General features: G+C 68.3%; 52 protein-coding genes and 3 pseudogenes (1 of these 55 cut by a window edge). 33 read left to right on the top strand and 22 right to left on the bottom strand.

Annotated elements, in window-relative coordinates; translation table 11 throughout:
* The 7 genes from KUTG_RS47935 to KUTG_RS47905 form a co-directional block, all read left to right on the top strand.
* Window positions 1-1,045, top strand: the end of a protein-coding gene (locus tag KUTG_RS47935) for a WD40 repeat domain-containing protein (protein WP_369794605.1). The gene continues 2,282 nt to the left of window position 1, outside the view; 1,045 of the gene's 3,327 nt are visible here — the last part of the coding sequence; its start codon lies off the left edge, out of view; the stop codon is at window positions 1,043-1,045.
* A 155-nt stretch (window positions 1,046-1,200) separates the two neighbouring features.
* Window positions 1,201-3,756, top strand: coding sequence for a Pls/PosA family non-ribosomal peptide synthetase (locus KUTG_RS47930; protein WP_084580705.1), 2,556 nt, complete (start codon window positions 1,201-1,203; stop codon window positions 3,754-3,756).
* Window positions 3,757-3,777: 21 nt separating this feature from the next.
* Entirely contained in the window at window positions 3,778-6,285 is a 2,508-nt protein-coding gene (locus KUTG_RS47925) for a non-ribosomal peptide synthetase (protein WP_052396302.1), read from the top strand.
* 133 nt (window positions 6,286-6,418) lie between these two features.
* A complete protein-coding gene (locus KUTG_RS47920) occupies window positions 6,419-7,420 on the top strand; it encodes a TauD/TfdA family dioxygenase (protein ID WP_043726619.1) in 1,002 nt (333 codons plus the stop codon).
* Complete coding sequence (gene sbnB / locus KUTG_RS47915) at window positions 7,417-8,472, top strand: 2,3-diaminopropionate biosynthesis protein SbnB (RefSeq protein ID WP_043726616.1); 1,056 nt, start codon at window positions 7,417-7,419, stop codon at window positions 8,470-8,472. Before KUTG_RS47920 ends, sbnB begins: the two co-directional genes overlap by 4 nt.
* Window positions 8,473-8,509: 37 nt before the next feature.
* On the top strand, window positions 8,510-9,496 hold the full coding sequence (sbnA, locus tag KUTG_RS47910; RefSeq protein WP_043726614.1) for a 2,3-diaminopropionate biosynthesis protein SbnA: 987 nt from the start codon (window positions 8,510-8,512) through the stop codon (window positions 9,494-9,496).
* A gap of 18 nt (window positions 9,497-9,514) precedes the next feature.
* Window positions 9,515-10,564: a pyridoxal-phosphate dependent enzyme gene (locus KUTG_RS47905; protein ID WP_232241337.1), complete on the top strand. Its 1,050-nt coding sequence runs from the start codon at window positions 9,515-9,517 to the stop codon at window positions 10,562-10,564.
* 614 nt (window positions 10,565-11,178) lie between these two features.
* Here the strand turns inward: KUTG_RS47905 and KUTG_RS47900 are convergent.
* Window positions 11,179-11,892 carry a GAF domain-containing protein gene (locus tag KUTG_RS47900; protein ID WP_157495316.1) on the bottom strand — a complete coding sequence of 238 codons (714 nt, stop codon included), beginning with the start codon at window positions 11,890-11,892 and terminating at the stop codon, window positions 11,179-11,181.
* Window positions 11,893-12,088: 196 nt separating this feature from the next.
* Window positions 12,089-13,960, bottom strand: coding sequence for a CHASE3 domain-containing protein (locus KUTG_RS54950; protein WP_052396301.1), 1,872 nt, complete (start codon window positions 13,958-13,960; stop codon window positions 12,089-12,091).
* 91 nt (window positions 13,961-14,051) lie between these two features.
* On the opposite strand from KUTG_RS54950, the gene KUTG_RS47890 reads away from it, so the two are divergent.
* Window positions 14,052-14,744: a response regulator transcription factor gene (locus tag KUTG_RS47890; protein ID WP_052396300.1), complete on the top strand. Its 693-nt coding sequence runs from the start codon at window positions 14,052-14,054 to the stop codon at window positions 14,742-14,744.
* Here KUTG_RS47890 and KUTG_RS47885 read toward each other — a convergent pair.
* Window positions 14,741-15,130 (bottom strand): response regulator, encoded by a 390-nt coding sequence (locus tag KUTG_RS47885; RefSeq protein ID WP_043726609.1) that lies wholly within the window; start codon window positions 15,128-15,130, stop codon window positions 14,741-14,743. The genes KUTG_RS47890 and KUTG_RS47885 overlap by 4 nt on opposite strands.
* 370 nt (window positions 15,131-15,500) lie before the next feature.
* Between KUTG_RS47885 and KUTG_RS57515 the strand changes: the two are divergent.
* The 3 genes and pseudogenes from KUTG_RS57515 to KUTG_RS65580 all read left to right on the top strand — a co-directional run.
* A pseudogene (locus KUTG_RS57515) lies at window positions 15,501-15,815 on the top strand (transposase); the annotation flags it as partial.
* Between the two features lie 140 nt (window positions 15,816-15,955).
* Window positions 15,956-16,540: pseudogene (locus KUTG_RS66840) on the top strand (AI-2E family transporter); the annotation flags it as partial.
* A 175-nt stretch (window positions 16,541-16,715) separates the two neighbouring features.
* Complete coding sequence (locus KUTG_RS65580; protein WP_063753656.1) at window positions 16,716-17,423, top strand: AI-2E family transporter; 708 nt, start codon at window positions 16,716-16,718, stop codon at window positions 17,421-17,423.
* Window positions 17,424-17,608: 185 nt separating this feature from the next.
* On the opposite strand, the gene KUTG_RS57505 is transcribed toward KUTG_RS65580, so the two are convergent.
* Entirely contained in the window at window positions 17,609-18,115 is a 507-nt protein-coding gene (locus tag KUTG_RS57505) for a hypothetical protein (protein WP_198047605.1), read from the bottom strand.
* Between the two features lie 505 nt (window positions 18,116-18,620).
* On the opposite strand from KUTG_RS57505, the gene KUTG_RS47870 reads away from it, so the two are divergent.
* Both KUTG_RS47870 and KUTG_RS47865 read left to right on the top strand, forming a co-directional pair.
* A complete protein-coding gene (locus KUTG_RS47870) occupies window positions 18,621-19,265 on the top strand; it encodes an HD domain-containing protein (protein WP_369794604.1) in 645 nt (214 codons plus the stop codon).
* A complete protein-coding gene (locus KUTG_RS47865; RefSeq protein WP_043726608.1) occupies window positions 19,246-19,746 on the top strand; it encodes a hypothetical protein in 501 nt (166 codons plus the stop codon). Before KUTG_RS47870 ends, KUTG_RS47865 begins: the two co-directional genes overlap by 20 nt.
* On the opposite strand, the gene KUTG_RS47860 is transcribed toward KUTG_RS47865, so the two are convergent.
* Window positions 19,703-21,439, bottom strand: a complete 1,737-nt coding sequence (locus tag KUTG_RS47860; protein WP_043726607.1) for a SulP family inorganic anion transporter — start codon at window positions 21,437-21,439, stop codon at window positions 19,703-19,705. The genes KUTG_RS47865 and KUTG_RS47860 overlap by 44 nt on opposite strands.
* A 162-nt stretch (window positions 21,440-21,601) precedes the next feature.
* On the opposite strand from KUTG_RS47860, the gene KUTG_RS47855 reads away from it, so the two are divergent.
* The 5 genes from KUTG_RS47855 to KUTG_RS65565 all read left to right on the top strand — a co-directional run bounded on the left by KUTG_RS47855 (window position 21,602) and on the right by KUTG_RS65565 (window position 23,835).
* The gene (locus tag KUTG_RS47855; protein ID WP_043726606.1) at window positions 21,602-22,555 is read left to right on the top strand and encodes a polyphosphate kinase 2 family protein; all 954 of its coding nucleotides are present in this window, start codon (window positions 21,602-21,604) and stop codon (window positions 22,553-22,555) included.
* Entirely contained in the window at window positions 22,552-22,806 is a 255-nt protein-coding gene (locus KUTG_RS64815) for a cation-transporting P-type ATPase (RefSeq protein ID WP_369794603.1), read from the top strand. Before KUTG_RS47855 ends, KUTG_RS64815 begins: the two co-directional genes overlap by 4 nt.
* Window positions 22,761-23,336 carry an HAD-IC family P-type ATPase gene (locus KUTG_RS65575; protein WP_052396297.1) on the top strand — a complete coding sequence of 192 codons (576 nt, stop codon included), beginning with the start codon at window positions 22,761-22,763 and terminating at the stop codon, window positions 23,334-23,336. The genes KUTG_RS64815 and KUTG_RS65575 overlap by 46 nt, the downstream gene beginning before the upstream one ends.
* Window positions 23,337-23,338: 2 nt before the next feature.
* Window positions 23,339-23,566 (top strand): P-type ATPase actuator domain-containing protein, encoded by a 228-nt coding sequence (locus KUTG_RS65570; RefSeq protein ID WP_255360990.1) that lies wholly within the window; start codon window positions 23,339-23,341, stop codon window positions 23,564-23,566.
* A gap of 146 nt (window positions 23,567-23,712) precedes the next feature.
* The gene (locus tag KUTG_RS65565) at window positions 23,713-23,835 is read left to right on the top strand and encodes a hypothetical protein (RefSeq protein WP_255360989.1); all 123 of its coding nucleotides are present in this window, start codon (window positions 23,713-23,715) and stop codon (window positions 23,833-23,835) included.
* Window positions 23,836-24,392: 557 nt separating this feature from the next.
* On the opposite strand, the gene KUTG_RS47845 is transcribed toward KUTG_RS65565, so the two are convergent.
* The 8 genes from KUTG_RS47845 to KUTG_RS47820 all read right to left on the bottom strand — a co-directional run bounded on the left by KUTG_RS47845 (window position 24,393) and on the right by KUTG_RS47820 (window position 32,160).
* Window positions 24,393-24,929: a superoxide dismutase family protein gene (locus tag KUTG_RS47845; RefSeq protein ID WP_157495314.1), complete on the bottom strand. Its 537-nt coding sequence runs from the start codon at window positions 24,927-24,929 to the stop codon at window positions 24,393-24,395.
* 243 nt (window positions 24,930-25,172) lie between these two features.
* A complete protein-coding gene (locus KUTG_RS64810) occupies window positions 25,173-25,439 on the bottom strand; it encodes a transposase (RefSeq protein WP_232241334.1) in 267 nt (88 codons plus the stop codon).
* Window positions 25,436-25,855 (bottom strand): helix-turn-helix domain-containing protein, encoded by a 420-nt coding sequence (locus KUTG_RS64805; protein WP_232241333.1) that lies wholly within the window; start codon window positions 25,853-25,855, stop codon window positions 25,436-25,438. Before KUTG_RS64805 ends, KUTG_RS64810 begins: the two co-directional genes overlap by 4 nt.
* 287 nt (window positions 25,856-26,142) lie before the next feature.
* Window positions 26,143-26,388 carry a hypothetical protein gene (locus KUTG_RS59955; RefSeq protein ID WP_157495313.1) on the bottom strand — a complete coding sequence of 82 codons (246 nt, stop codon included), beginning with the start codon at window positions 26,386-26,388 and terminating at the stop codon, window positions 26,143-26,145.
* 343 nt (window positions 26,389-26,731) lie between these two features.
* Window positions 26,732-27,322: an expansin EXLX1 family cellulose-binding protein gene (locus KUTG_RS47835; protein ID WP_232241332.1), complete on the bottom strand. Its 591-nt coding sequence runs from the start codon at window positions 27,320-27,322 to the stop codon at window positions 26,732-26,734.
* A 579-nt stretch (window positions 27,323-27,901) separates the two neighbouring features.
* Window positions 27,902-29,158: an aldose epimerase family protein gene (locus KUTG_RS47830; protein ID WP_232241331.1), complete on the bottom strand. Its 1,257-nt coding sequence runs from the start codon at window positions 29,156-29,158 to the stop codon at window positions 27,902-27,904.
* A gap of 128 nt (window positions 29,159-29,286) precedes the next feature.
* A complete protein-coding gene (locus tag KUTG_RS47825; RefSeq protein ID WP_043729001.1) occupies window positions 29,287-30,588 on the bottom strand; it encodes an IS256 family transposase in 1,302 nt (433 codons plus the stop codon).
* A gap of 951 nt (window positions 30,589-31,539) precedes the next feature.
* Window positions 31,540-32,160: an SDR family NAD(P)-dependent oxidoreductase gene (locus tag KUTG_RS47820; RefSeq protein ID WP_198047902.1), complete on the bottom strand. Its 621-nt coding sequence runs from the start codon at window positions 32,158-32,160 to the stop codon at window positions 31,540-31,542.
* Window positions 32,161-32,174: 14 nt separating this feature from the next.
* Here KUTG_RS47820 and KUTG_RS47815 point away from each other — a divergent pair, with 14 nt between their 5' ends.
* The 3 genes from KUTG_RS47815 (at window position 32,175) to KUTG_RS47810 (ending at window position 33,571) form a co-directional block, all read left to right on the top strand.
* A complete protein-coding gene (locus tag KUTG_RS47815) occupies window positions 32,175-32,810 on the top strand; it encodes a TetR/AcrR family transcriptional regulator (RefSeq protein WP_043726598.1) in 636 nt (211 codons plus the stop codon).
* Between the two features lie 189 nt (window positions 32,811-32,999).
* Window positions 33,000-33,131 carry a hypothetical protein gene (locus KUTG_RS65560; RefSeq protein WP_255360988.1) on the top strand — a complete coding sequence of 44 codons (132 nt, stop codon included), beginning with the start codon at window positions 33,000-33,002 and terminating at the stop codon, window positions 33,129-33,131.
* 152 nt (window positions 33,132-33,283) lie between these two features.
* Window positions 33,284-33,571 carry a peptide deformylase gene (locus KUTG_RS47810; RefSeq protein WP_232241330.1) on the top strand — a complete coding sequence of 96 codons (288 nt, stop codon included), beginning with the start codon at window positions 33,284-33,286 and terminating at the stop codon, window positions 33,569-33,571.
* A 479-nt stretch (window positions 33,572-34,050) separates the two neighbouring features.
* Here KUTG_RS47810 and KUTG_RS59945 read toward each other — a convergent pair whose 3' ends face one another.
* A complete protein-coding gene (locus tag KUTG_RS59945) occupies window positions 34,051-34,326 on the bottom strand; it encodes a hypothetical protein (RefSeq protein ID WP_157495311.1) in 276 nt (91 codons plus the stop codon).
* Window positions 34,327-34,884: 558 nt separating this feature from the next.
* Between KUTG_RS59945 and KUTG_RS47805 the strand changes: the two genes are divergently transcribed.
* Complete coding sequence (locus KUTG_RS47805) at window positions 34,885-37,020, top strand: NEW3 domain-containing protein (RefSeq protein WP_052396295.1); 2,136 nt, start codon at window positions 34,885-34,887, stop codon at window positions 37,018-37,020.
* 926 nt (window positions 37,021-37,946) lie between these two features.
* Entirely contained in the window at window positions 37,947-40,598 is a 2,652-nt protein-coding gene (locus KUTG_RS57490) for an RICIN domain-containing protein (protein WP_232241329.1), read from the top strand.
* Window positions 40,599-40,753: 155 nt separating this feature from the next.
* On the opposite strand, the gene KUTG_RS59935 is transcribed toward KUTG_RS57490, so the two are convergent.
* The 3 genes from KUTG_RS59935 to KUTG_RS47785 form a co-directional block, all read right to left on the bottom strand.
* Entirely contained in the window at window positions 40,754-41,536 is a 783-nt protein-coding gene (locus KUTG_RS59935; protein ID WP_198047082.1) for an IS630 family transposase, read from the bottom strand.
* Window positions 41,425-41,895: a helix-turn-helix domain-containing protein gene (locus KUTG_RS62605; RefSeq protein WP_198047604.1), complete on the bottom strand. Its 471-nt coding sequence runs from the start codon at window positions 41,893-41,895 to the stop codon at window positions 41,425-41,427. The genes KUTG_RS59935 and KUTG_RS62605 overlap by 112 nt, the downstream gene beginning before the upstream one ends.
* 126 nt (window positions 41,896-42,021) lie before the next feature.
* Window positions 42,022-43,383 (bottom strand): IS4 family transposase, encoded by a 1,362-nt coding sequence (locus KUTG_RS47785; protein ID WP_043723012.1) that lies wholly within the window; start codon window positions 43,381-43,383, stop codon window positions 42,022-42,024.
* 313 nt (window positions 43,384-43,696) lie between these two features.
* Here KUTG_RS47785 and KUTG_RS62600 point away from each other — a divergent pair, with 313 nt between their 5' ends.
* The 5 genes from KUTG_RS62600 to KUTG_RS47760 all read left to right on the top strand — a co-directional run bounded on the left by KUTG_RS62600 (window position 43,697) and on the right by KUTG_RS47760 (window position 50,092).
* Window positions 43,697-44,017: a group II intron maturase-specific domain-containing protein gene (locus KUTG_RS62600; protein ID WP_052396294.1), complete on the top strand. Its 321-nt coding sequence runs from the start codon at window positions 43,697-43,699 to the stop codon at window positions 44,015-44,017.
* A gap of 543 nt (window positions 44,018-44,560) precedes the next feature.
* Window positions 44,561-46,411 (top strand): reverse transcriptase/maturase family protein, encoded by a 1,851-nt coding sequence (locus KUTG_RS47775; protein WP_198047603.1) that lies wholly within the window; start codon window positions 44,561-44,563, stop codon window positions 46,409-46,411.
* A 434-nt stretch (window positions 46,412-46,845) separates the two neighbouring features.
* Window positions 46,846-47,061, top strand: a complete 216-nt coding sequence (locus KUTG_RS62595; RefSeq protein ID WP_043726593.1) for a hypothetical protein — start codon at window positions 46,846-46,848, stop codon at window positions 47,059-47,061.
* 186 nt (window positions 47,062-47,247) lie between these two features.
* Window positions 47,248-48,165, top strand: coding sequence for an NADP-dependent oxidoreductase (locus tag KUTG_RS47765; protein ID WP_043726590.1), 918 nt, complete (start codon window positions 47,248-47,250; stop codon window positions 48,163-48,165).
* Between the two features lie 658 nt (window positions 48,166-48,823).
* The gene (locus KUTG_RS47760; RefSeq protein WP_369794683.1) at window positions 48,824-50,092 is read left to right on the top strand and encodes an IS110 family RNA-guided transposase; all 1,269 of its coding nucleotides are present in this window, start codon (window positions 48,824-48,826) and stop codon (window positions 50,090-50,092) included.
* A gap of 188 nt (window positions 50,093-50,280) precedes the next feature.
* Here the strand turns inward: KUTG_RS47760 and KUTG_RS64800 are convergent, their stop codons facing one another.
* The 5 genes and pseudogenes from KUTG_RS64800 to KUTG_RS47745 all read right to left on the bottom strand — a co-directional run bounded on the left by KUTG_RS64800 (window position 50,281) and on the right by KUTG_RS47745 (window position 52,723).
* The gene (locus tag KUTG_RS64800) at window positions 50,281-51,027 is read right to left on the bottom strand and encodes a non-homologous end-joining DNA ligase LigD (RefSeq protein ID WP_369794602.1); all 747 of its coding nucleotides are present in this window, start codon (window positions 51,025-51,027) and stop codon (window positions 50,281-50,283) included.
* Window positions 51,024-51,248 (bottom strand): hypothetical protein, encoded by a 225-nt coding sequence (locus KUTG_RS66835; protein WP_369794601.1) that lies wholly within the window; start codon window positions 51,246-51,248, stop codon window positions 51,024-51,026. Before KUTG_RS66835 ends, KUTG_RS64800 begins: the two co-directional genes overlap by 4 nt.
* Complete coding sequence (locus KUTG_RS64795) at window positions 51,245-51,700, bottom strand: ATP dependent DNA ligase (protein ID WP_232241328.1); 456 nt, start codon at window positions 51,698-51,700, stop codon at window positions 51,245-51,247. Before KUTG_RS64795 ends, KUTG_RS66835 begins: the two co-directional genes overlap by 4 nt.
* A gap of 139 nt (window positions 51,701-51,839) precedes the next feature.
* Window positions 51,840-51,983, bottom strand: a pseudogene (locus tag KUTG_RS64790) (hypothetical protein); the annotation flags it as partial.
* Window positions 51,920-52,723, bottom strand: coding sequence for an IS110 family RNA-guided transposase (locus KUTG_RS47745; protein WP_052396292.1), 804 nt, complete (start codon window positions 52,721-52,723; stop codon window positions 51,920-51,922). The gene KUTG_RS47745 and the pseudogene KUTG_RS64790, both read right to left, overlap by 64 nt.
* A 488-nt stretch (window positions 52,724-53,211) precedes the next feature.
* On the opposite strand from KUTG_RS47745, the gene KUTG_RS47740 reads away from it, so the two are divergent.
* The 5 genes from KUTG_RS47740 to KUTG_RS62590 form a co-directional block, all read left to right on the top strand.
* Entirely contained in the window at window positions 53,212-53,586 is a 375-nt protein-coding gene (locus KUTG_RS47740; RefSeq protein WP_043733307.1) for an ArsR/SmtB family transcription factor, read from the top strand.
* 203 nt (window positions 53,587-53,789) lie between these two features.
* Window positions 53,790-54,152, top strand: coding sequence for an NADH-quinone oxidoreductase subunit B family protein (locus KUTG_RS47735; RefSeq protein WP_232241327.1), 363 nt, complete (start codon window positions 53,790-53,792; stop codon window positions 54,150-54,152).
* Window positions 54,149-56,167, top strand: coding sequence for a proton-conducting transporter transmembrane domain-containing protein (locus KUTG_RS47730; protein WP_052396291.1), 2,019 nt, complete (start codon window positions 54,149-54,151; stop codon window positions 56,165-56,167). The genes KUTG_RS47735 and KUTG_RS47730 overlap by 4 nt, the downstream gene beginning before the upstream one ends.
* The gene (locus KUTG_RS47725; protein ID WP_043726582.1) at window positions 56,164-57,111 is read left to right on the top strand and encodes a respiratory chain complex I subunit 1 family protein; all 948 of its coding nucleotides are present in this window, start codon (window positions 56,164-56,166) and stop codon (window positions 57,109-57,111) included. The genes KUTG_RS47730 and KUTG_RS47725 overlap by 4 nt, the downstream gene beginning before the upstream one ends.
* Before the next feature lie 19 nt (window positions 57,112-57,130).
* Window positions 57,131-57,671 (top strand): hypothetical protein (locus KUTG_RS62590; protein ID WP_043726580.1); only part of this gene is annotated, 541 nt, incomplete at its 3' end.

Genomic DNA, 57,671 nt, shown 5'->3' with positions numbered 1-57,671 from the left:
GGTCACCGGTCCCGCCCTCGCCGACCACGCGGACGCCGTCTATGCTGCCGCGTTCAGCCCGGACGGCCGGGTGCTGGCCACCACGGGTGACGATCGCTCGCTACGCCTGCGGGACGTCTCGGACCCTCGTCGGCCGACCCTGTTGTCCGCGACGCCGACCGGCCACTCCCACACGGTTCGCTCGTTGGCCTACAGCCCCAACGGCCGGATGCTGGCCACCGCGAGCTGGGACAGGACTGTCCGCCTGTGGGACGTGGCCGACCCGCGCCGACCAAGCCTGTCAGCGACCGTGTCCGGCCACGACGGCAAGATCCGCTGGGTGGCGTTCAGCCCGGACGGCCAGATTCTGGCCACGGCGAGCGACGACCACACCGTCCGGCTCTGGGACGTCAGGAACGCACACGCGCCCGCGCTGCTGAGCACGGTGGCGGGGCACACCGAAACCGTTCGTGTCGTGACCTTCAGCCCCGACGGCCATCTGCTGGCCACCGCGAGCTGGGACAAGACCGCCCGCCTGTGGGACGTCAGGAACCCGCGCAAGCCGACGCTCGTCGGCACGGTCGGCGGCCTGGACCAACCGGTGCGATCGATCGTGTTCTCACCGAACGGGGACGTCGTCGCCACGGCGACGTGGGACGGCGTGATCCGGCTCTGGGACGTCAGGGACCCGCAGCAGCCCCGGTCGCTGCCGTCCCTGACCGGACACAGCGGCATGGTCTTCGGCACTGCCTTCAGTCCGGACGGCGACACCCTTGCCTCCACCGGCGTCGACGGGACCGTCCGGCTGTGGGACGTCACCGACCCCGAGCATCCCAGCGCGACGGCCGTCTTGTCGCCCGAACACCTCACCGCGGTTTTCGCCGTGGCGTTCAGTCCGGACGGCCACACCATCGCCACAGTCGCCCACGACCACACGACCCGATTGTGGGAAACCGACACCGACCTGGTGGCGGAGCACATTTGCGACGTCACGCGGAACCCTGTCTCGAACGACGAGTGGGATCGCTACTTCGGCGACGCTCCCTACAACCCGCCCTGCGCCTAGGTGACATGCCGGCCCCGTCCGGGCCGGCCACACCTCCGGACCCGTACCGGTGTAGGTAACTTCGCGGATGTTCCGTCACGCGCTCCGACGCACGCTTGTCGCGTTCCTTTCCGAACATTGCGCGAATCTGCCGACTTCTGGTTCAGGGAGCTCACGTGGCGGGCAAGTCTGTCGAGACCTTGACGGCCGATCTGGCCGAACCGTCGACCATCCGGTGCGGTACCGACGCCGAGGGGCTCCTCGCGGAGGTGCTGGCCGACGTCGTGCGCGTCGAGCACGTGCCGGTCGACAGCCACTTCTTCGACGATCTCGGCGCCGACTCGTTGGTGATGGCCCATTTCTGTGCCCGGGTCAGGAAGCGGGCGGACCTGCCGTCGGTGTCGATGAAGGACGTCTACCACCACCCCACGATCGCCAGCCTGGCCGCGGCGCTCGCACCCCCGAGCGACACACCCGTCGAGCCGGCCCAGGCACCCGTCGAGGTGGGGCCGCCGGCGAGCACGCGGCAGTACGTCCTCTGCGGAACGCTGCAGGTTCTACTCCTGCTCGGGTACACCTATCTCGTCGCGCTCGGCTTCGACCAAGCCATCGAGTGGGTTGCCGCCAGCGGAAACCTGCTCGACGACTATCTGCGCATGGTGCTGGTCGGGGGCGCGATCTTCTTCGCCGCGTGCACCCTCCCGATCGCGGCGAAATGGGCGCTCATCGGTCGGTGGAAGCGCCGGCGGATCCGCGTCTGGAGCCTGACCTACCTCCGGTTCTGGCTGGTCAAGACGCTGGTCACGCTGAACCCACTGGTCCTGTTCGCCGGTTCGCCGCTCTATGTGCTCTACCTGAGAGCACTGGGTGCGCGGGTCGGCCGCGGCGTCGTGGTCCTCTCGCGGCATGCGCCCGTGTGTACCGACCTGCTCACCATCGGCGACGGCACGGTCATCCGCAAGGACACCTACCTCACCGGCTATCGGGCCCGCGCCGGCTGGATCCAGACGGGCGCGATCACCGTCGGGCGGGACGCGTTCGTCGGTGAGAAGGCGGTGCTCGACATCGAGACCTCGATCGGCGACGGGGCCCAGCTAGGCCATGTCTCCTCGCTCCACACGGGACAGGGCATACCCCAGGGCGAGCGCTGGCACGGCTCCCCCGCGCAGCCGACCGAAGCGAACTACCAGGCAGCCGCACCGGTCGACTGTGGCATTGGGAGAAGGGCCGTATACACCGTTGTGCAGCTGGCGAGCGCGCTGTTGCTGTACCTGCCGCTGATGCTGGGCGCTACGGACCTGCTGTTCGAGGAGGTCCCGGGGCTCGCGCCACTGTTCGATTCAGGGTCGACGGCCTTCACGAGTTGGTCGTTCGTCGGCGTCGCGCTGGTGACATCCCTCGTGCTCTTCTTCGGTTCCGCGCTCCTCGGCCTCCTCGTCGTGGTCACCCTCCCCCGCCTGCTCAATCTCGTCATCGAGCCGGACAAGGTCCATCGCCTGTACGGATTCCGTTATTCGGCCCACCGGGCGATCGTCGGCCTGACCAACAGGAGGTTCTTCGTCGAGCTCTTCGGCGACAGTTCCTACATCGTCCACTACCTGCGTTGCCTCGGCTACCGTCTCTCCCCCGTGGTGCAGACCGGGTCCAACTTCGGCTCGCAGGTCAAGCACGAGAACCCCTACCTGAGCTCCGTCGGCAGTGGAACGGTCATCGCCAGTGGGCTGTCGATCGCCAATGCGGACTACTCCAGCACGTCCTTCCGCGTGTCCCGGGCGTCGATCGGCCCGAACAACTTCCTCGGGAACGACATCGTCTATCCCGCGCGGGGCCGGACGGGCGACAACTGTCTACTCGCGACCAAGGTCCTCGTCCCGATCGACGGGGAGATCCGGGAGGGCGTCGGGCTCCTGGGGTCGCCCAGCTTCGAGATCCCGCGCACGGTCGACCGCGACGCCAGGCTCAACCACCTCGCCGCCGGCGACGAGTCCCGCCGCCAGCTCGCGGCCAAGAACAGGCACAACCTCCGCACCATGGGGTACTGGCTGCTGGCTCGGTGGGGCTACACCTTCGGGCTCACGTTGGCCGGCTTCCTCGCCGCGAGCCTGCGCCCCTCGTTCGGCGCGTCGGCGATCGCGCTGTCCGAAGTGCTCCTGCTCCTGTTCACCCTGGTCTACGTCGCGATGGTGGAGCGCGCGTCCACGGGATTCCGGGGAATGCGGCCGAAGTACTGCTCGATCTATCACATCGACTTCTGGCGGTCGGAGCGCTTCTTCAAGATGCAGACGGGGCCGGGGCTGCAGGCGGCCTTCATCGGCACGCCGCTCCAGTCGTGGTTCTGGCGCATGGTGGGCGTCCGGCTCGGCCGGCGGCTCTTCGACGACGGCTGCGGCATGTCCGAGAAGAACATGGTGACGATCGGCGACGACGTCACCCTCAACGCCGGCTCGTTCATCCAGTGCCACTCGCAGGAGGACTACGTCTTCAAGTCCGACCGCACCACCGTCGGATCCGGCTGCACCATCGGGGTCGGCGCCCTTGTCCACTACGGCGTGACGATGGGCGACGGCGCGGTGCTCGCCCCCGACTCCTTCCTGATGAAGGGCGAGGAAGTCCCGCCACACGCCCGCTGGGGCGGAAACCCGGCCCGCGAGATGCCCGACGCCACGGCCGATTCCCAGGTCCACCGGGACAGCGACGACAGCGTCGGCGCCGCTCTGGCCGGCGACAAGTAGCACCAGCTGAGGAGGAACTCGATGGACACGTCAGCGGAGTTCTGGCGCGGTGTGCTCCGCGCCGGCGGATCCACCACGATTCCGCGGTGGACCCTCGATCCGACGCCGGGGGTTGCCGCGCATGGCTCGGTTGTTCCCGACGACGTCACGACTGCGTTGTGCCGGCTGGCGGACGAGTGGGCAGTGTCGTTGGAATCGGCGTTGCTGGCGGCTCACGCCAAGGTGCTTTCCGCGCTGTCCGGCGAACGCGAGGTCGTGACCGGCCACGTCCCCACGACGGGCGGCCGACCGCTGCCCTGCCGGCTGACGACCGAGCCCGACTCGTGGCGGGCCGTGGTGCGTGACGTCCATCGCGTCGAGTCGGAACTGCTGTCGCACAGCGACTTTCCGGTCGACGAGCTCGGTCGCGAGTTGGGCGTGGCCGGGCCGCCGTTCGAGGTGGTGTTCGATCCGGCCGGCATCGGCGGTGATCTCGCCGAGGAAACCGTGCTGTGGGTGGGAATCTCGCGGTGCGGCGGTCAACTCGAGCTGCGGCTGCGGTACCGGACCGACGTGCTCGACGCCGACCACGCCGCCAGAATCGCCGGCTACCACCACCGCGCACTCGCGCTGCTCGCCGCCGATCCGGACGCCGAGCACCGCCGGCAGAGCCTGCTGTCCGCCGAGGAACTCCGCTTCCAACTCGACGGGCTCGCCGGGACTCGCCGGGACCTGCCCAACCGCCGCGTGCACGAGCTATTCGAGCAGCGGGTGCGGATGCACCCCGACGCGATCGCGGCCGTGCACGGCGACCGGCAGTGGACCTACCGGCAGCTCAATGCCCGTGCCAACCGGCTGGGACGCGCCCTGCTGGCGCGCGGCCTGCGCCGTGAGGGCGTCGTCGCGGTGGTGACCGAACGCAACCTGGACTGGATGGCCGCCGTCATCGCGATCTTCAAGGCCGGCGGCGTGTACCTGCCCATCGAGCCGCGTTTCCCGGCCGGTCGCATCGCGACCGCGCTCTCCCTTGCCGAGTGCGGCCTCGTGCTGACCGAACGCGGCAGCACCACCACGCTCGACGCGGCCCTCGACACCCTGCCCGGCGTTCGGAAACTCCACATCGACACGGCGTACGAGGAGGATCACGCCGGCGGCGATCTCGGCGTCAGCGTCGCGGCGGACCAGCTCGCCTACGTCCTGTTCACCTCGGGCTCCACGGGCACGCCCAAGGGTGTGATGTGCGAGCACGCGGGCATGCTCAACCACATCCACGCCAAGATCGCCGATCTGGAGATCGGCGAGGGTGCGGTCGTCCCCCAGACCGGACCCCAGTGCTTCGACATCTCGGTGTGGCAACTGGTCGCCGCGCTTCTGGTCGGCGGGCGGACCCTGCTGGTCGAGCAGGAGGTGATCCTGGACGTCGAGCGGTTCGTCGACACGATCGTCGACGGCCGGGCCGCCGTGCTCCAGGTCGTGCCGTCCTATCTGGACATCGTACTGTCCTATCTGGAGCAGCACCCTCGTGAACTGCCGGACCTGCATACGGTGTCGCCCACCGGTGACTTCCTGAAGATGGAACTCGTGCGCCGCTGGTTCGCCGCGCAGCCCGGGATCAAGCTGGTCAACACGTACGGGCTGACCGAGACCTCGGACGACGCCGTCCACGAGGTCATGGACCGGGCACCGGACCGGGACCAGGTCCCGCTCGGTCGTCCCATCGACAACGTCGGTGTCCACGTCGTCGACGAACACCTGTCACCGGTGCCGCTGGGCGCGCCCGGCGTGATCGTCTTCTCCGGGGTCTGCGTCGGCCGCGGGTATGTCAACGATCCCGAGCGCAGCCGCGGGGTCTTCATGGCCGACCCGCATCGCCCGGGCCGGCGCGTCTGTCGCAGTGGCGACTACGGCCGCTGGCTGGCCGACGGAAAGCTGGAGTTCCTCGGCCGCAGGGACAACCAGGTCAAGATCTCCGGTTTCCGGATCGAGATCGGCGAGGTCGAGAACGCCCTGTCGCGGGTGCCCGGTGTCCGGGACGGCGCGGTGGTGGTCGCGCAGCCGTCGGACCGGAGCAGGCGCCTGGTGGCCTTCTACTCCGGGCGGCGGCCGCTGGCGGCCGACGTCCTGCGGGACCGGATGACGGAATCGCTGCCCGGGTACATGGTCCCGTCGGCCTTCCACTGGCGGGAAAATCTGCCGCTGACCCCCAACGGCAAGATCGACAGAACGACGCTGACGGCACTCGCCGGCGACGACGACACAGAGCGGAAACCCCAGGCGCCGAGCACGCGGACCGAGCAGCGGCTGGCGGCCGCATGGTCGGAGGTGCTCGGTGTGCACGCCGACCAGATCGGCCGGTGGGACCACTTCTTCGACCGGGGCGGCACGTCGCTGTCGGCGGTGAAGCTGGCGATCGCCCTCGACCGCGCGGTGTCCCCCGCTGACCTCAGCCGGCACCCGATCCTCGCCGATCTGGCCGGACTGGTCGACGGCAGGTCCACCGCGCACCGTCCGACCGAGGCGGCGCAGGCCGTCCCGCTGGCTTCCTCGTGAACACCAACCCCTAGATCCGAGAGGCCCCGCCGGTGCCTGGAGCGGTTGCCGGCAAGCGAAGGCACCGGCCCCGAAGGGCCCGAGCCCCGCGCGGCACGCGCGGCAAAAGCACAGCAACCGAAGGGAACCCGAGATGTCCTCGTCACCGGCAGCGCTGCTCGACGTCGACCTACAGCCCGGCAAACCACCGATACTGCGCGCCGAGGCCATCGGCGACGCCCCGAACTGGACGGCCGAGCATCGGAACGCGCTGCGCGCCACCGTCGCCGAGCACGGTTCGGTCCTGGTCCGCGGCCTTTCACTGCGCGACGAGGCCGAGATCGGCGCCGTCTTTCGGCGCATGGCCACCGGCCTGATGACCGAGCGGGAGTCCTTCGCGCCGCGGCGGCCCTACTCCGACGGCGTGTACTCGGCATCGAAGTGGCCGCCGAACCAGCAGATGTGCATGCACCACGAAATGAGCTACACGCTGGACTTCCCCGGCCTGGTGCTGTTCGCGTGCCTGCGCGCGCCGGCCGTCGGCGGGGCGACCGCGATGGCCGACTCACCGATCGTGCTCGACGCGCTGCCCACCGAGCTGGTCGAGCGGTTCGAGGGGGAGGGCTGGCTGCTCACCCGCAACTACAATGACGAGATCGGCGCGTCCCTGGCGCAGGCCTTCGGCACCGACGACCGCGCGGCCGTCGAGAACTACTGCCGCGCCAACGCGATCGAGTTCGAGTGGCGACCAGACGGTGGACTACGCACCCGGCAGCGCCGCAGCGCCATCGTGCATCACCCGGTCACCGGCCGGCGCTGCTGGTTCAACCAGATCGCATTCCTCAACGAGTGGACGCTGGCCCCCGAGGTGCGCGAGTACCTGGTCGACGTCTACGGCGCCGACGCGATGCCGTTCAACACCAGCTTCGGCGACGGCGACCCGATCGGCGAGGACGTCGTCCAGCTGCTCAACGAGGTCTACCAGGACAACACCGTACGCGAGTCGTGGCAGGCCGGCGACCTGCTGCTCGTCGACAACATCCGCACCGCGCACGGCAGGGAGCCCTTCGAGGGATCCCGCGAAGTGCTCGCGGCGATGGCCGACGCGGTGCGGCTGGCCGACTGCTCACCGACGGTCGAGGTGACCGCCGGATGAACCCCGTTCGTCCCACAGCAACGGAATCCAGCCCCGTACCGTCATTTGCGGTGATCTCCGGCGCCCAGGTCCGACACGTGCTGCAGGGACGCGAGAAGCAGATCGTGGAGTTGGTCGAGGACTCGTACCGGTTGCACAGCGCCGGTGATTCGGTGAACCCGCCGTCCTACTTCCTCCGCTTCCCCGACCGCCCGTGCTCCCGGATCATCGCCCTGCCCGCCTCGATCGGCGGGCGGGCAGGGGTGGACGGTCTGAAGTGGATCTCCAGTTTTCCGGAGAACGTGGCGGCCGGACTTCCGAGGGCCTCGGCCGTGCTGATCCTCAACGACCACGACACGGGCTACCCGTTCGCCTGTCTGGAAGGCTCGATCATCAGCGCCACCAGGACGGCCGCGTTGGCGGCGTCGGCGGCCGACTGGCTCAGCCGCGGCCGCGGGCGCCCGACGCGCGTCGGGTTCTTCGGGACGGGCCTGATCGCCCGCTACATCCACACCTACCTGGCGGCCACCGGCTGGTCCTTCGACGAGATCGGCGTGCACGACCTGTCCGCGGACAGTGCGGCCGGTTTCCGAAGCCACCTGGAGCGGTCGGGCGCCACGAGCCGGATCACCGTGCACCCCGACGCCGAGCAGTTGATCCGCGCCAGCGACCTGGTGGTCTTCGCGACCATCGCCGGTCGGCCGCATGTCGGCGACCCGTCGTGGTTCGACCACAATCCGTTGGTGCTGCACGTGTCGCTGCGCGACCTCGCGCCGGAGATCGTGCTCGCCTCGGCCAACATCGTCGACGACGTCGACCACTGTCTGAAGGCCGACACCTCACCGCACCTGGCCGAACAGCTCACCGGCAACCGGGACTTCCTGCACGGCACGTTGGACGACGTGATGGCCGGCCGGGTGGCGACACCGGCGGATCGGCCTTTGGTGTTCTCGCCCTTCGGTCTCGGCGTGCTCGACCTGGCGGTGGGCAAGCACGTCTACGACGAGGTGCACCGCTGCGGCGAGTTGCACGTCGTCGACGACTTCTTCCATGAACTGCGTCGGTATGGATGAGCGGCCGGTTCACGGGCCGCGGACGAGGGGGTCACAAGTGTCAGTCATATCCGTTCCCGAGGACTTCAACGAGGAGAGCCTCTACGTCGACCTTCGGTCGATCGTCGAGCGTTCGCTCTACCTGAAGTGCGAGGGCTTCAACTTCGCCGGCTCGATCAAGTTGAAGGCGGCGACCGAGATGGTGGCGGCCGCCGAGCGGGACGGACTCCTGCGGCCCGGCTCGGTCCTGGTCGAGTCCTCGTCCGGCAACCTGGGCGTCGCGCTGAGCATGATCGCGGCGAGCAAGGGTTACCGGTTCCTGTGCGTGACCGACTCCCGGTGCAACCTGTCGACCAGACGCATGATGGAGGCATTGGGCAGCCAGGTTCACGTCATCACTGAGCCGGATGCCGTCGGCGGTTTCCTCGGCGCGCGGATCGCCCATGTCCGCGCGCTGTGCGCCTCCGACGACCGGTACGTGTGGCTCGACCAGTACGCCAATCCGGGCAACTGGACAGCGCACTACCGCAGGACGGCGCCGGCGATCGCCCGCCAGTTCCCCGGGCTGGACGTGCTGTTCGTCGGCGCGGGCACCACGGGGACCCTGATGGGCTGCGCGCGCTACTTCCGGCAGTGGCGCCGACGGGTGCGAGTCGTCGCGGTGGACAGCGTCGGATCGGTGACCTTCGGCGGTGCACCGGCCCGCAGAATGATTCCCGGTCTGGGCACGAGCGTCCGCCCGCCGCTGCTCGACCAGTCCTATGTGGATGATGTGGTGCACGTCGAGGAGGCGGACACCATCCGCGCCTGTCATCGCCTGGCCAGAAACGGATTCCTGTTCGGCGGTTCCACCGGCACGGTGGTCAGCGGCGCCACGGAATGGCTGTCCCGGTACGACGCGTGCGGACTCACCGCGGTGGCCATCGCACCGGATCTCGGTGAGCGCTACCTCGACACCGTCTACCAGACCAATTGGCTGCAGGATCTCTACGGCGACGACGTGCTCGGTTCTGACGAGCTGACCGCGGGTTCGCGGTCGGCATGACGTGTGGAGGACGGCCACGTGGGTAGCGTGATCGGGTCGGTCGACCAAGCGGGGTGTGAGTGGCTGCAATACGACTACGGCTCCGCGGTGATAGCGAAGGAACGCCCGGCATCGTTCACCATGTGGCGATACCGGGAGCTGCTGCCGGTTCCCGACGGTCCGGTGCGGTACCCGATGCCGGTCGGCGGCACGCCGCTGCTGCCCGTGCCGGCTCTCAGAAAGACATTGGGCACGCCGCACCTGTGGATCAAAGACGAGACGCGGAACCCGAGTGCGTCCAACAAGGACCGTGCAACCGCACTCGTGATCGAGGACGGGCTGCGGCGCGGGGTGGGCACGATCACGACCGCCTCCACCGGCAACGCGGCCGTGGCCACCGCCTTCGGCGCCGCGGCCGCCGGGATGCGGGCCATCATCTTCGTGTCCACCGACTGCCGACCGGAGAAGCTCGCGCTCATGGCGCAGGCCGGCGCGTGGGTCTTCCGGGTGCCCGAGGGTTACGCGGCCGCCGTCGACCTCTCCCGGGCCGCCGCGGGCGCATTCGACTGGCTCGACCGCAACACCGGCGCCAACCCGTTCACCATCGAGGCGAAAAAGACGGTGGCGTTCGAGGTATGGGAACAGCTCGGCCGCCGGCTCCCGGACGCGATGATCGTCCCGGTCGGTGATGGTCCCACGTTGGTGGCGCTCGCCAAGGGCTTCGCCGAACTCGTCAGCTGTGGCCTCGCCGCGCGGCAACCGCGCCTGGTCGGCATACAAGCCGAGTGTTGCCAGCCGTTGGTGCGCGCCTGGTTCGGTGTGCCCGCCGGCCCAGCGGAGCTCAATCCCGCGGCAACGGCGGCCGACGGCATCGCGGTGGTGCGCCCGGCCATCGGCGACGCCGTGCTGGACGCGGTGCGCCGAACTGGCGGAGCGATGGTTGCGGTCACCGACAGCGCACTGCTGAGCGCGGTCGCGACGTTGGCCGGGCGGGCGGGGGTGGGGGCCGAACTGACTGGCAACAGGGTAGCCAGTCGACGGGTCATTTCCCGCGGTAATCTAGTTGCCGGTCATGCGCAAGCGATATAAGCTTTTGCATAGGCGCTTACAATCGTCGTCGCGGACCGTCCTTAACCTCCACCAGTTTCGAAAGGAATTTAAGTAGAGCCTGGCGCACAGACGATAATTTGTAAGAGGGAAGGGTATTCACCCTCATGAGCGCCGTACGTCGGACCACGGCCTGGTTGACCGGTCGGAACCATGGTTGTTCTGGTCACCGGCCGAGAGGTGAAGGCGGGCGATGTGCCGACCGGCCCGGGCCGGGTGGCGGTTGCCGAGGGGCTCGACGAGGTCGAACGGGCTCTGGCGGGTGAATGCTGATGGCGGCAGCCGGTCTGGCGGGTGGCCACACCGGCATCGGACCGGCTGCCGTGTTCGAGCACCACGCCCGGCGGTGGTGGTCTCCCTGTGAGTCGATCATGACATGAAGGTATCGGGAGACCACCTGCCGGTCAGACCTCCTTCTGCGCGTCGTCGGTCTACACGTGCACCGCCCGATATCCACCGACTGTGACGCCTCGTGCTGCCGGACGGCAAATCCCAGCATGCCGCGTCCACATCGCTGACGTGAGGGGCCAAATCGCGGAATCCTCACAATGTGACGTCAGTGTCGACAACACGCCAAGCATCGACTTCCGACGGGATCACGGCGTGAACTCGATGCAGCCCTCCAGCACGTCGTCGACGACATGCCGCAACTGACGGTCCACAGTGAACGCGTGTGCGCGCAGGCGCTGGTACGCCTGTGTCACGCCGATGCCCAGCTGGGCCGAGACGACAACGACCGCCTGACTCACCCGTGCCCACTGTTCGGACAACGGACCGGCGAGCAAGTAGTCCACATCGCTCCCACGCCACCCACGGTCGCTGTCGAGCAGCAATGCCGTGGCGTAGTCAGCGAAAAGTTGCCCGTCGACCAGCGCGGCCATGGGCAACATGCCCGGGTGGGCGCGGTACAGCTCGAGGACGCCGACCGTCACCTCGGCCGTGGTCAGTGGGAACGCGTACACGGCGCGCACGCCGAGTGCGCCCAGCATCGGGACCAGCACCGGCCACTGGTGCAGGCTGGCCCTGCTGGCCAGATCGGTCGACACCACCACGTCACCGTCCTCTAGCGCCTGCATGCCGGGACCGATGCCGACGGTGATCTCCAGTTCGATCGCGCGTTCGCTGATGGCGTCGGTCGCATAGATCGGCTCGCCCAGCCCGAGGTCGCCGATCGTGCACAGGCTCACCCCGGCAACGCCGAGCGCAGCCGAGCAGGCGCGGCAGACATGCTCGATCCCGATCGGCACGTTGTCGGCGCTGGCCAGCCTGCCGATCGCCGTGGCAATCGCCTGATCCCGATCGCTGGCCATGCCGCTCACCTCGAATGTCCGTCTCGGTGGTGCAGCTTCTCAGTCGCTCGCATCTGACGTCCCAATGCTCGGCGCTCTTTCCTTGCAATGAGTAACCTTCGCGTGCGAGTGGGCCTGTGTCGTCGCAGCGAGCGGGCATCTTGCAGTGGGTGCTCACCGGCAGCCCGGCATACCAGTTAGCTGGAATCGCCCGCTGTCATTCGGCCACGCCTATGGGCAGCTCCGCCTGCAGCGAGGTACCCCCGCCCGGCGGGCTGGCGAGGGTCACCCGCCCTTCCAGGGCCTCGATCCGGTCGGTGAGCCCGATCAGACCGGAGCCGCGGGCCGGATCAGCACCGCCAACGCCGTCGTCACGGACCGAGATGTGCAGCCGGTCCTCCAGCACGGCCGCCTCGAACCGGACCACCGAGGCCTGCGCATGTTTCGTGGCGTTGGCCAGCGCTTCCGCCACCGTGTAGTACGCCGCCACCTCGACGGGTGGGGCGAGTCGGCCCTCGACCTGCACGTCGAGCTCGACCGGGATGGCCGAGCGACGAGCCAGCGCCCTGAGCGCGGGACCCAGGCCCCCCTCGGACAGGATCGCGGGGTGGATCCCACGCGAGATCTCGCGCAGCTCGTCCACCGTGGCCGCCAACCCGAAGGCGACCTCGGACAGCTCCGCCCGGAGCTCGGGCAACTCGGCAGGCACTCCGGCCTCGACCGTCCGCAGGTCCAGCGCGAGGGAAACAAGTCGCTGCTGGATGCCGTCGTGCAGATCGCGTTCGATCCGCCGACGAGTCTCGTCGGCGGCGGCCACCACGCGCGCACGGGAGGCGGTCAGGTCGAAGCGCGCCTGCGTGTTGGCGATCGCAGTCGCGACCAGGTCGGTGAAATTGGCGAAGCGGTCCTCTGCGTCCTCGGGCAGCGGCTCGTCCGTCGACAGGGCATTCATCACTCCCCACAGGGCCCCTTCGACGAGGATCGGGACCCCGACCGCCGAGCTGACGGCTCCGCCGAGCGCCGCGGCAGGGCCCTCGAAGCGGGCGGGCTCCCCGGTGCGCAACACCTCGGCCGCGACCCCGCCGGCGTCGAGCGTCACGCGGGCTCCGACCGACATGTCGGAGCCGGCCGCCCCCCAGCGCGCGACCACGGTCGCCGTGCCGTCGGCCTCGTAATGCAGCAGCCGCGTGCCGTCGGCGCCAAGGACCCGGCCGGCCTCCTTGGCCACGGCGGTGAAGACAGTGGGCGGCGGCTCCGCGTGCGCGACGAGGGTGGCCACCCGCCGCAGCGCCGCCTGCTCATCGGCGAGCCTGGTGAGCTCGTCGCGGTTCTGTTGGAGCGAGCGCCCCATCCGGTTGAACGAGTGCTCCAGCGTTCGGATCTCGGCTGCTCCGGACTCGGGGATGCGAGCGGTGAGTTCGCCGCCGGCGAGCCGGTCGGCCATGGCCGCCACTCGGCGCACGGGGCGGATGACGGTACGCGTCAGGTAGCCGACGAAAAGCAGGATCAGCAGCACCGCCACGGCGACGCCGACCGGCACCGTGACCTCCACCAGGGCGGCCGTGGCCGTGGCCTGCTCGTCGCGAACGACGGCCACGCCGCGCTCGGTCTGGTCGAGGTGCTCGAACTCGGCACGGACCACGTCCATGCGCCTTTTCCCCTCGTCGATCGCCTCGACACTGCGGACCGAGGGATCGTTGTGGCGCACGGCGTCAACCATGGGCACCGAATACTCCACAAGGTAGGACTCCACGCCCTGCGTGATCCGCCGGGACTGGTCCTTCTGCTCGGGGGTGTCGGACAACCGCAGCAGGTTCGCACTCTCCGCGGGGATCGCCGCGCATGCGGTGTTCCACGGCTCGAGGAAGCGTTCCTCGCCGGTCAGCATGAATCCACGGCCGCCCGACTCGGCGTCGACGAGCAGCCTCTCGAGTCGGCTCGCGCTCGAGAGCACTTCCTGAGAGTGCCTCGCGAGTTGCGCCGTCTCGCGCTCACCGATGCCCTCGCGCAGCAGGACGACAAGCAGGACACCGTCCACGAGCGCGAGCAGGGCGCTCGCGCCGAGCACACGGAAGATCAGGCCGCCCACAGTAGTCTCCCGTACATGGGCTCCAGTACAGTCCGCTCACCCCTCGACGCGAAGGGACTTGCGTACCCAATACGGACAATTGGAAGCGGCGATGCGGCCCGATCCGGGACCAACGGAGGACGGTGCCGCGACCAACCGGAGACGGGTGGTCGTGGCAGACGACGACGTGCTGCTCCGCGAGGGCATAACCAGCCTGCTCAAGCGCTCCGGCTTCGACGTGGTGGGGCAGGCCGGTGACGGCGCCCAACTCCTGGATCTAGTCCAGGAACACCTCCCCGACCTGGTAATCCTGGACATCCGGATGCCACCGACACAGCGCACCGAGGGGCTCGCGGCGGCCCGGACGATCCGCAAGCGGTACCCCCAGATGGGTGTGCTGCTGCTGTCGGCCCACATCGAGGCGGAGCACACGCTGGAGTTGTTGGCCAGCGGGCGGGGCGTCGGCTACCTGCTCAAGAGCCGCGTCGTCGACGTGGACGAGTTCATCGACACGGTGGAGCGGATTGCCAAGGGCCGTGTTGTCGTCGACCCCGTGCTGGTGCAGGACCTGCTCCGCGCCAGTCGCAAGGACGATCCGCTGGCCGTGCTCAGCGCTCGTGAGCGTGAAGTGCTCGCGCTCGTGGCGGAGGGGCGGTCCAACGCCGGCATCGCTCGTCAGCTCTGGGTCACCGAGGGAACCGTCGAGAAGCACGTGCAGCACATCCTCACCAAGCTGCGACTCCCCGACAGCGGGGACGATCACCGCCGCGTGCTGGCGGTCATCACCTTCCTCGAAGCCCGCTAGGCCTGGCCGCCCGTGGCGTGGAGCAGCTCATGGACGGCGCTGGCGGACAGGGAGGACTTGGCGAGAAACCCGAGCGCGGGGCTGTCCGCGATGAGCTCCTCGAAGTCCTCCCGCTGATGGGTCGACACCAGGATGATCCATGGCCCGCTCGCGCCGGCCTGGTCGTCGAACCGATGCTCGTCCAGCCGGCGCGCGAGTTCGAAGCCGCTCTCGTCGCCGAGATCGATGTCGACCAACACGACGTCCGGCCGGAACGTCCCGGCGCGTCGTAACGCGTCGGCGCCGGTCAAGGCGATGTCGACGACCAGTCCCTCGCGTTCGAGCAGCGCCCTGGCGGCCTGGAGGAAGCGAGCACTGTCGTCGACGAGAAGACAGCGCAAGGCCATGACACGAGGATGGCAAGGCTGTCCGCCTCACGCATTCCCGCTAGCCTGAAGCCCGGCTTCGGCGTCGAGGACATCCGGCTGCGTGGTCCGCAGTGACGACGCACGCGGCACGGTCGGCATCATGGCATCGGTGGCGTGTCGGCTCTCGGCACCGGGGCCTGACCGGTGACGGCGGCCTTGTTCGCCGAGTTTGCCGATCAGTTCGAGCTGGGTTTCCAGGTAGTCGAGGTGCTGTTCCTCGTCGGCGAGGAGTTTCTCGCGCGACGTGGCGTTAAGACGCCACTGTCACCGTTGTGCTCGTTCGTCGACCACGGCGCTCGGGCACCGGCGAACCACTCGCGATCCTGCCACGCCCCGGCAACGCCGGTTCCAACACCGCCGCCGAGCACGAGCCGACGACCGCATCCGCACCGCGAAGAACACCGGCCTGACCACCCTGCCGCTGCACGGCTTCGCCCACAACCAGATCTGGATCGCGATCGTCGCGTTGGCCGTCGAGTTGACCGCGTGGACCCAGATGCTCGCGTCGACCGACCACGAGGCCCGGCGTTGGGAGCCCACACGCCTGCGGCTGCGGCTGTACTCCATCGCCGGCCTCATCGCCCGCCACGCCCGGCGCGTCCACCTCCGGCTGGCCGGCCACGCGCCCTGGGCTGATCTGGTCCTGACCGCCTACCAGCGCCTACCTGGCCACCTTGACCATGCCGAACACCGGAAGGAGCACGCGCAACAGCCACCGGTCGTGGTCTCAAGCCAGGCCGTCACCCACACGAAAGTTCCGGGCCAACGCCACGCCGGGGCCGTTGATGGTTCCCACCCATTCAGATGATCTTCGTCGGGCGGAAGCCGTGCCACCCCGGCCGGATGAGGAGATCGACGTTCCGGTCGTGTCACCGTGACCACATGCCGGGTGGTGATCCAGGTAGCGCGAACAGCGGCCATGACAGGCGAGCACACACGTCGCCGAATCAGCCGAGCCGGAAATCCGGAGCGCTGCGGCTGGGAGCGGCGACTCGGCACCAGGTCGTACGGGGAACCCGGGCCAGGGTACGAGCGACGCGCCGTGCACAGCGACGAAAGCCGCTTCGGCAGGTGACGACTCCCACCCTGGCCAGCCGGCCCCCCGCCGCCTCCGAAGCCGCGCCGCGTGCGGGCGCGGTGATGCCACGCGGCCTGGTGATCCTCCTGGGTGCTGGCGCGTCGGTCATCACGGTGGCCGGGATCAGGGTGGCGGCGTGGTTGATCGCGCCGACGTTGCTGGCGCTCGTCATCGTGATCGCGATCAGCCCGGTGCACAAGTGGTTGACGGGGCGCGGGCTCCCCGCCTGGGCCGCGACGCTGGCGCTCGTCCTGTTGGTCTACGGCGTACTCATCGCGTTCGGCGCGGTCGTGATCGTCTCCCTCGCGAAGCTGGCCACGCTGCTGCCCCACTACTCGGATCGGTTCCAAGCGCTCGTCGCAGAAGCCACCCCACGCGCTGGGCCGGCTCGGGGTCGGATCGGCCCAGCTCCGAGACATCGCCGGCGCGCCGGACTTCGGCAAGCTGCTGTCCTCGCTCGGCGCCCTCCTGGTCGACCTGACCGGGATGACGACGAGCGTCGTGTTCCTGCTTGCGCTCCTGCTGTTCCTCAGCATCGAGGCCAGCGGCATCGACGCGAGGCTGCTGGAGATCGCCGCGGACCGCCCACAGGTCAGCGTCGCGCTGAAGGGCTTCGCCCACAGAACCCGGCGATACTTGGTCGTCACCACGATCTTCGGACTAATCGTCGCCGCGCTGGACACGATCGCACTAGCGTGGATGGGCATTCCGCTGGTGGTGCTGTGGGGCCTGCTGTCGTTCGTGACCAACTACATTCCGAACGTGGGGTTCGTCCTGGGGCTGCTCCCGCCCGCCTTGCTCACCCTGCTCGCCAGCGGCTGGCGACCCATGCTCATCGTCATCCTGGTTTACACGGCCATCAATTTCGTGGCGCAGTCGTTGATCCAGCCGCACTATGTCGGGGACGCCGTTGGACTGTCGACCGCCACCGCGTTCATGTCGTTGGTGTTCTGGGCCTGGGTGCTCGGCCCACTGGGTCTGCTGCTGGCGATTCCGGCGACGTTGCTACTCATGGTCGTGCTGGTCGACATCGATCCGCAGGCCGGCTGGGTCGCCGCCCTGCTTCGGGCGCCGCCACGGGCCGAACGCCCTCGGTTGCGCTCGTTCATCCCCATCGCGGGCGTCCGGCGGCGGAGGAGGAAAGCGACCCGACAGCGGCGGCGCCGCGATGATCAGGACCGTTGTGCGGACTGACGGCGACGGTGTAATTCGCACCGACAAACGCCGGATCAACGCGGCGGCGACCGCCAAGCGCCAACCGCGGCCCTGCACGTGATCGTGATCGTGCGCTACTGCCCCGCACCCACGCCTACATCGAACGACGCAGCGCCCAAGGCCTGTCCAAGAAAGACATCATGCGTTGCCTCAAACGCTACGTCCTACGAGAGGTCCACCAAGCGATCATGAAAGACCTCGCACAACACCCCTTGACATCTATAGGAGCATCCACGGCAGGTGTGAGAGCCATCCCGCCGCCGGAGTGCGGGTTCATCAGCAGGACGCCATGACGCGCTGGCCCGGTCCGGCTGACGGCACTGGCAGGTGTGTGCCCCAACGCGGCACTGGTCGCGCCCGCGGACAGCGCGACCAGTGCGGCCACCACCAGGAACCATAGGTGCGCGCAGATCCGGCAGGGCCACGGTGGCGGCCAGCGCGAGCACGGCGGTCACGGCGGCCGGAATACGGCGCCGTCCCCGGTGGACCAGCGCCGCCCACGTGGCGGCGACCGCGCAGTCGACGAGCAGGACGGCGGCGATCAACTCGAGCGGATCGCGCAATAGCAGGGGAACCGTGAGGACGACCGGCGCGGCGCCAGTGGCCAGCGCGGCGAGCGCGAAGCCGCGCCGCGCTGCAGGGGAGCGAACCGCATGCCAGGTCATCACCACACCACCCTCCTGTCGGCGGCCAACACTGTCTCCGAGCCTGCTGCGGCGGGCTTCATCCGGCGCGGGTGAGGCTGAGAGCTTGTCTCATGTGGTTTCGTCGGTGAGGTGCTGATCGTGCTCGTTGTCCTGGTGCTGGCCCCTCAACTGGGCAGTGTCGCGGTCTCGGCCGTGCACGACGAGCGCAGCAGCGAGCTGGGCGGGCAGCAGAACACCTCGGTGCCTTGGTGGGCGGTGCCCCGGCTGTCTCCGACGCGGCACTGGAGACGAACCGGCAGCGGCCGGAGTGCCCGCCCCGGCAGCGCAGGACATCGTCGAGGCGAACCGGGAGTCCCGGATCCAGGGGACGAGGCGCCCGACTCACCCGACCGGGATGAGGAAGGCGCTGTGCCGCCGCCATAGCCTCGCGCATGAAGGCGCCAAGGAGCCTCGGCGGTCTTACCGGGCGGTGCGGGACCGGACCCTGGTCACGCCGCCCGGACCGCGGCTGAGTGAAAGGGGTAGGCGGATGTCCCCCATGCTGTCCGAGGGTGGGCCCGGTCTGGACGGAGCGTTTCCAGGCGAGGCACCGCTGGAGGAGTGGGCGCGGTCGACAGCGGGCCGGCTGCTGGCGGACCTGCCACGGAGATGGGCGCACAGCAAGGGCGTGGGGCACAAGGCCGAAGAAGTCGCCCTCGCCCTCGAACCGGTGGACCGGCCGGTGCTGATCGCCGCAGCATGGTTGCACGACATCGGATATGCCGGCGCGGTACGGGCGAGCGGGCTGCACCAGCTCGACGGCGCGCGCTACCTCGCCGGGCTCGGTGTCGCCGGCCGGGTATGCGGACTGGTGGCCCACCATTCGGGAGCGGCGTCGGTCGCCGCACTGGTGGGCCTCGGTCCCCAGCTCGCGGAGTTCCCGGACGAACGCGGCCCGGTCCGGGACGCGCTGTGGTACTGCGACCTGACCACGAGCCCCGACGGCCTGCCCGTTTCGTTGCGGACTCGGATTGTGGAGTTGTGCGCACGGCGGGGTCCGGACGATCTCGTGGTGCGGGCGCTGGCGGACAACGGCGCAGAGCGGGCGGGTGCGGTACGCCGGACCGAGTCTCTGTTGCTTTCCGTCCATTTCAGACAGAATGGGGAGGCGGAACATGGCCGACCCGCCGGTTGAGCGGATCGCCGGGCGGCGCCGGGCCGCGGGAATCTACGGGGCGATCGTCACCGCGGCCGTCCTGACCGCGGCGGGCGGGCAGCTGCCTACTGTGCCCCTGGCGATCGCGGTCGTGGTCACGCTCCTGGTCTACTGGACGGCCGAGGAATACGCGGAACTGCTGGGCGGGCACGTCCACGACGGCAGGTTCCCCGGGCTGGCGCAGATCGTCGCGGAACTGCGCGCGACCTGGCCTATGGTGACGGCCTCCTACGGCCCGCTCGCCGTGCTGCTGCTGGTCCGGCTGGCAGGTGCCTCGCCGGTGACCGCGGCCAACTCTGGGCTGACCGCAGCGGTGGCGCTGCTGGTGTACCACGCGTGGTCGGCGGCGCGGGCCGCCCGGCTGCGTGGTCCGACGCTGATCGGGGCGACCTGTGTGGCCGGGCTGCTCGGCGTCGTCATGATCCTGATGAAGAACCTCGTTCTGGTTCACCTGCACTGAAGGGAATCCAGTCGGTGTTCGTCTCTTTGCGGAACGCGGCCACGGCGGAGTCGATGGTGGGGTAGAAATGGGCCGGATCAAGGGTACGGGTCAGGTCGTAGCGGTCGATCTTGCGCCGCACCGGGTCCTTCAGCTCGGCGAGCACCAGATGGGTGCCGCGTTTGTTGAGCTCGTCGTCGAGGTCGCGCAGCATGTCGGCCGCGGTGGTGTCCACATCGGTCACTGGCTCGGCGGCCACGACGATCCAGCGGGGCGCAGGGCTTGTTGCCGCCAGCCGGCGGATCTCGTCGCGGAACGTCTTGGCGTTGGCGAACATCAGCGGCGCGTCGAACCGGAAGATCACCAGGCCGGGCAGTCGGAGCGCCTGCGGGTAGGAGCGGACGTCGTGGAAGCCGGGCAGGTTCGAGACCTTCCCGAGCACCGTCTGGTAGGGCAGCCACGCGTGCCGGAACACGTTCAGGATCGAGAGGACCACCGCGATCGCGATCCCGGGCAGCACACCGAGCAGAGCGACTCCGGCCAGTGCGGCGGCCGACAGCAGGAACTCGGTCCGTCGTTGCCGCCACAGCCTCACCGTTCCCGGCACGTCGGCCAACGACAGCGCTGCGGTGATCACGATCGCGGCGAGCACGGGCTGGGGAAGGTTCCGGAACAGTCCGGGCACGACCACGATCATCACCGTGATCAGGACGGCGCCGACGACTCCGGCCAGCTGGGTCCGTGCCCCGGCCTGCTGGGCGACCACGGTCCGCGAGCCACTGGCGCTGACGGGGAAACCCTGAAAGAGCCCAGCCGCCAGGTTCGCCACCCCGATTCCGGCCATCTCCCGGTTGCCGTGGATCTCCTGCCCGGTGCGTACGGCGAACGCCGAGGCCGTGGAGATCGTGTCCGCCAGCGACACCACCGCGATGCCCAGCGCTCCGCCGAACAGCGGCGCGAGATTCGAGAGGCTCACGTCCGGGACGGTCGGCGGCGGAAAGCCGCTCGGCAGGACACCGACCAGTTGTACGCCGTGCGCTGCCAGGTCGAACAGCGCAACCGCGGTGATCGCGAGCAGGACGACGACCAGGACTGCGGGAATCTTGCGCACCCGGCGTTGCAGCACCAGGATCACCGCGATACCGCCGACTCCCACCGCGGCGGCCGCGCCGACCACCTCGCCGTCGGCGATTCCCCGCACCACGGCGCCGATCTCGGCGATGAGGCCGTCCGCGTCGACGCTGAACCCGCACAGCTTGGGCAACTGGCCCACCACGATGGTGAGCGCCAGCCCGTTGAGATACCCGATCATCGTGGGCTTCGAGATGAGATCGGCGATGAGACCGAGCTTCGCGACCGCGGCGACGATCATGATGGCCGCGACCATGATCGCCAGCATCGACGCGAGCGCGACGGCGCGCGCCGGGTCTCCGTCCGCCGCGACCAGCGGCAGGATCGTCGCGGCGATCATCGACCCGAGCGCGGAATCCGGACCCAGCACGAGGAGCCTCGACGGTCCGAACACCGCATAGCCCAGCAGGCACAGGATGGACGTGTACAACCCGGTGATCGCGGGCAACCTGGCGAGTTCCGCGTAGGCCATGCCCTGCGGCACCAGCAGCGTCGTGAGGGCGACACCCGCGACGAGGTCCTTGGCCAGCCAGTGGCGCCGATAGGACTTGACCTGCCGCAGACCGGGAATCCACTGGGACATGGCGCCGATCCCTTCAGTGGGCGGGCGGTTCCCGCGACGATAGCCGGGACGCGGACGTCTGTCCCGAGGAACTCGCCCTCAGTCGTGGGGACGAAAGACCCTTGATGGAAAAGGAAAATCTGCCGAGCCTCGACCGGAGGCCGGAACCGAGGAGGCGTCGTAATGAACGACGTACGGGCCAAGCGGATCGCGAACTTCATCGGGCCGCTGCGCGTCGAGCCGGGTTCGAAGGTCAGCCTTGCCAAGGACTTCGACCCCGCCTTCAAGGCCGGAGTCACGAAGAAGCGGGACGGCCGCGAGCTGTTGCGGACCGGGGTCGAACTGCTCGCCGAGTACCAGCGCAGGCTGGCCGCGGAGAAGATCCACGGGGTGCTGTTGTGCCTACAGGCGCTCGACGCTGGCGGCAAGGACGGCACGATCCGGCACGTGATGAGCGGAGTCAACCCGCAGGGCGTGAAGGTGAGCAGTTTCAAGGTCCCCTCGGCTGAGGAGCTCGACCACGACTACCTGTGGCGCTACGCGTGCCGGTTGCCCGCCCGCGGTGAGATCGGGATCTTCAACCGGTCGCACTACGAGGAGGTCCTCGTCGTCCGGGTGCACGCGGAGAACCTCGACCGGCAGCGCCTTCCCGGCGCGTCTGTGGGCAAGGACATCTGGGCACGGCGGTACCGCGAGATCAACGAGTGGGAGCGGTACCTGACCGAGAACGGGTTCGCCGTGGTGAAGCTCTTCCTCAACCTGTCGTGGGAGCAACAGCGCGCGCGGTTCCTGAAGCGGATCGACGTGCCCGACCGGAACTGGAAGTTCTCCGCCGCCGACATCCGGGAACGGCGCTTCTGGAAGAACTACCAGCAAGCGTTCTCCGAGATGCTGTCGGCGACGAGCAAACCCTGGGCGCCGTGGTATGTGATCCCGGCGGACCGGAAGTGGTTCGCACGCCTGTGCGCCGGCGCGGTGCTGGCGCACACGTTGATGGAAATCGATCCCCAGTACCCGCGCGTGAGCGACGAGGCTCGGGACGAGCTCAGCATGGCCAGGGCGGAGCTCGAGGCCGAGGAGAAACCTCCCACGACGGCGGGCGGTTCACGCCGAGCCCGCGGAAAGGTCACGAGATGACGCAACCTTTCGACGTCCCGATGCCGGTCGGACCGTGGTACGCCCGCACCGCCGAGGAGGCCGTCGCCTCGCTCGGTGCCGACCCCTCCTGCGGGCTTTCCGCCGCCCGCGCAGAGGAGTTGTTGCGCGCCAACGGTCCCAACGCGTTACCGGAGGAGAAACCTCGGCCGGGCTGGCTGCGTTCCTCGAGGAGTACCGCAGCTACATGCAGATCATTCTGGTCGTCGCCGCGGTGGTCTCGCTGGCGATAGGGCAGTGGACCACGGCGATCCTGCTGATGGTCCTGACTGTGGTGAACGCGGTTGTCGGGTTGCGGCAGCAGGGCAAGGCCGACAGCGCGATGAAGGCGCTGAGGTCGATGATGAAGGCGACCGCCAGGGTGTTCCGGGACGGGGAAGAGGCGGTCGTCGCGGCGGAGAACCTCGTCGTGGGCGACGTCGTGCTCATCGCGGCCGGTGATCAGGTGCCCGCGGACGGGCGGATCCTGCGCGCCAGTTCGCTGCAGATCGACGAGTCCGCCCTGACTGGCGAGAGCGTGCCCGCCGCCAAGAGCACGCAGGCTCTCCCGTCCGGCCGGCCCGCTCCGGGGGACCAGGTGAACATGGCGTTCATGCACACCCCGGTCACCCACGGCAGCGGCATGATGGTCGTCACCGCGACGGGCGCCGCCACGGAGTTGGGCCGGATCTCCGGGATGCTGTCGGCGACGCCGCCGGAGCAGTCACCGCGGACTCGGGAGCTCAACCAGCTCACCCTGTGGATCGCCGCCGCCGCGGGCTGACCATGATCGTGATGTTCGTGCTCGGGCTCAGTCGGGGGCAGGCATGGGACACGCTGTTCGTCAGCGCGGTCGCGCTGGCGATCGCCGCGATCCCGGAGGCGCTGCCGACCGTCACTCAGACCATCCTCTCACTCGGCGGCGTCGACCTGGCCAAGCGCAACGCGATCATCCATCCTGCCCTATTTGATGGCCAGCGACGCGACGCTCGTCGACGGAAAGGTCGTCGGTGATCCCACGGAAGGGGCCCTGCTCGTGCTGGGGCACAAGGCCGGCCTCGACGTCGACGCCAGCGGCCCGCGGTTGGTCTGACCGCACGTGACTATGGTGAGCTACGGGTACTACATCCGAGATCTTGAACCCGATGGGCTGACACCGCGTGGGGATCGGCGTGGCCGAGGTTGTGACGGTTGAGGACATCACCGGCTGGGACGCGGATCTTCGGGCGCTGACCGATGGCTTGAGCTGGATGTTCAACCGCCCGGAGCTGAACGTGACGTGATGCCCGCGTGGGAACCTGTGGCTCCCACGCCGGACTTGGAATCCGGATTGTTCGACAGGATCTGCATTCTCCATCCCCTCGAAGCCTCGCCCGGTGTAGTGCAGGAAGACGTCGTCCAGGCTGGGTCTGGTCACGGTGACCGCATCCACGCGTACGCCGGGATGTACTGCCTGTCCTGGTCGAGAACCAGGCCGCGAGGTTTGACCTGAGCGAACGTCACGTCCGAGGATCGACGTCCGTGGCGGCGATCGGCCGGCAGGGCCGCGATCGGACGCGGTGCGGGACGGTCGGTGTGCTGGTGGTCGGACAGCAGCCCCGCGGTGGCGCGGATGGTGTCGTCGAGGATCTCGCGGCGGTGCCGAGGTAGCGAGCCAGGCTGCGCCAGTTCTTCAGGTGCCCGATGCCATGCTCGACACGAACTCGCTTCCTGGCGTGTGCTTTCCGTTGTGCGGCACGGTTCAGATGCGGTCGCGTCACCTGCCGTGTTCGCCCCCGGCGCGAGTTGCGGTCTGACCGCCGCACGGCGGTCAGACCGTTGAACTACGTCCGTCGGGCCGTCAGAAGTCGCCGGTGACACAGGCCAGCCGGGCGCCCGCCGTACCGGCCTTTCCGGGGTCGGTATGAGTGCCCTCGGCATGGATTACCACGGAGCCGGCGTGCCGCTGCGTGAACTGCCAGTTCACGGTGGAGATGGTCCAGGCGTTACCGTGCCGGTCGGTGGTGAAGTCCAGCCAGATCTCGTTCTGCGGGTTGGCGTAGGCCGGATCGACCGAGGGCTGTACCGGGTCCGGCACGTTCTGGTAGTGCCCACCGGCGTCGTCGGCCTTGGCGCCGCACTGCTTCTGGTGCACGTGCGCGCCGTACTGGTGGTTGGCCAGCAGGCCCTCGACATAGAGGAACACCATGGTCTTGCCGTCCGCGGTGGGCACGGCCCGCACGGTGGCGCTCGATCCCACCGGGACGAGGGCGGGGGCATAGGTCACGGCTTTGGCGTCGGGCCGGTAGTTCTCGAAGTCGACCGAGGTGTCCGCCGGAGGGGTCGGCGCGGGCTCGGCCGGCGCCGTCCCGACGGTGCCCAGCATGGCGGCGGTCATCGTGAGCAGAATGACAAGAGGTTTGCATCCCATGGGTTTTCTCTATCGTGATCCGGCGCCGCGGGCAAGGGTTCACCCTTCTGGCTGGCGTCCGCGAGGCGTAACGGGGGCCGATGAGAAGGACGAATTCTCCGGCGGCACCTCAGCCTGGATCCACCGATTTGGTTGTGTGTGAACTGCGGGAATGAGGACGCGGGTGCCTGTCCTGGTCGAAAACCCTGTCACTGGCTGTGAGCTGGGGTTTTAGGCGGCGAGTTGGTACTCGTTGAGCAGTCCTCCGAGGCGCTTCCTGCGCTTGATCAGGTCCGGCGTGGTGGGCAATGGGATCACCTTCGGGTCATCATCAGGTGCGCGTAGCCCAATGCCTTGACCTTGGTGACTGCGGCCGGCGTTGTAGTGCTCGACGTAAACGTCGAGCACATCGCGAAGGTGGCGGCGGCCGATGATGAGAATCCGGTCGGTGCATTCGCGGCGGACGGAGGAGATCCACCTCTCGGCGATCGCGTTCATCCGCGGTGCCTGCGGCGCGGTGCACACCACGTCACCCAGGCTCCGGTCGGGTGGTCGGTGACGCCGAGCAGATGGACCCGGCGGGTGCGGTGCTCGATCACAGAAGCCGCGTACAGGCGTTTCAAGGCCACGGCGTCGACGTGAAAGAAGTCGACCGCGAGCAGACCGTCGGCCTGGGCGCGCAGGAACGTGCGCCACGTGTCGTCGCGACTGGACGGTGGCGGGATCCGGTAGCTGCGCAGGATCCGACGGATGGTGGAGGCGGCGACGCGGTGCCCGAGCCGACGCAGCTCGCCTTGGATGCGGACCACGCCCCAGACCCGGTTCTCCGTCGCCAGGCGGACGATCAACGCGGTGATCTCGTCACTGATCGGCGGCCGACCCGGCGGCTTCGGCTGACGCCACCTGCCGGCCACCAGGCACCGGTGCCACCGCAGCAACGTGGCGGGAGCGACGATGCGGCACGAACGCAGGGTTTGGGGAGGAGTCGGGACAGGGCCGCGAGCACCGCCCGGTCGGCCCAGGTGAGCTGCGGGCGTGGGTTGGTGCGGCGCAGCACCGCGACCTCGTGGCGCAGCACGAGTATCTCCGCGTCCTTGGATGCTGAGGACCGGGCGAGAAGCGCCAGCCAGGACAATCCCTGGGCCAAGGCCTGGTACAGCAGTCGAGCAACCACGGCCCACCGATCATCAAATGCGGCATATCAGCTGACCAAGGCTACTGACCGGATTCTCGACCAGGACAGGCCCGGCGCGAATGCACCTGCAAGCTGGTCGACGTCGACGCCGCACTGATTGGTGCCCGTACGGTGCTGGAATCCGATGACGACATGCTTGTTCTCGACGGGAACCAGAAGATCATGGGCCCGCGCGCATCCGGGGCGTTTGTCCGGGTCCAGCTCATCGTCCAGCCTGACGGATACTGACAACTGGGCGGCTCGGTCGAGCACGGGCTCATCGTGGAGGGATGGCGGGCGTGCCGAAATCCGAATCTCGGGGTCGGCGACCATCCGAGTGGAAATGTGAACCCCACAACCGCAGCCCGATCCGGCACAAGCCGTCGTCGCCGCACCCGACGGCGCCCCACGCACTGAGCTCGTGCAACAGCTGGTGCGCGGTCGACAACGGCATGCCGGCCCGCTGGCGAGGTCGCTCAGGGACAGCTCGCTGTGCTACGGGCCGAACGCGTCCAGCAACTGCAGCGCACGGCCGATCACCGGCCCGGTGGGACGGCCTCTCCTCGATGCGCCCACGTCCGTGATTTCCGGCGCCGGCCGGTGGCCGGGCAACCGGTCAGTGGCCGGCGAACTGCACGTTCGTGGCCTGGAGGACATCGGGCTTGACCGGTAGTGCGGCCACAACCAGGCGCTGGCCGTATATGTCGGTGAGGGCGATCGGCTTGCCACAGCCGGCGCCGCTCTCGGACAGGAAGTAGTTGTAGTCGGCCCGGTGCAGCGGCTGCCACTGCCCGCCGACCTGGACCTCCATGCGGGCCACGGGATTGCGGTGGTCGATGACCTGGATCCCGCACCACCACTGGGTGGAACCGGTCTTGTAGCGAATCGAGATGTTCTTCGGCAGGGCCGGGCTCACCAGCGTCCAGGTGATCGGAATCTCGCCCTCGACCGGCGGAGCCAGCCGGGCGAACGCCGCCGCGCTCAGGTCCAGCTGCCCGACCCGGCACGGCGCCGGGCAGAGGTTGGTGATCCGCACCGTCAGGCTGGCCCCGCCGGCCGCCTGAACCAGCACATAGGCGCCGCAGGCCTGGGAGCCCTCGAAGTCCGTCGAGTTCATCGCGGCGGTCAGCGGGTCGGGGCCGGGGTCGTACGAGCACGCGCCGCCGCCGTCGGAGTCGTAGAACGTCGCCACGCCGGCGTGGGGCACGCCGGGCTCGATTCTCCCGGCCGGCGACGCCCCGGCCACGGCGGACGACGTCGTGCTCGAAGTCGTCGTCTTCGAGGCGGTGCTGGTGGTGGTGCTGGCCGGCGGCGTGGTCGAGGTGGACGTGGCCGAGGGTGGGGCTTTCGCCTCCACCACAGCGACCGGTTGACCCGCGATGGCCGTCCGGTCGCTCAGCGCGACCGCGCCCGCGGTTCCCGCGACCGCAATCAGCAACGCGGCCCCTGCGGCCACGGACCATCTTCTCGACAACACGAACTCCTATGCGAAAAGAGAAAGGTGACGTCGACCGCGCGATCGCGCCAAACCGTCGACGACCGGGCAAGCCCCGTATCCCCGAGGCGGGAAAGCGTCACCGGCAAGTGCAGGTCGGTCCCCGTCCATCGGCTTCTCATCCGGCCGGCCAACGGGTTGTCGAAATTATCGAAGATCGGTGCGGTTGAGACCTGCCAGCCCGGTTCACAACGTGACCCGCCGAATGTCCTTCTCCGGAAAGGGTTCCCACAGTGCGCGGAAGTGACCGAACAACGACCACGTCTCTGGTCCCCGCTGGAGCGTTGGCGCTCATGGAGCCACAGCGAGTTCGAAGACCGTGGTCTGGTGGTAGACCTCGCCGGGGCGGAGCACGGTGCTCGGGAAATCCGGCCGGTTCGGGGAGTCTGGGAAGTGTTGCGGCTCAAGGGCGAAGCCGGCGCCGCGATGATAGGGCCGGCCGCTGGTGCCGATCAGCTCCGGCGTGAGGAAGTTGCCCGAATAGAACTGGAGGCCTGGCTCGGTCGTCCACATGGTCAACTGTCGTCCGGAAACCGGGTCATGGGCCCGTGCGGCGAAGGACAGCGGGTCGGTGCGGTCGAGCACCCAGTTGTGGTCGTACCCCTGTCCGATCGCCAGTTGTGGATCCAGGGTGTCGATCCTGGCGCCGATCTCGGTCGCGCGGCGGAAGTCGAACGGCGTGCCGTCCACCGGCTGCGGATCGCCGGTGGGGATCAGGTTTTCATCGGTTGGACAGAATCGGCTCGCGTTGAGCATCAGCGACTGTCCGTAAACGTCGCCCGTGCCCTCGCCGGCGAGGTTCCAATACGTGTGATTGGTCAGGTTGAGCACCGTCGGCGCGACCGCGGTGGCACGGTAGGTGATGCTCAGCCGGTCGCGCGCCTCCAGGCGATAGGTGACGTCGGTGGTCACCGTCGCGGGAAAGCCCTGGTCCCCGTCCGGGCTGACCAGCGTGAGCCGTACCCCGACGCTCGCGGTGTCGCGGATCTCGGTCGCCGACCACACTCGGGTGTCAAATCCCGCCGGACCGCCATGCAGGCTGTTCTTCCCGTTGTTGAGGGGAGTCCGGTAGACGACGCCGTCCAGGGTGAACCTGCCGCCGGCGATCCGGTTGGCGTACCTGCCGATCAGCGCCCCAAGGAAGACCCTGGCCGCGCCCGGCTCGTTGTTGGCGACATAGCCCTCGAGTCCGGCGAACCCAAGCACCACATTGCCCGGCAACCCGTCGCGATCCGGCGCCTCCAACGACTGGATCACCCCGCCGTAGTCGAGAACACGCACGGTGAGCCCGCCGGGCCACGCCAGAACGTACCGATGGACGTCGGTGTCCCCGACCCGCCCGAAGAACTCCCGGCTGAGTTCGGGCGCGGTCGCCGTGAAGCGGGCCATCAGACGAACTCCTCGCTGGTTCGGTCCAGGGGTCGGCGAGTTCCTTCTGCCCGCTCCGACGCCGCCGGACAAGTTGTTAGCGCTAACACAACGCCGCCGCGTCGACACTAAGATCCGCAACGGCCAGCGGTCAAGAGCACGCGAGATCTCCCCGTTCATTCGCCTACCTCCGCGCGGACCCTGCGGGGCTCGAAAGTCCTCGCTGCAGCTCAGGCCACGTATCGATACTCGCCGACGACTCGAGATTGTCCCGAGGTTCGTGGAACTTCGGTGGCGGCCCATGATCGTCAGGCTGCGGTCACACGCCCATCATGCCTCACAACACCGGCGGTTTCGGTCGCGACATGCCGTTCGAGCGCGACCCGTAGCGCGGGCAGGTGCAGATGCCCGTTGACACGGCGGAACTGCTTGCCAGCCTCGACCATGCCCGCAGCACACCAACGCAACGCCATCTTCCCGTCACGCCAGCGTTTCACGTTGCGGGCATGCTCGCGGCAGATAGAGATCATCGACTCGATGGCGTTGGTAGAGCGCAAGGTTCGCGCCAACGTCGGGGACACCTCTAGCCGTAGCACCGTCAGCGTCTCATCTAGCCCTTCGCGCACCGAAGCGGCCGCACCAGAATGTGTGCGGTCCAACTCCGCGGCCAGCGCCTCCAACTGAGCCTGAGCGGCCAGGGCACCCTCAGCGTGGTAGGCATCACGCATTCGACGCTGTACCACCGACTTCAGCTTCTCAGGCAGCTTGTCGACCACATTCCTGACCTTGTGTAGTTGACACCTCTGGATCACCGGATGATCAAAAACGTCCTTGATCGCGCGGTGCAGCGCCTTCGAGCCGTCGACCACCGCCAGGACCGGGCGGGTGACATCTAGACCCCGCTCCCGCAGACTCACGATCAACTCGGTCACCAAGGTGGCGTTCTCGGTCGAGCCCTCCACCAGCGCCAGCGGGTACTTGGTGCCGTCGATGCCGATCCCCAACGCCACGACGCAGCAGTGCTCGGCGAAATGCACCCCGTCGACCATGAACGCCACCAGATCCAGTGTGGACAGATCAGCCGACAGCAGATCGGCCAACGCGGTCTCGGTCGCGGCCACGAACTTCCGCGACACCGCCGACTTACTGACCGCCGTAGCGGCGTCGGTGACCTGGGCACCCACCGGTTCCAGGCCGGCGGTGTAGCGGCGGGTCGACAGCCCGGCCAGCATCCTCTCCAGCGCCATCCGGCCCAGCACCTCGGTGTCGTTGACCGCCTCGTAGCTGGCCACCGGCAGCTCACCGGAGCCATCAGCCGCGCGCATCCGGGGTCGGGTAACCGGCACGCGCCGTCCGCCCAGGGGCACCGACCCTCGCTCGTGGCCGTGGCGCACTGCGGCCCGGTCCGGATCGTGCTGGCCCCGCGGCCCGCACATCGCGGTCACGTCCGCGTCCATCATCGCGGTCAACACCTGCATGCCAGCGCCCACCGCGAGCGCGAGCAGGCCCTCGCGCAGGTCGGCGGCGATCTCGTCCAGCGCGATACTGATCCGCTCGGGCACGGCGATCCGGGTCGAGTCGATCTCCGGTGTCTGGTACTGCTTATCCACGGCGGTCCCCTTGCTTGTCGGGTTGTCCTGGCAGACGCCCAACACCTACCTCATGGCAGGTCTCAGGCGGGGGACCGCCACCTCAGAACTTCCACGAGACCTGGGACAACCTCGACGACTCCGGCGAGGACTCAAGTCCGCAAGAGGCCGCAGGCCTTGACCTTCGGGCACGGCCCAGCGTTGCTGCTGCCCCTCAGGTGTTTGCCGGCTCCAGGAGCAGGAGCGAAATAGGAGCGCCGTACCTACTACAACGGCGCCAATCCCCCATCATCCGATGCCAACAGACCCACAGCACGCAGCAGATTCTCTGCTTTCGCAGGTCAGCGCATCACTCGGGCACGACTGCGGGTCAAGGGGTCGCAGGTTCAAATCCTGTCGTCCCGACGGTCGACGAAGACCCGCCAGGCCAGGGCAGATGCTCAGGTCAGCGGGCCTTTTTCATGCCCGTTGATGATCTTCAGACAATTGTCCACAGTGGACCCAAAACCCCGCCAGAGCCCACAAATAGGAGCGAAACAGAAGCGTGTGCCTCCAAGTTTTTACGTAACACCGTTACAGGGTCGCGGTTCGCGCCACCTGACAGGGTGGATCTGCCAACCGACACCAACGAACCGCAACTGCCCTGAACCTCGTACGGCCAACGACCGTTCGTGACCGTTGACCGCCGTTGACGGCGTTGACGTCTGCTCCCGCCCCGACGTGCCCGATAGCCGCCCTATCAGCTTGCCGCCGCCGGTCCACACCTGTCTGGGTCCGTTGCAGGGTCACTGAGCCAGCCGAAGACGCGGTTCACCCAGGCGCGTATCACCGACTTCGCCGACGACGCCAGGCGCGCGCAGGTTCGAGCCCTGCCACAGAAACCTAACCGGACCTCCTCTACGTCCTGGGTGTGTGCGCCTCGCCGTGGCGTCGGTGAGGCGACGGGGACCTTCAGGGCGGCTGGTGATCCGGTCAGGCCGCCGTCGTGTCGGGCTGCAGGGCGGGGCCGAGCAGGAGCCCGCCGTCCGCGACGAACTCCGAGCCCGTGACGAACGATGCGTCGGCCGAGGTGAGGTAGAGCAGGAGTGTGGTGATGTCGGCCGGGGTTCCCATCCGGGGGATGGCGTACGGCTCGGGCGAGTAGAAGTCGGCGATGGGCGGCTGGCCGGCGATCGGTTCGTTGATCAACGGGGTGGAGATGACGCCGGGGTGGATGGAGTTGACCCGGATGCCGTCTCGGCCCAGCTCCAGCGTGGCGGTCCTGGTGAGCCCGCGCAACGCCCACTTGCTGGCGACATACGGCGCGTAGAGCGAGGTGCCGACGTGGGCCATCGTGGAGGCGATGTTGACGATCACTCCGCCGCCGTTGCGGCGCAGTGACGGCGTCACGGTCTTGATGGCGAGAAACGTGCCGGTGAGGTTGACGTCGAGTATGCGGTCCCAGACCCGCCGTTCGATGGCCTCGATCGGCACCGCGGGGTTCTGGACGCCAGCGTTGTTGACCAGCACCGCGATCGGACCGAACCGGCGTTCGGTCTCGGTGACCGCCGCCGCCCAGGCGTCCTCGTCGGTGACGTCCAGGCGGACGAACAGTGCCCGCTCGCCTCATGACGACGGAGCCCTCGCCCTACCACCGGCGCGTCGCCGAGCAGAAGCGGGCGGCCATCGTCGAGGCCGCCACCCGACTGTTCCTCGACGCCGGGTACGCCGGCACCTCACTGGCCAAGGTCGCCGAGGCGGCCGGGGTGTCGAAGGCGACTCTGTTCAAGCAGTTCCCGACCAAGGCGGTGCTGTTCGACGCGATTGTGACGGAGTCCTGGACGGTCGAGGACGATGGCGACCTTCGCCCACCGACGGGCGACCTGCGGGCGGGCCTGACGGCGATCGGCCGCCGGTACGTCACCCTCCTCACGCGGCCCGGCATGGCGGCCCTCTTCCGCATCGTCATCGCCGAACTGCCGCGCTTCCCCGAGTTGGGCGAGGCCCACTTCGCGCACGGCAAGATGCCCTACTTCGACTCGGTACGCCGCTATCTCGACACCGAGAACGCCCTGGGAACGGCCAAGCTGAACGACACGGAACTGGCAGCAACCCAGTTCCTCGGGATGATCTCCAACTACGTCTTCTGGCCCCGGATGCTGCTCATCAACTGGTCCCCTGACGACGCATCGATGGCACACGTCGTGGACGAGGCCGTACTGATGATGGAGGCCAGATACGGCGCGGCGAACACCACCAACTGAAGCAGCCGTGCGCAGCGCGTGAAGGTTGATCGGCGGGCGGCAACGGTGCTCGGACCGAACCAGCATCACAACGAACGCTGAGGAAAGGGGTTGGTCGAGAGGGAGGAGTGCGAGACCGACCGGCGCAGCGGCCACCTTCCACCTCGCAGCCACCGGCCGAGCAGCCATCGAACAGGCTGCCCCGACCACGTGGACGCGGTCCGCACGCTGGTTTTCGAGGCACTGTCGTCCGAGCAGGTGACACAGCAGGCCGACCTGACCGGCCACCTCATCAGCCACCTGAGCGACAACCGCCGAACCGGTGACACCGCCCACCGGTGAGACCTTGCCTCGCCGTGGCTTCAAGCTCCCCGAGCCTATCTGCGCTGATCGGGTTGTTCGGCGTGGTGCCCAGGTGATGCGAATATTGCGGGATGACCTCGAACCCCTTCTGGCCAGCGGGTTTGCGGACAATCTCGATGGTGGTTCGCGGCGTGGTTGCAAGCACGGAGACCGACGCGCAGTACGAGGGCTGTCTGAGCTTCTTCGATGTCCGCTGCCTGGTTCCCCGGCCGCTGGTGATCCACGGTGAGCACACCGAGGTCACCGGAGAGAAGAAGATCACGATCTTCGACCGGGGCATCGCTCGCCTTGTCTCACACGAGATCGATCACCTGCACGGTGTCCTGTGCCGTGATCACCTGGTTGAGGAGACTCAGCCCGTCCCCGTCGAGCAGTACCGCGGCACTGGCCAGACCTGGAGCTACAACGGGCATTCGTGACGTCAGCGGCGCCCCCGAGTTCGGTCCGCCGGGAGCAGCTTGGACTGGCTTCATCGCGGCGGGCGGGGCCGGCGGGTTGGTCGTGTCCGCCGGCGCCACGCGACCGGTTCGACAACTGTCTCAGAAGTCGATCGAAGGCATCCTGGAGCGGCTGATAAGGACAGAGTCGACAGGCGGTAGTTCACCGCACTCAGCCCGCTCGTGCACGCTTCGCAGGAGTCGCGGGTTGTCACCGGCCTGGCCCGGCGGCACGATCCGCATCGGCAGACCACGCGTCGACCGACACATGGACTTCGGTGCTCAGCCCACCCCGGGACCGGCGCCGCCACACGCGCGCGAGCCAGCACCGCAGGGCCGGGCGACCCCATACCATCGCCTCGATCCGCCGACTGGTCTTGCGTGTGGCTGCCGAGGACCCTTCGCGGGGATACCGCCGCATCCACGGTGAACTCGCCCTCCTCGGCGTCACCGTCGCCACGTCAGCGGTATGAGAGATCCTCAAGACAGCCGGCATCGAGCAGTCCCCGCAGCGCGCGACCGTGACCTGGGCTGCCTTCCTGCGTTGCCAGGCTGAGGCGATTCTGGCGATGGACTTCATCGAGACCGTCACCCTGACCGGGCAGCGGCAGTGGCTCTGAGCCGCTGAACGCGCTCGGGTCGGCATGCAGCTCGCCGTTCGGGAACCGGGCCCGCATCGCGTGCGCCCAGTGCAGCGCGAGCGCCGTCTTGCCCACGCCGCCCTGCCCGGTCAGCATCACCACCCACCCGTCTGGGCCTCGATCAGCAGGTCGTCCATGACTGCCAGCTCGGCCCGCCGGCCGGTCAAGTGCATCGGCGGGGCGGCAACTGCCGGGGCCGGGTCGGACGGTCCACGACGGTGGCCGTGTGCACGTTCACATCGCCGCGAATGACCTTGGCCTGCACGACATGCGATGGCGTCGGCGCTCACCTCGTTCTCCACGGCACCCCCGTCCCGCAGTCGAACTTCCAACGGTGGGGGACCGCGGTCGGGCATCGGATCCACCCAGACGGGCCCGGCCTGCCACCCGCGGCTCTGCCGAATCTCCGGGTACGCGCGGCACTTCGGCCCCGGCACCGGAACCGGCCCCGGTGCCGGTTCCGCGATCGAACGCCGGACCGGGAAGTCAAACAATATCCAACAGCTGCCCGGTTCCCCCTTGCGAACCGCCTGCACACCAGGCTAAGAACGTGGTTGCCTGATTGCTTCCGTTCGGTTACGAGCGGTTTTTCAACACGCCCGCCCATGACCGAACAGTTCCGGGTTCCCTGCTCCTGGATGGAGGAACAGTTCGATGGGCGTACTCCCGAGACGCGGCGTCGTCGGCTTCGCCGCGGCCCTGCTCGTCGCGACCGCCGTTCCGCTGGTCACCGCGCCGGCGGCGGACGCGCTGGCCAACGGATTGGCCAAAACCCCGCAGCTGGGCTGGAACGACTGGAACGCGTTCGGCTGCGACGTGAGCGCGGCGCTGGTCGAGCAGACCGCGGACGCCATGGTGGCCAACGGCATGCGCAAGGCCGGCTACCAGTACGTCAACATCGACGACTGCTGGCTGGAGAAGCAGCGCGACGCCGCGGGCAACCTCGTGCCGGACCCGGTGAAGTTCCCGGACGGTATCAAGGCGGTCGCCGACTACGTGCACGCCAAGGGACTCAAGCTCGGCATCTACGAGGACGCCGGCACCGCGACCTGCGCCGGCTATCCCGGCAGCCTCGGCCACGAGAAGCAGGACGCGGCGAGCTTCGCCAGCTGGGGCGTCGACTACCTCAAGTACGACAACTGCAACAACGCCGGCAGCAGCACCACCCAGCAGTACATCGACCGGTACAGCGCGATGCGGGATGCGCTCGCCGCCACCGGCCGGCCGATCCTGTACAGCCTGTGCGAATGGGGCGTCAACCAGCCGTGGACGTGGGGTCCGCAGGTCGGCAACTCCTGGCGCACCACCGGGGACATCAACGACAGCTACGGCAGCATGCTGTCGATCTTCCAGCAGAACGTGTGGCTCTACCCGTACTCCGGGCCGGGCGCGTGGAACGACCCGGACATGCTCGAGGTCGGCAACGGGCACCTGACCACCGCCGAGTACCGGGCCGAGTTCAGCCTGTGGGCGGCAATGAACGCGCCGCTGATCGCCGGCACCGATCTGCGCCACATCAGCGCCGCCGACCTCGCCATCTACACCAACGCCGATGTCATCGCCGTCGACCAGGATCCGTTGGCCAAGCAGGCGGTTCCGGTGCCGGCCAGCGGGAAGCCCGCCGGGAACAACGGGTTGTGGGTGTTGTCCAAGCCGCTGTCCGGCGGCGACCGGGCCGTGGTGCTGTTCAACTCCACCGGCACGACCGCCACGATCGGCACCACCGCGAGCGAGGTCGGCCTGCCGAAGTCGAACGACTACCAGCTGCGGGACCTCTGGTCACACAACACCACCGAGACGGCTGGCGCCATCACCGCCGCCGTGCCGGCGCATGGCGTCGTGATGTACCAGGTGTCGGCCGGCAGGGTGGGCTCCAACGTCGGCCCGAACGTGATACTCGGGCAGAGCGACCTGACCGGCGCTGAGCCCGGAAAGCCGGTCAGCGTTACGGAATCCTTCACCAACAACGGCCGCACCGTGGTTCGGGCGGCCGACCTGGCGCTGACCGGCCCGGCCGGCTGGTCGATCACGGCGACCGGCCCGACCCGGTTCACCGGCGTCGGCACGGGACGGACAGTGACCGCCCAGTTCACTGTGACGCCACCGACTCCGACGACTCCGATCGAGACGGACACGCTCACCGCTACCGCCAACTACCTGTGGCGTGACCGGCAGGGCACCGTGTCCACCAGCCAGCAGGCCCAGCTCGTCTCGCCGGTGCAGGCGCCGTACGCGACGTACTCGTCGGCGACCGACGCGCCGGCGCGGTTCGGTCAGGTCGGCGGCGACTTCGCGATCTCCGGGGCGGGCCAGGACGTGTGGTCCGGCAACGACAACTACTCCGCCATCTACCGGTCCGGCGTGGTCGGCACGGCGGCCACGGTGGAAACCGAGGTCACCTCAACGGCCGCGCTCAGCGGTTACGCCAAGGCCGGCATCATGGTGCGCAACAGCATGACCGCCGCCGGCTCCGGGCCGGAGGGCGTGATCCTGTACGTGTCGCCGTCCGGCGGCATCCAGCTGGAGTGGAACAGCGACGGCAACCCGTACATCGACTCCGTGACCCCGGGCAACGGGACCATTCCGGCCGTGGTTCCGGTGCACCTCAAGCTGGTTCGGGCCGGCGCGAGCTACACCGGCTACTACTCCACCGACGGCCAGAACTGGACGACCGTCGGCACCGCGACCGTGGCCGGACAGGCAGCGACCCAGGACGCCGGCTTGTTCGTGGTATCGGCCTCGGCCGGATCACCGGCCCTGGTCGGCTACCACGGCTTCACGGTGAGCTGACCGGTAGCGCCAGGGCGGTGCCGACGAGCATCAGCAGATTTCAGTCCGCCCTCGGGATGTCCACACCTGGCCGACGGGCTCGGTACTTGTCCCAGTCGGCCGGCGCGACTCGGCGTGACATCAGCGCCCGAGCCTCGCTCCTGCGCGCCGTCCGGCTGGGTAGTCGCATCGTCAGCGCGTGCCCACGGATTCGACGCGACCGCATGTCCACGAATGCCGCGATGGCCAGTGCCAGGACAACCACGGCAACCAAGATGGGCCATGTCATAGCCGACCCCCTCGCCACGACGACGAACCGTGCACCTCACGGTACGCGCGCTCGTGCGCCCAGGGTGCTATATCGCCAGCCCTGATCGAGCGGGGGCCAGGTCGGATTGAGCCGGTGGTGTCCCTTCGCGCGGGGATTGCGAAGGGACACCACTGCGGCCGGGTCATGCTTGTGGGAATCCCGGCGTCGGTCTAGTCGCACCGGCCCGAGCACCCGGGCCTTATGTTCACAGCATGTGCTAGACCTCGCATCATCGCTTCGTGCCCGGAATCGATGGAGCCGGGCGATGACCTGAAAGTTTCGCGAGCCGGCACTGGACGCTTCAGAGCGCGATTATCGAACCGATTCGAACGAGGCTGGTCAGCCGCCTGTCAAGACGGACAGGCGCCGCGGGGTGGCGGCGCAGTGGCCCGCATCCCTTGCACTCGTCTCGGCGCGCTGGCAACTTAACCCACGATCCGAACCGGCCGCGAACACATCCCACCGCTGAGCGAGTTCGCGCCCGGCAACCCGCGCCGCGCGTCGAGCGCGGCGCGCCTATTCGGTCACTGGTAGCACGTCGCGCCCGTCAATGGAGAGGGTCCCGCGCATGCAACGCCTCAACCGGTACCGTCAACACACGCCCTCGCCGCGACGGCGAGGTTTGGCAGGGGCGGTCGTGGCCGTCGCGGCGCTAGTCGCCGCGGGCCTGGCCGCCGGGCCGGCCACAGCCGCACCGCGATCGGCGTCCTCCACCGCCTCCACGGCGTCCGTTCCCGCCGCAGCGGCATCAGGCGTCGATGGTTTCACCGCCGGCGACGCCGCGGTAGCGTCGGTCGACCTGTCCGGATCGTGGAGCTTCACGCCGGCGGGCCAGGGGAAGACCTCGATCACCGTGCCCGGCGGCGGCTGGTACAAGCAGGGCTTCACCAGCGTGTCCGAAGCGGTGTACTCGCGCACGATCACCGTGCCGGACTCGGGACAGCCGCAGTCGGTGTGGATCGAGTTCGGCGCGGTCAACCACCAGGCGACTCTGTCGGTGGACGGTCAGGTGGTCGCCACCCAGACCACCGCCTTCACCCCGTCGAACTTCGACATCACCCCCTACGCGGCGCCCGGAACCACGCACACGATCAGCGTGGACGTCAAGGGGCGCAACGCGCTGAAGAATCCGTCGAACGGCAAGTACCTGGTACCGGATGCCGCCGAATGGTCCGCAGCGGTGCCCCAGGGCATCTACCGCTCCGCGTTCCTGCGCATCTATCCCGCCGTGTATGTCAGCGACACCTTCGTACGCACCTCGGTGGCCAATCAGACCCTCAGCTACGACGTGTCGGTGACCAACACCTCCGCGAGCGCCCGCACGGTGACCCTGACCGGATCGCTCACGTCCGACAACGGAACGTCATTTAGCTATCCGTCGCTGCCCAGCAAGACCGTCACGGTCGGCGCGCACTCGACAAGCACGGTGACCGTCGGCCCGGTGGCGTGGAACCTCGGCTCCACTTCCTACTGGTGGCCGAACGTCCCCTACCGGTCCGGGTACCGTGCCCAGTTGCACGACCTGGCGGTGCACGCGGCCACCGACGACGGCCACACCAGTGACGCCACCCGCCGGTTCGGGTTCCGGGAATTCACCCAGAACGGCGCGTACTACTACCTCAACGGCGTGCGGGCGAACCTGCGCGGCGACGACCTGCAAGGCGCCGACTACGACCAGATCAACAACGGCGGCGCGGGCGACGCCTACGACACGCTGCCCGGCTTCCTTCCGCCGTCGAGCACGAACGCCGGCTGGCCGCAGGCCGTCGACAACTACCAGCGACTCAACTACAACGTGGTGCGCATCCACCAGGAACCGGCCAGCCCCTTCATGCTCGACGTGGCCGACCAGCTGGGCCTGATGATCATCGACGAGACCGCCATCCGCGGCTCCAGCGGCCTCCAGGACTTCTCCGCCGGACTCACCAACATGGTCAACCACGCCCGCTCACTGGTGCTGCGCGACCGCAACCACCCCGCGATCATCCGCTGGAGCCAGGTCAACGAGCCGAACGGCGCCAGCGGCCAGGACTCCGGCCAGTTCGAGCAGGACCTGTACACGGCGATGAACGGCAACGACGGCACCAGGCCCGTCAGCGTCGACGAAGGCGTCGGCGCGTCGCCCAACCAGTACCCGAACATGACGCAGGCCAACTTCAACATCGTCCCGCACTACCTGGACGGCTTCGGCAACTACGGCGAACAGCTGTGGTCCGGAACCGGCCGGCCCCTCGGCGACGGCGAGTACATCTGGCCGGCGTGCAGCACCACGCAAGGCTTCGAATGGTTCGCCACGGCGACCGCCGCCAAGCGCGGCAAGGACGCGAGCGACCTTCGCCCGTACACCCTGCTGTCCGGCTGGGCCGGCTTCGTGCCGGGCGTACGCACCACCGACTTCACCACCGAGGAAGGCCGCCATCCCCTCTACGGCGCGGACAACCTCGCCGATCCCTGGAGCAACCCGCAGATCCAGCGGATCCAGGACGGATTCAACCCGATCGCCGCGATCGACCTGCCCTACTGGTCGGCCTCCGGCAAGTCGGACTCGAACGGCGACTTCCCGCTCCCGCAGGCCGTGACCTCCTACTCGTCCGGCAGCACGGTGACCCGGAACATCACCGTGTTCAACGACGACTTCAGCAACGCCTCCGTCGGCTTCACCTGGACGGCGTACCTGAACCAGGTAGGCGGCACGGTCGTCGCATCCGGCAACACGACCCTGACCATCCCGCTCGGCTCCCGGGTCACCCAGCCGGTCACCTTCACCGCCCCGGCCAGCGGCTCGCGGATATACCTGGTGCTGTCCACCACCAAGGGCGGCACCACCGCGTTCACCGACTCGGCCGAGTACATCAACCTGGGTTCCAGCAGCGGCCCCACGCCGGGCACGTACCACATCGTCAACCGCAACAGCGGCAAGCCGCTCGCCATCTCCGGCAACTCCACGGCGGACGGCGCCAAGGCCGTGCAGCAGACCGGCGGCGCGGCGTGGACCGTCAGTGCCCTGTCCGACGGGGCGTTCACGCTGACCTACACCGCGAGCGGCAAGGTGCTCGACGTCAACGGTGGCTCCTCCACCGCGGGCTTGCAGCTGCAACAGTGGACCAGCAACGGCGGCACCAACCAGCAGTGGTACCTCAAACCCACCGGCGACGGGTACTACACCGTCGTCAGCCGTGACAGCGGGCTGGTCACGGACGTCTACGGCCGCTCGACCAGCGACGGAGCACAAGTCGTGCAGTGGACCGCCAACGGCGGCACCAACCAGGAGTGGCAATTGGCTCCCTGAGCGATGACAGGGTTGGGGGCCGGGCTCAGGTGCCCGGCCCCCAACCGCCTCGCGCAGCGGGTTCTCGGCCACGCGGCGTGCACACCCGGCATGAACGTGTAGACCCACTCAGGTATAGGGAGCGAGCGCGGCGCGGTTCTAGTAGATTGTCGCGGCTAACTCTTGGGGTATAGGTGGCGGAGTTTGACGCGTGCGTCGTCGGTGGTGAACTGCCAGCGGACCTGGCGTTGCTCGGTGTTGATGGCGTGTTGCCAGGCGGCGAGTTCGGCGTTGAGCGTGTCGAGGTCGTTGATGCGGCGGTCGAGGCATTGCCGCGACAGCGTGGACAACTCGATCTCGGCGATGTTGAGCCAGGACCCGTGTTTGGGGGTGTGGTGAATCTCCAGGCGCTGGGCCAGGGCGAAGGCCTCGTCGGGTGCGAAGGCCTCGTAGAGCGAGGCGATGCCGTGGGTGTTGAGATTGTCCATGACCAGCACCACGGTCTCGGCGTCGGGATAGTCGACGGTCAGTAGTTGTTTGAGCTGCTCAGCCCAATCGATCTTGGTCCGCCGGGCCAGGGCGTGGACACGGCGCCACCCTTGCAGGGGCTCGACCCACACGAAGATCGAGCAGGTGCCACAGCGGACGTATTCGCTGTCCTCGCAAGCGTTCTGGCCTGGCCGGGCGGGGAGCGGGTCGCGGACGTGGCCAAGTAGCTGGAAGGGTTTCTCGTCCATGCACACGACCGGGCGGGCGGGGTCGTGCGGCCGGGCGTAGACCGCCAGCACGTCCTCCATGCGGGCGGCGAACTCCGCGTTCGCCCGTGGCGGGATGTTCCAGCACTTCCTCAGATGAGGGCGCAGTTCCGTTTTTTTAGGACCCGGCCGATGGTGGAGTGATCCAGGTTCGGGATGTCCTCGGTGAGTTCGACGTGTTTTTCCAGCAGCCGCAACGACCACCGGGCATGCCCCGCGGGCGGCTGGGAGCACGCCAGGGCAATCAGCCGGGCCTCCACCTCGCCGGTCACCGGGGACGGCACCGGTGGAAGGTCACGCTTCTTCCGCGAGATCGTGGCAAGGACATCGCCACCGGTCTCAGCGAACCGCCTGGCAACCAGCCGCAGCATCTCGCCCGAGACCCCGAGTCGGGCCGCGATCACGTCCTTCGGATCGGGCTCGCCCACCGAGGTGTCCAGCGCGAGCAGCACCCGTGCCCGCCTGATCGTCGATGCCGGATGCACACCCGTGGTGGTCAGCCGGCTCAACTCTTCACGATCCCGCGCCGACAACGTGACCGGCCGCTTCATCAGTGAGGCCATGGCAAAGTCCTTGTCCGGCAGGGAAAGGGACCTGCCGGACAACAGCCTCCCAGTCACAGGCACCACAACTAAGCAGCGACACGCTACTAGTACCAAGGCCGTGAAGTTTGGCGGTTGTGGTGATCGTCAAGGGTCTGACGGGACGAGGATGTCGATGCTCAGGGTGGCCTGGTAGCTGGTCCGGTCGATGTTCGAGCCTCTGGCCTGGTACTTGGAGATTGCGCGTTTGACGATGCGGGGGCAGACCCGTAGCCGTCGGGTGGGCAGCAGGTCGGCCAGGACGTGGCGGCCGATCGTGCCGACCAGATCGATGACGCTGCCGGCGATCACGTTCGCTGCCTGGACGAGCTGGTCCCGGGCGGCCTGCCAGGCGATAGCGAAGCTGGCACGGTCTGGATCGATGTCGGGTCGGGTGATCACTATGTCGGCGATCGTGGTGCGGAGGAGTTGGTAGGTCACCATCAGGGCGTAGACCTCCTGCTCGATCCCGGCGGGGGTGCGGGCGCGCAGGACCCGGCCACCGAGGATGCTGGATTTCAGCTCCAGGTAGGCGGTCTCGATCTCCCACCGCTCGTGGTAGAGCCGGATCAACTCGGCCGCCGGGTGGTGGTGCGGGTCGAGCAGGGTGGTGGCCAGCCGGTAGACGCCGGTGTGGCGTCCGGCGGTGGTGGCGATGGTGATCTCGCACTCGATGACGCGCACCCGCAAGCCGCCGAGCATCGACAGGTAGGAGCCGTCGGGGTAGCGGGCCAGGACGGGGATCTTGCGACCGTTTTTCAGGCGCACCAGCAGGTGGGCTCCGGTCGCGGCGATCTGGGCCAGGAGGCCGGCGGCGCCGAAGTTGCGGTCGGCCAGCAGGATCATTCCCGCGTGCAGGCTGGGCAGCAGGCGTGGTGTGTAGGTAGTTTCTCCGGCGGTGGTGGGACCGAACACCGCGTCGATCAGGGTGCGGGTGCCGCAGGCGAGCAACGCGACCAGCCGTATCTGGGGGTAGCCGGTGCTGCCGTGGTTGCAGCGCTGTTTGGTGAACCGGGCACGTGTTCTGGGGTTGTCGGGCACGGTCAGGGTGGTGCCGTCGATTGCGCAGACCAGCAGGCCCTGCCACCGGATTCCTTGCCTTGGGCCGGTGGCGGCGGGGCCGCGCAGGAGGTCGAACAGCCAGCGCAGTGGTGCCGCGCCCACGCGGTGGCGGGCTTGGCCCAGCCCGCCGGCGGTGGGGGACGCGGTGGGGATGCCCGCCAGCCCGGCGGTGAGTTTGCGCCACACCGTCGGGTAGCCGACCTCGGGGAACAGGCAGGCGGCCAGCAGCAGGTAGACCACGACCCGGGAGGGCAGATCGCGTAACCGGGATTGGGTGGTGCGGGTCGCGGTCAGTGCCGCGTCGACCATCTCGAAGGGCAGGTGTTGGGTGAGTTCACCGAGGTGGCCGGGGGCGAAGCGGCCCCCGGCCACGGTGATGGTGCGTGTGATGACAGACTGGGTATCCAACGGAGTTCTTGCTGTTTGGTGATCTTGGTCGACACCGTTCTAGCAAGGACTCCGTTGCCTGTTTCACCCGGTTGGACAGCCGCACCCCACCCTTAACTTCACGGCATTGGTTCTAGTACGGCAACGGCAGTCTGGGATGTTTGACGCGTTGTCGCTGGTAGTGGCTGTGACGGGCTTGGGTTTGGCGTCGTCGTCGCCAGTCAGACCAGCGATAGACGTGCGTCCGCGACCGCGTCGGGTTGGTCAGTGCGGCCCAGAGACGTCTGATTTCGTTGCAGGACAGTGGAATCAGGTACTCACGTTGTGCCGGAACATGGACACCGACCAGCCGCTCGATGCCTTGCTGATCCAGCTCAACCGGATGCTGCCGGGCTGGTGCGCCTACTTCCGCCCCGGGGTCTCGCACGCCGCCTTCCAATACCTGAGCCACTACACATGGGCCCGGGTTGTCGGCTGGCTGCGGCGCAAGCACCGCCGGATCACGTGGAAGGACCTGCGTCGTCGTTTCTGCGGCGGCGGGTGGTGGCCGTCCGGCCAGGAACGGACACTGTTCGATCCCGCGCGAGTGCGCACCACGCGCTACCGCTACCGGGGAACCGTGATTCCGTCACCCTGGCCAACAGCCACGGGATGAGGAAGACCCAGGGCTCCGCCGGGACTTGTGGAGAGCCCGTTGCGTTGAGAGAGTGCGCCGTCTAACTCGGCGCCAGATCGCCCCTACAGGGGGCAGAGGTTCGGGAGGAGGTGACCTCTGGGCCACCCGCCTTACCTGAACGGGAAACCGGGAGGGGACAAGAGCATGGCGGGAAAGCGCGGGGTGCCGCGAAGACGCCGAAGGCACGGTCGTGCAAGGCCCGCGTGATACGGCGAAGGCCAGACTGCTTGAAACCCAGTCTCCAGCGGTGCAAACGTTCACACCTCCCGACACGGCGTCTGATGTCGGGGCCGTCGACATAGGGGCGATTCCGACTTTCGTCGCCCCGAACCCTTCCAGTCGGCGGGCGACAGGCAACGAGCTTGTTCAAGGGGACGGACCGGGACGCCTACGTCACGCTCGACACGTCTGGCGCAAAGAGGAATTCGGGATGGCCTACGGGGCGCGAGCCCTACGGTCACGGAGGGTCCGTAGTAGTCGCAGGAGTCACGCCCTGCCAGGGAGGACGGGAGAGCCGTCCACATGGGCGAAGGGACCCAGGTGCTCAAGGTCGACAAGGACGGTGAGGTACGCGAGATGCGAGACGCCGCAACCGTATTGGAGATCATTCGTGAACGCGGCAGAAGAGGGCTGCCGTTGGAACGGGTCTACCGGTGCCTGTTCAACCCGGATCTGTTCCTGCTCGCCTACGGGAAGATCTACCGCAACAAGGGGGCGATGACGGCTGGGGTCACAGCGGAGACCGTGGACGGCATGAGCCTGGGCAAGATCGAGGCGATCATCGGGACGCTCCGTCAGGAGCGCTACCGGTGGACCCCGGTGCGACGCACCTACATCGACAAGAAGAACTCGTCGACCAAGCGTCCGCTGGGGTTGCCGACCTGGTCGGACAAGCTGCTGCAAGAAGTGCTGCGCCTGATCTTGGAGGCGTACTACGAGCCGCAGTTCTCCGACCGCTCCCACGGGTTCCGCCCAGGCCGCGGCTGTCACACCGCCCTGCAGGAGATCTATCACCAATGGCACGGGACGGTGTGGTTCGTCGAGGGCGACATCACCGACTGTTTCGGGTCGTTGAGCCACTCGATCATGAGATCGATCCTGGCGGAGAGGATCCACGACGGCCGGTTCCTGCGCCTGATCGACGGGCTGCTGCGGGCCGGGTATCTGGAGGACTGGCGCTACCACGCCACGTTGAGCGGTTGTCCGCAAGGCGGAGTGGTCTCACCCGTGCTCTCGAATATTTACCTGGACAGGTTGGACAAGTTCATCGAGCAGGCCCTGCTGCCTGCCCACAACCGGGGAGAACGACGCACGCCTCATCGGCCCTACATGCGGTTGTGGCAACGCGCCGTCAGGTTGGAACAAGCCGGGGACCGGGAAGCTGGTTCAGTGCTGCGCAAGCAGATGAAGACCATGCCCTCCCGCGACCCTGGCGACCCGGCCTACCGGCGGCTGCGCTACTGCCGCTACGCCGACGACTGGCTGCTGGGCTTCACCGGCCCGAGGCAGGAGGCCGAGGAGATCAAGGACAAGATCGGGACGTTCCTGCGCGAAGAACTCGCGTTGGAGCTGTCGCCGGCCAAGACCTTGATCACGCACGGGCGGACGCAGGCCGCCCGGTTCCTCGGCTACGAGCTCGTGGTGTTGCACGCCGACCACAAGCGCGATCAGCGCGGTCACCGCAGCATCAACGCGGCGATCGGGTTGAAAGTGCCGGTCGACGTGATCCACGCGAAATGCGCGCCCTACCTGCACCACGGCAGACCGATCCGGCGCACCGAACGCACCGTCAATACTGACTTCAGTATTGTCGCGCAGTTCCAAGCCGAGTATCGGGGTGTCGCGGAGTACTACCGGCTGGCGTTCAACCGCCATCGGCTCGGCTATCTCAAGTACGTCATGGAGCGGTCGTTGACCAAGACCCTGGCCCGGAAATATCGGATCACGGTCCCACAGGTCTACCGCCGATACCGCGCCGCGCTGGAGACCGAGCACGGCTCACGTCACGGCCTCCGGGTCGTCGTGGAGCGCGAGGGCGGACGACCGCCACTGGTGGCGCAATGGGGCGGCATCAGTCTGGCACGGGACATCACACCACGGCCCCTCAACGACAATCCGCCGCGCATCTGGAACAGCCAACGGTCCGAGTTGGTCCAACGGCTCATGGCCGATGCCTGCGAACTCTGCGGTTCGGGGAAACAGGTCGAAGTGCATCACGTCCGGGCACTGAAAGACCTCAACCCCAAGGGGCGGAAGCAACAACCTGAGTGGATCATGCGGATGGCCGCCCGCCGCCGCAAGACCCTTGTCGTCTGCCGCGCCTGCCACGAGGACATCCACTACCACGGATGCCCGACACGGCAATCACGATGAGCACTGGAGAGCCAGCTGCTACGGAAACCGGGCACGGCTGGTTCGGGAAGGGGCCGTCGGAAAAGGACCCGTGCCACGGGCACCTCGTCGGCGGCCTACTTCACCGCACGGCGGGTTCGGCGAGCGGCCTGGGGAAACGGACTGACGGCAACGTCAGAACCGCGCCCCAGGCCGACTCCACCTGAACGGCGGCATCGGCCTGCACACCCCGGCGTCGGTCCACGACGGCACCGCCACCGCGATCCAAGCCCGACGCGCGCAGACCCTCACGGCCGCCTACGCGGCCAACCCCGACCGGTTCCGCCGCACACCAACACCACCCACGATCCCCGCGCAGACCTGGATCGACGAACCACTCAAGGAGAACACGGAAAACGCAGCCTGAGCCGTCTCATCCAGTTTGACAAGTTCCGACACGCCACGCCGGCAAGCTCGTGACCGTCGTCATCGAAGACACCCACCTGCGCGTGCTGCACGACGGTGAAGAGATCGCCGTCCAACCCCGCCGCGACCTCACCCCGATCACCAGGCGCCCCACCACCGGCAAGGGCGTCAAGGCACGAGTCGCAGTGGTGAAGAACCGGCTCAAGCGGGTCCAATACCGGCCCGAGTTGATCGACGCGTTCGTCACTCACCGGACTGGGACTTGACCCGGTGCCTCCGTAATGCTGGCCATTCGACCTCTGTAGCCCACTCCAGGAACGGCAACAAGATCCGTCACCATAGACGGATGGACCACTGAAGGGCCGTCGAGTCCAACCTGCGCTCGACAAGCACCACACACCGCCACAGACCGGCACACAGAGCCGGCGAGCACGAGATATACGGAGGTACCAGTGAAGGCAATCGTCGCGATGGATCAGGCCGCGGAAGCAGCCGGGATCACGCTCGCGGAGCGGCCGGAGCCGACGCCGGCGATCAACGACGTCGTCGTTGAAGTCCATGCGTCCGGTTTCGTCCCCGCGGAGTGGGAGTGGCCCTCGACCTGGGTCGATCGCTCCGGTCACGATCGAGCCCAGGCGATCATCGGCCACGAGTTCGCCGGAGTGGTCTCCTGCCTCGGCTACGGCACGACGGGACTCTCGCTGGGACAGCGGGTGTTCGGGATCACCGACTGGCACCGCGACGGAACCCTGGCCGAGTACGCGGCCGTGGAGGCACGCAACCTCGCTCCGCTGCCGGGAAACGTCGACTTCACGGTGGGCGCGAGCCTGCCGATCTCCGGCCTGACCGCGTGGCAGGGCCTGTTCCAGCACGGTCGTCTCCGGGCGGGGCAGAGCGTCCTCGCGCACGGCGCCGCCGGCGCGGTCGGGTCCGTGGTGACGCAGCTCGCCCGGGAGTTCGGCGCCTACGTCATCGGTACCGGGCGGGCGGCGGACCGCCAGGCGGCGCTCGACTTCGGCGCGAACGAGTTCCTCGACCTCGACCACGAGGATCTCGACGACCTCGGCGGGGTCGATCTGGTCTTCGATGTCATCGGCGGTGACATCCAACGGCGTTCGGCGAGCATCGTGCGGCCAGGCGGGACGCTGGTGTCGGTGGTCGGGCCCGCGCAGGCTCACCCGGTCGACGGTCTCGCGGTCGACTTCGTCGTCGAGTCCGTTCCGAGCCAGCTGGTGGAGATCGTCGACCGGGTGCGGGACGGGCGCCTGCGCACACACATCGGCACCGTCGCGACCCTCGACGACGCTGTCCCTGCGCTCAACCCGACCGAGCGACGCAAGGGCAAGACCGTGATTCGCGTGCGCCCCTGAGCGACCGGAACAGGCCAACAGCGGCGGTGGGCTGGACGACCGCCGACCTGCCCGGTGTCGGACGAGGAAATGCCACGGACTTGAGACTGGTCATGGTGACACGGCCGTGAGACAACCACGAAAGCGCAGGTCGCAAAAGATCGACCTGTCGGACGCGGCGAGACCCTACAGCCGGTGAAGTGGTAGTGCCAGCATCCATCGGAACGACGTTCGTGGAAAGTTCGCTGTCGGTGGCGTCTTCGTCGACGGCGATGCGGGCCGGCAGCACGAAGCGGTCCATCGGCGCCTCGGGCGCCAGGACCTGCTCAGTGACGGTGCCGGTGATGTGGGCGGACCACGCCGGACAGAGCTTGACACCTAATAGCACTGCACGGCACCGGATGACTCCTACTTGAAACCCGGAGCTGGACTCCTATCCACAGACTGTGGGCTCCGGTGCCGTGCACCTCGCCGAGGCGGACGGGTCCTCGGTTCGTCGAGAGTCCATGATCGTGATCTGAGCCGTCCGCACGGTGACTTCTCCTTGTAACGCGAGCCAGCGAGCTCTGTCCAGAGACTGACGTCCGTGCGGTGAGCTGGGGCCACGAACTGCTCATCGGATGTCGGGCCACTGAGCCCTTCTATTAGGGCGCTGCGTGACCCCGCACAGGCTCACACGCTGGGCAAACACTGGAACAAGGAGGCTCGATTGGCGATCACGTGCGGCATCGACTGGGCGGAGGACCACCACGACATTGCCCTGGTCGACGAGACCGGGAAGCTGGTCGCCAAGCGGCGCATCAGCGACGATGCCGAAGGCTACCGCCGCCTGCTCGACCTGCTGGCCGAGGCCGGTGACACAACCGAGGACCCGATCCCGGTCGCGGTGGAGACCGCGCGTGGGCTGCTGATCTCCTGCCTGCGCACGACCAGCCGCAAGGTGTACTCGATCAACCCGCTGGCCGTGGCCCGTTATCGGGAACGCCACCGCGTGGCCCGTGCGAAGTCCGACCACGCGGACGCAATGGCGCTGGCGAACATCTTGCGCACCGACGCCGACGTGCATCGGCCGCTGCCGGCCGACTCCGAGCTGGTCCAAGTGATCGCGGTGCTGGCCCGAGCGCAGCAGGACGCGGTGTGGAACCGGGGACAGCTGTCCAACCAGGTGCGTTCGCACCTCAAGCAGTACTTCCCGGCTGCGCTCGCGGCGTTTCAGGTGCGCGGCATCGGCCTGGACTCACGGGAGGCCCGCGCGGTCCTCGCCGCGGCGCCAGACCCAACCACCGCGGCGAAGCTCACCCTGACACGGCTGCAGTCTGTGCTACGCAAATCGGGGCGGCAGCGCAACATCGACTCGTGGGCCAAGCGGCTGCGCAGCATCTTCACCGGTGACTACCTGCACCAGTTGCCGCTCATCGAGCAGGCCATGGGCCGCCAAACTCAGGCCCTGGTCCTGCAACTGGACGCCGCGTGCCGTGCGGCCGATGACCTCGCCGACGCTGTGGCTGAGGCCTTTGCGCAGCACCCGGACGCGGAGATCCTGACCAGTTTCCCCGGGATCGGCCCACTCACCGGTGCCCGGGTGCTGGGCGAGATCGGCGACGACCGCACCCGGTTCCGCGACGCCCGGGGTTTGAAATCCTATGCCGGGTCGGCGCCGATCACCATGGCTAGCGGTAAGAGTCTTGTTGTGCGCCAACGTAAAGTGAAGAATCAGCGGCTCGCGGCTGTCGGCTACGTCTGGATCTTCGGCGCGTTGCCCTCGCCTCAGGTTAAGGAACACTACGACCGCCGACGCGCGGCCGGCGACAAGCACGCCGCGGCGATGCGCAACCTGTTCAACCGGTTCCTCGGCTGCCTGTATCACTGCTTGCAGACCGGCCAGACCTTCGACCCGAGCAAGGCATTCCCAGCCACCTCACCACTGCCCGAACCCGTCGCGGCTTGACAGTTAGCAAGTTCGGATGTCTGTGGGTCGCCGGGTCTGGCGCGGCCCGAGGCGCCGTCGGCGGCGCGAGCACCCCTTCGTCGCGAGGTTGACGAGGAAGCCGCCGACGGCAGCGGCACTGTAGATACGGCTCGTCTGTGGTCGACACCCGGCACCCCGCCGGCTGAACGACCGAGCGGACCTGAGCACTACCGGCGCGGCAACGCGCCCCGAGTGCTGGCCAGTTCAGCGAACAGATCGCTCATCTTCTCCACGCGGTCGAGGACCTCGTCGGCGGTGAACATCAAATCCTCCGGGCTGACGCACGCTTCCACTTCGCGCCAGGTGACCGGCGTGGACGCCGTCGGCCGGTCCCGACCACCCAGCGCGTACGGCGCGACCGTGGTCTTGGCCGGATTGTTCTGCGACCAGTCGATGAACACCTTCCCCGTGCGCAGCGCCTTGGCCATCTTCGCCGTCACCAACTGCGGCGTCTCACCCGCCAGTTGTTCCGCCAGGGCTTTTGCGTACTGCGAGGGCCGCTCCGGGATGCGGGCGCGCACGCCGCAGCACACCTGAAGCCCTTTCGAGCCACTGGTTTTCGCCACAGGGGTCAAACCATCGGCGACCAGGATCTCGCGCAATCGCTCCGCGACGCGGGAGCACTCCACGACGGGGCCCGAGTCAAGGTCGAACACCAACCGGTCCGGCGGCCTCCGCACCGGTCCAGGCCCGACGATCCACTGTGGAACGTGCAGCTCCAGCGCGCCCAGGTTCGCCGCCCACACCAACGCCGGCAGATCGTCGATCAACGGATACTCGATGATCCCCTCGCGGCCGCGGGAGCCGCTGCGGGGCAATCGGGCGGTGCGAATCCACCCCGGGGCGCCGGCGGAGATGTTCTTCTCGAAGAACTGCCGGCCGCCGACGCCGTCGGGGAAGCGGATGAACGTCACCGGCCGGCCAAGTGCGGCAGCAGGACCGGAGCGATGAGCGTGTAGTACTGGATGAGCTGGGCTTTGGTGTAGCCGTCGGGGTAGAGCTTATTGTCCAGGTTGGACGGTGCTCGTTGACGGTCTCCCACCTGCACGGCGATCGTATTTGCTCGCGTCGGCCGGCGGTTGTGGCCTTCGCCGGCCTCGTGCCCGGTGCTGGTGCCGCTGGCAGTGCCGCTCATCGTCCGGTTTTCGGCACGATCACCTCGTCAGGGGAGCGGTCCTCGCGCAGTCCGCGCCAGCTGGTGTGCCGCAACCGGCCCGCGCCGCGGGTGAACTGCCGGAAGACGACCTCGCCGACCAGGGCCGGCTCGACCCACTGCGCCCGCACCACGTCCTCGCGCGGCGGCGTCTCGGCGAACGGATGCTTGTTGCGCCGCAGCGGCTGCAACCGCTCCAGCAGCGCCCGGCGGTCAGCTTCGCTGAAACCCGTCCCGACGTCGCCGATGTAGACGAGGTCAGCCGTGACTGGGTCATGTGCGCCCAGCAGCAGACCGCCCAGCGATCCCGCAAGGCGGTCCTTTCCGGGCCGCCAGCCGCAGACGACGACTTCCCGGGTTTGGATCAACGGATGCTTCAGCCAGGCATCGGTCCGTTTGCCCGGCGAGTACGAGGCCGTCCGGTTCTTGGCCACCAAGCCCTCGTGACCTTCGCCCGCGATGCGCTCCAGCAGCCCGCTGCGGAGTGAGACGGTCGGCGGCCAGTCCCTGCGCGGTGATCGCGGGCACCACCGACACCAGGTACGGGTCGGGCATCGCGATGCTGGTCAGCAGCTCCCGTCGGCGGTCGTACGGTTCGCGCAGCAGCACCTGGTCACCGAGTCGCAGCAGGTCGAACGCGAGGAGCCGCACCGCTACCGGGTCGTCGAACGGGTCGGTTCGGCGGTGGCGTTGGTAGCGGCCGCGACGCTCCTGCAGCAGGCCGAAGTCGACCTGCCCGTCCGAGTTGTAGACGACGATCTCCCCGTCCAGGCGTCGATACGGTCGAGCATGACACGGGCCAGGAACGCGTGATGGGCGTTGAAATGGCCGACCAGAGCCTCACGTAGTGCTGGGATCTTCCCACGCATCGGTCCTCTGGCCAGATCGGCCAGCAGATCGGGGTCGCGTTCCCCGTCGATCAGCGCCTCGAGCATCGCCCGGACCGACTTGGTCATGATGTGCGAGGCCACTACCGACACCTTGACCCCGGAGTCTTCCAGCAACTGCTCCAACCGTATCGCTTCCCGAGTCCTCTCGGCGGTCAACTCGGCCCGGTAGCGCGTCAAGTCACGCAGATGCCGGATCGGCTCGGGAGGCACAAAACTCGGTCGGACCAGGCCGTGCTCGACGAGTTGGGCGATCCAGCCGGCGTCGGCCACGTCGGTCTTTCGCCCGGGCAGGTTGCGCATGTGCCGGGCGTTGAGCAGCCAGGTCTCGAAGCGATGCTCCAGGGCGTAGAACACCGGCTTCCAGTACGAGCCGGTCGCCTCCATCGCCACCAGCGTCACCTCCAGACTGGCCAGCCAGTCATAGGCCTGCAGCACTCCGGCCGCCATCGTGGAGAAGGTCCGTGCCTCGCCGCGTCGGCGGCCGTTGGCCCCCGGGATCCGGACGCATACCTTCATGTCGGCCTTGCCGATGTCGATGCCCGCACATCGCGGATAGACCACATCCATACCGATCGCTCCCTCCGACGCTTCGCTCCCGGAGGCGACTGTCCGGCGGGATCGGCAGGAATCAAGATTCTGGTCTGCGTGCTCGAAGCAACAGGCGAAGGTACCTGAAGGGCAAATCGGATCCCAGCGTCAGACTTCCACACGGGCTGGGTAGCGCCAAGAAATCACGACGTCAGCCGGGCAGCCGCCGGCCATATTTTCCACCCGCAGGGCCCGCCAGGCCCCGGGTCGACTTCCATCTCGACACCGTGAACCTGAACTGACTGCACGCCGCGTTCGTCATCGAGATCACGACACGCCGGGGTACCCGGCCAACCCCACCCCTGAAGACTTGCTAAGGTTTGCAATTGTCGAGTCCTGCGGGAGCGTGTGGTCGGTCCTCGTGCCGAGGACGGACGAGGAAGGATCGACGGCACGAGGGCAACGGTGGACGCGGAGCGGGCACCCGCAGCGTCGGGACCAGTGGCCGTGGATGCGAGGTGGGCGACGTGAGCAGGCCGCTGTACCAGTTGAAGGCAGAGTTCTTCAAGACGCTGGGGCACCCGGCACGGATCCGGGTGCTGGAGCTGCTCAGTCAGCGTGAGCACGCGGTCGCGGAGATGCTGCCCGAGGTCGACATCGAGGCGGCCAACTTGTCCCAGCAGCTGGCCGTGCTGCGCCGGGCGGGGCTGGTGACCACCCGCAAGGAAGGCTCGAACGTCTTCTACTCGCTGACCAGCCCGCAGGTGGCCGAGCTGCTCACGGTGGCCCGCTCCATCCTGACCGGCGTGCTGTCCGGGCAGGTCGAACTGCTGGCGGACCTCCGCACGGCCGTACCGGGCACGGCGGCGGACGGACCGGAGTCGGCAACAGGGGGAAGTTGAGCTGCGGTCACCCCGCCGTCCTCACTCACTGTCGCCGGGCGGGGTGATCGCTCCCAAATCTCGCACGAGGGAGCAGGGGTGTGCTGAGGCTGTGGCGCAAGATCCGCGGTACCGGGCGGGTGGCCGAACCGGCACCCCCTCCGCCGGCCGCTGACCGGCCGGATGCTGCGGTGGGTCTGCGGGGGTCGGTGCAGGTTCGGCACGTGGACGCCGGCTCCTGCAACGGCTGCGAGGTGGAGATCGGCTCCGCGTTCGGGCCGGTGTACGACGCCGAGCGCTACGGCGCGCGGTTGGTGGCCTCGCCCCGGCACGCCGACGCGCTGATGGTGACCGGGCCGGTGACCCGCAACATGGCCGAACCGCTGCGCCGCACCTACGACGCCGTTCCCGGGCCCAAGGTAGTGGTCGCGGTCGGGGACTGCGCCCGCAACTGTGGGGTGTTCGCCGGCGCCTATGGGGTTGCCGGCGCCGTGCACGACGTGATCCCGGTCGACTTGGAGATCGTGGGCTGCCCGCCCCGCCCGGAAGCGATCACCGAGGCGCTGCGGAAGCTGACCGGCCGGTGAACCCCACGGGTGTCGGCCTCGGTGTCGCCGTGGCCGTTGGAGTCCTCGCCGCAGTGGCCGCGGTGGTGGCGCCACAACGGATGCGGACCGCCGTGGTCGGCGTGGGCACGGCGGCCTGCGGCGTGGCCGGCATGGCGGCGGGGATCTGCGCCCTGTCGGGCACGACGTTCTCCTTGTCGCTGCCGTCGCTGTTGCCGTTGGCGGGGGTGATGGTCACTGTGGACGCCCTGGGTGGAGTGTTCCTGGCCATCACCGGCGCGGTCGCGGTCGCGGCCGGCGTCTACGGCATTGGCTACGCCCGCCAAGGTGGCAACGGCCGGTTGGTGCAGGCGGTGGCCCCACTGTTCGTGGTGGCCATGCTGTTGGTGGTCTCGGCGGCCAGCGTGGGCACTTTCTTGGTGTGCTGGGAGCTGATGGCGCTGTGCTCGCTGCTGCTGGTGGTAACCGAGCACCAGCGCCGGCCTCACGTGGCCGAGGCGGGCCGGTGGTACGCGGTCATGACGCACCTGGGGCTGGTGGCAATCCTGATTGGACTGCTGGTGCTGACCGCCAACGCGTCGACGGACTCGTTCCCCGCGCTGCGCGAGGCCGGACAGCACCTACCGCCGACAGTGGCCGCAGTCGTGTTCGTGCTGACTCTGGCCGGCTTCGGTTCCAAGGCCGGGATCCTGCCACTGCACGCGTGGCTGCCGCGGGCGCATCCTGAGGCGCCCAGCCACGTGTCCGCGCTGATGTCGGCGGCCATGGTCAACCTGGGCGTCTACGGCATCGTGCGGGTCGGCCTCGATCTGCTCGGCGGCGGCCCCCGCTGGTGGTGGCTGCTGGTGCTGACGCTCGGGGCGGTCTCGGCGATCTACGGGATTCTGCAGGCCGCGATGAGCACCGACCTGAAACGGCTGCTGGGCTACTCGACCACCGAGAACATGGGCCTGGTGCTGGTCGGCGTCGGTGCCGCCGGGATGTTCGCCGCCGGGGGCGATCGGGTGCTCGCCGGGTTGGCGTTGGCCGCGGCGCTACTGCACGTGGTCAACCACGCGGCGTTCAAGACGCTGCTGTTCCTGGCGGCCGGATCGGTGTTGCACGGCACCGGAAGCAGGGACCTAGACGCCCTGGGCGGTCTGCGCGCGCGGATGCCGGCCACGACGGCGGCGTTCGGGCTCGGTGCTCTCGCCGCGTCCGCGCTGCCGCCGGGTACGGCGTTCGTCAGCGAATGGCTGCTGTTGCAGGCGTTGATTCACGGGCTGCCCGCCTCCGGGGTGGCCACGGCGATCGCGATGCCCCTGTCCGTGGCCGCGGTGGCGTTGACCGCCGGTCTGGCGGTGGCCACGTTCGTCAAGGCGTTCGGCGTCGGTTTCCTGGCCCGCCCGCGCAGCGACGCGGCCCAGAACGCCACGGAGAGCCCGGCCACCATGTTGGCCGGCATGGGTATCGCGGGTGCGGCCTGTGTCGGGCTGGCGTTGTTTCCCACGCTCGTGCTGCCGGTGATCGGCTCGGTGGCCAGCCAGGTGGTCGGCTCCGCCAGCCCCGCGCTGGCGGACGCGGTGACGGTCCGACTGGTCGGTGTGGCGGGTTCGCTGTCGCCGCTGATGCTGACCATCGCCCTGGTCGTCGCGATCGTGCTGGTGATCGGTGTGCTGCGTGCGGTCGCGTCGCGCAGGGCCCGGCGGGCGGCGCGGTTGTGGGACTGCGGAGCCGGACCGCTGTCGGCGCGCATGGAGTACACGGCGACCTCGTTCGCCGAGCCGTTACAACGGGTCTTCGACAACGTGCTGCAACCGGAGACCGATGTGGACGTCACGCACGCCCGCGAGTCCAGCTACCTGGTGGAGGCCGTCGAGTACCGGCGGCGGGTGCCCGACCGGATCGAACGTCGCCTCTACCAGCCGATCCTGACGCTGATCGGTGCGTGGGGGCGGGCTGGACGGCGGTTGGCGACCGGCAGCGTGCACCGCTATCTCGGCTACGGCTTCTACACCGTGTGCGGCCTGCTGATCCTGCTGGTGGTGACCCGGTGAGCGCGCTGGGCCTTGTCGGCGGAGTGGTGCAGCCGCTGCTGGTGGTGGCCGGATCCCCCGTGCTGGTCGGGGTGATGCGCCAAGTCCGAGCGAGGTTGGAAGGCCGGGCCGGTGCCGGGATCGGCCAGTCATGGCGGGACCTGCGCAAGCTGTTCGGCAAGGAGTCGATCGCCCCGCGTGGCACCAGCGAGGTGTTCCGGTTCGCGCCGCTGGTGCTGGTGGCCACCACAGTCGTGGTCGCGATCGTGGTCCCGTTCGTGACCACCGAGTCCGCGCTGGATCCGGTGGCGGATCTGTTCGCGGTGGTGGCGCTGCTGGCGCTGGGCACCGTGGCGCTGGCGCTGGCCGGCCTGGACACCGGCACGGCGTTCGGCGGGATGGGCGCCAGCCGCGAGATGACCATCATCGCCCTGGTCGAGCCGACACTACTGGTCGCGATCTTCGCGCTGTCGGTGCGGGTCGGATCGACCAACCTGGCGGCGATCGTGTCCTCGACCCTGCACGACCCGGCCCGGGTGATCTCCCCGGTGAGCCTGTTGGCCGCGGTCGCCCTGATCATCGTGATCGTCGCCGAGACCGGGCGGCTGCCGGTGGACAACCCGTCCACCCATCTGGAGTTGACGATGGTGCACGAGGCGATGGTGCTGGAGTACGCCGGACCGGACCTCGCCCTGGTCGAGTTGGCCTCGGCGATGCGGCTCACGGTGTTCCTCGGTTTGCTGGCCAACCTGTTCGTGCCGTGGGGAATCGCCACCTCGGCGAGCCCGCTTGCGCTGCTGGGCGGGGTGGTGGCGGTCGCGGTCAAGGTGACGCTGCTGGGCGCGATGCTGGCGGTGGGTGAGGTGTTCTTGGCCAAGGTGCGCTTGTTCCGGGTGCCCGAGCTGGTGGCCGGCTCGTTCCTGCTGGCGTTGCTCGCGGTCGCCGCGTCGTTTTTCCTGGCCTGACAAGGAGTTCACCGTCATCGTGAGTGACACCACCTACGTCCAGCTGCTGGACTTGGCCTGCGGCGGGCTGCTGCTGTCCGCTGTGTTGGTGCTGTGGCGCCGGGAACTAGCCGTCATCGTCAGGATGTTCGCCGCCCAGGGCGTCGCGCTGGCCGCGCTGGTCACGGTGTTGGCCGCGCACGAGGGCTCAGCGGAACTCGGCGGCGTCGCGGTCGGGATCCTGGTGTTGCGGGCGGGTGTGCTGCCCTGGCTGCTGCGTCGGGCCCTGGCACAGGCTGGGCCGGCACGGCGGGAGACCCGGCCGCTGGTCAACGTCGCCACGTCGCTGTTGGCCGCGGCGCTGTTGACCCTGCTGGCCTACGCCGTCTCGCAGCCGCTGGTGGCGCTCGCGCCCTCGCCGGCCACCCACGCGATTCCCGTGGGAGTGACGGTGGTCCTGGTGGGATTCTTCGTGCTGGTCACCCGCCGCCGCGCGCTGTCGCAACTGGTCGGGTTCCTGTTGATGGACAACGGCATCACCACGGTCGGGTTTCTCACCACCTCGGGGGTCGGCCTGATCG

Origin of the sequence: Kutzneria sp. 744 (assembly GCF_000568255.1) — a bacterium.
Lineage (GTDB): Bacteria > Actinomycetota > Actinomycetes > Mycobacteriales > Pseudonocardiaceae > Kutzneria.
The sequence above is the reverse complement of the archived record's forward strand: the minus strand, read 5'-3'. Positions and strand labels throughout refer to the sequence as shown.

Coding starts and splice junctions, on each gene's coding strand:
- KUTG_RS47925 (WP_052396302.1), top strand. CDS start 3,778: ATGGACACGTCAGCGGAGTTCTGGCGCGGTGTGCTCCGCGCCGGCGGA.
- KUTG_RS47920 (WP_043726619.1), top strand. CDS start 6,419: ATGTCCTCGTCACCGGCAGCGCTGCTCGACGTCGACCTACAGCCCGGC.
- sbnB (WP_043726616.1), top strand. CDS start 7,417: ATGAACCCCGTTCGTCCCACAGCAACGGAATCCAGCCCCGTACCGTCA.
- KUTG_RS47900 (WP_157495316.1), bottom strand. CDS start 11,892: ATGGCCAGCGATCGGGATCAGGCGATTGCCACGGCGATCGGCAGGCTG.
- KUTG_RS47890 (WP_052396300.1), top strand. CDS start 14,052: ATGCGGCCCGATCCGGGACCAACGGAGGACGGTGCCGCGACCAACCGG.
- KUTG_RS47885 (WP_043726609.1), bottom strand. CDS start 15,130: ATGGCCTTGCGCTGTCTTCTCGTCGACGACAGTGCTCGCTTCCTCCAG.
- KUTG_RS65580 (WP_063753656.1), top strand. CDS start 16,716: ATGACGACGAGCGTCGTGTTCCTGCTTGCGCTCCTGCTGTTCCTCAGC.
- KUTG_RS47870 (WP_369794604.1), top strand. CDS start 18,621: ATGTCCCCCATGCTGTCCGAGGGTGGGCCCGGTCTGGACGGAGCGTTT.
- KUTG_RS47865 (WP_043726608.1), top strand. CDS start 19,246: ATGGCCGACCCGCCGGTTGAGCGGATCGCCGGGCGGCGCCGGGCCGCG.
- KUTG_RS47860 (WP_043726607.1), bottom strand. CDS start 21,439: ATGTCCCAGTGGATTCCCGGTCTGCGGCAGGTCAAGTCCTATCGGCGC.
- KUTG_RS47855 (WP_043726606.1), top strand. CDS start 21,602: ATGAACGACGTACGGGCCAAGCGGATCGCGAACTTCATCGGGCCGCTG.
- KUTG_RS64815 (WP_369794603.1), top strand. CDS start 22,552: ATGACGCAACCTTTCGACGTCCCGATGCCGGTCGGACCGTGGTACGCC.
- KUTG_RS65575 (WP_052396297.1), top strand. CDS start 22,761: ATGCAGATCATTCTGGTCGTCGCCGCGGTGGTCTCGCTGGCGATAGGG.
- KUTG_RS65570 (WP_255360990.1), top strand. CDS start 23,339: ATGATCGTGATGTTCGTGCTCGGGCTCAGTCGGGGGCAGGCATGGGAC.
- KUTG_RS47845 (WP_157495314.1), bottom strand. CDS start 24,929: ATGACCGCCGCCATGCTGGGCACCGTCGGGACGGCGCCGGCCGAGCCC.
- KUTG_RS64810 (WP_232241334.1), bottom strand. CDS start 25,439: ATGAACGCGATCGCCGAGAGGTGGATCTCCTCCGTCCGCCGCGAATGC.
- KUTG_RS47830 (WP_232241331.1), bottom strand. CDS start 29,158: ATGAACGGGGAGATCTCGCGTGCTCTTGACCGCTGGCCGTTGCGGATC.
- KUTG_RS47815 (WP_043726598.1), top strand. CDS start 32,175: ATGACGACGGAGCCCTCGCCCTACCACCGGCGCGTCGCCGAGCAGAAG.
- KUTG_RS59945 (WP_157495311.1), bottom strand. CDS start 34,326: ATGCTGACCGGGCAGGGCGGCGTGGGCAAGACGGCGCTCGCGCTGCAC.
- KUTG_RS47805 (WP_052396295.1), top strand. CDS start 34,885: ATGGGCGTACTCCCGAGACGCGGCGTCGTCGGCTTCGCCGCGGCCCTG.
- KUTG_RS62605 (WP_198047604.1), bottom strand. CDS start 41,895: ATGGCCTCACTGATGAAGCGGCCGGTCACGTTGTCGGCGCGGGATCGT.
- KUTG_RS62600 (WP_052396294.1), top strand. CDS start 43,697: ATGGACACCGACCAGCCGCTCGATGCCTTGCTGATCCAGCTCAACCGG.
- KUTG_RS47775 (WP_198047603.1), top strand. CDS start 44,561: ATGGGCGAAGGGACCCAGGTGCTCAAGGTCGACAAGGACGGTGAGGTA.
- KUTG_RS66835 (WP_369794601.1), bottom strand. CDS start 51,248: ATGAGCGGCACTGCCAGCGGCACCAGCACCGGGCACGAGGCCGGCGAA.
- KUTG_RS47745 (WP_052396292.1), bottom strand. CDS start 52,723: ATGGATGTGGTCTATCCGCGATGTGCGGGCATCGACATCGGCAAGGCC.